This is a genomic window from Eubacterium sp. BIOML-A2, from assembly GCF_009680135.1.
GTDB lineage: Bacteria > Bacillota > Clostridia > Lachnospirales > Lachnospiraceae > Faecalicatena > Faecalicatena contortus_B.
In genome coordinates this window covers 1-57,671 of the sequence record NZ_WKZK01000009.1, presented here as the reverse complement: position 1 = coordinate 57,671, position 57,671 = coordinate 1, and the positions used below count along the sequence as shown (strand labels likewise).

Annotated in this window: 57 protein-coding genes, 1 tRNA gene and 1 other annotated feature (1 of these 59 running past the window's edge); of the genes, 47 read left to right on the top strand and 11 right to left on the bottom strand. The window is 46.1% G+C overall.

The window, feature by feature from the left end:
* From GKG43_RS05370 to GKG43_RS05325, 10 genes are all read left to right on the top strand, one after another.
* Positions 1–588 carry the 3' portion of a GNAT family N-acetyltransferase gene (locus GKG43_RS05370; protein ID WP_055154824.1) on the top strand. 540 nt of this gene lie to the left of the window's left edge, so only the last 588 of its 1,128 coding nucleotides appear in the window; its start codon lies off the left edge, out of view; it ends in the stop codon at positions 586–588.
* 476 nt (positions 589–1,064) lie between these two features.
* Positions 1,065–1,295, top strand: a binding site (T-box leader).
* 192 nt (positions 1,296–1,487) lie between these two features.
* On the top strand, positions 1,488–2,243 hold the full coding sequence (gene epsC, locus GKG43_RS05365) for a serine O-acetyltransferase EpsC (protein ID WP_347561961.1): 756 nt from the start codon (positions 1,488–1,490) through the stop codon (positions 2,241–2,243).
* Complete coding sequence (gene cysS / locus GKG43_RS05360; protein WP_055154823.1) at positions 2,230–3,636, top strand: cysteine--tRNA ligase; 1,407 nt, start codon at positions 2,230–2,232, stop codon at positions 3,634–3,636. Before epsC ends, cysS begins: the two co-directional genes overlap by 14 nt.
* Positions 3,621–4,064 carry a ribonuclease III domain-containing protein gene (locus GKG43_RS05355; protein WP_055154822.1) on the top strand — a complete coding sequence of 148 codons (444 nt, stop codon included), beginning with the start codon at positions 3,621–3,623 and terminating at the stop codon, positions 4,062–4,064. The genes cysS and GKG43_RS05355 overlap by 16 nt, the downstream gene beginning before the upstream one ends.
* Before the next feature lie 66 nt (positions 4,065–4,130).
* Positions 4,131–4,901 (top strand): 23S rRNA (guanosine(2251)-2'-O)-methyltransferase RlmB, encoded by a 771-nt coding sequence (rlmB, locus tag GKG43_RS05350; protein WP_055154821.1) that lies wholly within the window; start codon positions 4,131–4,133, stop codon positions 4,899–4,901.
* A 53-nt stretch (positions 4,902–4,954) separates the two neighbouring features.
* On the top strand, positions 4,955–5,569 hold the full coding sequence (locus GKG43_RS05345; protein WP_050642106.1) for a sigma-70 family RNA polymerase sigma factor: 615 nt from the start codon (positions 4,955–4,957) through the stop codon (positions 5,567–5,569).
* A 254-nt stretch (positions 5,570–5,823) separates the two neighbouring features.
* The gene (locus tag GKG43_RS05340) at positions 5,824–6,195 is read left to right on the top strand and encodes a GntR family transcriptional regulator (protein ID WP_050642107.1); all 372 of its coding nucleotides are present in this window, start codon (positions 5,824–5,826) and stop codon (positions 6,193–6,195) included.
* 2 nt (positions 6,196–6,197) lie between these two features.
* A complete protein-coding gene (locus GKG43_RS05335; RefSeq protein ID WP_055154820.1) occupies positions 6,198–7,049 on the top strand; it encodes an ABC transporter ATP-binding protein in 852 nt (283 codons plus the stop codon).
* Positions 7,046–7,702, top strand: coding sequence for an ABC-2 transporter permease (locus tag GKG43_RS05330; RefSeq protein ID WP_055154819.1), 657 nt, complete (start codon positions 7,046–7,048; stop codon positions 7,700–7,702). The genes GKG43_RS05335 and GKG43_RS05330 overlap by 4 nt, the downstream gene beginning before the upstream one ends.
* Positions 7,703–7,882: 180 nt before the next feature.
* Positions 7,883–7,955 (top strand) — tRNA-Thr (locus tag GKG43_RS05325).
* A gap of 133 nt (positions 7,956–8,088) precedes the next feature.
* On the opposite strand, the gene GKG43_RS05320 is transcribed toward GKG43_RS05325, so the two are convergent.
* Positions 8,089–8,268 carry a hypothetical protein gene (locus GKG43_RS05320; RefSeq protein WP_050642110.1) on the bottom strand — a complete coding sequence of 60 codons (180 nt, stop codon included), beginning with the start codon at positions 8,266–8,268 and terminating at the stop codon, positions 8,089–8,091.
* Between the two features lie 56 nt (positions 8,269–8,324).
* On the opposite strand from GKG43_RS05320, the gene GKG43_RS23570 reads away from it, so the two are divergent.
* The gene (locus GKG43_RS23570; RefSeq protein ID WP_255350421.1) at positions 8,325–8,459 is read left to right on the top strand and encodes a hypothetical protein; all 135 of its coding nucleotides are present in this window, start codon (positions 8,325–8,327) and stop codon (positions 8,457–8,459) included.
* A 58-nt stretch (positions 8,460–8,517) separates the two neighbouring features.
* On the opposite strand, the gene dtd is transcribed toward GKG43_RS23570, so the two are convergent.
* Positions 8,518–8,964 carry a D-aminoacyl-tRNA deacylase gene (gene dtd / locus GKG43_RS05315; RefSeq protein WP_050642111.1) on the bottom strand — a complete coding sequence of 149 codons (447 nt, stop codon included), beginning with the start codon at positions 8,962–8,964 and terminating at the stop codon, positions 8,518–8,520.
* 228 nt (positions 8,965–9,192) lie between these two features.
* On the opposite strand from dtd, the gene GKG43_RS05310 reads away from it, so the two are divergent.
* Positions 9,193–9,645: a LytTR family DNA-binding domain-containing protein gene (locus GKG43_RS05310; RefSeq protein WP_050642112.1), complete on the top strand. Its 453-nt coding sequence runs from the start codon at positions 9,193–9,195 to the stop codon at positions 9,643–9,645.
* Between the two features lie 4 nt (positions 9,646–9,649).
* A complete protein-coding gene (locus GKG43_RS05305) occupies positions 9,650–10,348 on the top strand; it encodes a hypothetical protein (protein ID WP_050642113.1) in 699 nt (232 codons plus the stop codon).
* Positions 10,349–10,454: 106 nt separating this feature from the next.
* On the opposite strand, the gene GKG43_RS05300 is transcribed toward GKG43_RS05305, so the two are convergent.
* On the bottom strand, positions 10,455–11,042 hold the full coding sequence (locus GKG43_RS05300) for a DUF6512 family protein (RefSeq protein WP_050642114.1): 588 nt from the start codon (positions 11,040–11,042) through the stop codon (positions 10,455–10,457).
* A gap of 203 nt (positions 11,043–11,245) precedes the next feature.
* Between GKG43_RS05300 and GKG43_RS05295 the strand changes: the two genes are divergently transcribed.
* Entirely contained in the window at positions 11,246–11,575 is a 330-nt protein-coding gene (locus tag GKG43_RS05295; protein ID WP_050642115.1) for a hypothetical protein, read from the top strand.
* Positions 11,576–11,801: 226 nt separating this feature from the next.
* Here the strand turns inward: GKG43_RS05295 and GKG43_RS05290 are convergent, their stop codons facing one another.
* Positions 11,802–12,680 (bottom strand): AraC family transcriptional regulator, encoded by an 879-nt coding sequence (locus tag GKG43_RS05290; protein ID WP_173020079.1) that lies wholly within the window; start codon positions 12,678–12,680, stop codon positions 11,802–11,804.
* Between the two features lie 224 nt (positions 12,681–12,904).
* Between GKG43_RS05290 and GKG43_RS05285 the strand changes: the two genes are divergently transcribed.
* The 3 genes from GKG43_RS05285 (at position 12,905) to GKG43_RS05275 (ending at position 15,825) form a co-directional block, all read left to right on the top strand.
* Positions 12,905–13,420, top strand: a complete 516-nt coding sequence (locus GKG43_RS05285) for a sigma-70 family RNA polymerase sigma factor (protein WP_055154817.1) — start codon at positions 12,905–12,907, stop codon at positions 13,418–13,420.
* 5 nt (positions 13,421–13,425) lie between these two features.
* On the top strand, positions 13,426–14,940 hold the full coding sequence (locus GKG43_RS05280) for a DUF4367 domain-containing protein (RefSeq protein WP_055154816.1): 1,515 nt from the start codon (positions 13,426–13,428) through the stop codon (positions 14,938–14,940).
* 180 nt (positions 14,941–15,120) lie between these two features.
* The gene (locus GKG43_RS05275) at positions 15,121–15,825 is read left to right on the top strand and encodes an NUDIX hydrolase (protein ID WP_050642767.1); all 705 of its coding nucleotides are present in this window, start codon (positions 15,121–15,123) and stop codon (positions 15,823–15,825) included.
* Between the two features lie 48 nt (positions 15,826–15,873).
* On the opposite strand, the gene GKG43_RS05270 is transcribed toward GKG43_RS05275, so the two are convergent.
* Positions 15,874–17,346, bottom strand: a complete 1,473-nt coding sequence (locus GKG43_RS05270; protein WP_050642119.1) for a sodium-dependent transporter — start codon at positions 17,344–17,346, stop codon at positions 15,874–15,876.
* Between the two features lie 216 nt (positions 17,347–17,562).
* Here GKG43_RS05270 and GKG43_RS05265 point away from each other — a divergent pair, with 216 nt between their 5' ends.
* Together GKG43_RS05265 and GKG43_RS05260 are read left to right on the top strand one after the other, a co-directional pair.
* A complete protein-coding gene (locus GKG43_RS05265; protein WP_055154849.1) occupies positions 17,563–19,230 on the top strand; it encodes a glutamine--tRNA ligase/YqeY domain fusion protein in 1,668 nt (555 codons plus the stop codon).
* A gap of 83 nt (positions 19,231–19,313) precedes the next feature.
* Positions 19,314–20,711 carry a PLP-dependent aminotransferase family protein gene (locus GKG43_RS05260; protein WP_055154848.1) on the top strand — a complete coding sequence of 466 codons (1,398 nt, stop codon included), beginning with the start codon at positions 19,314–19,316 and terminating at the stop codon, positions 20,709–20,711.
* Between the two features lie 45 nt (positions 20,712–20,756).
* Here the strand turns inward: GKG43_RS05260 and GKG43_RS05255 are convergent, their stop codons facing one another.
* Positions 20,757–21,044 (bottom strand): hypothetical protein, encoded by a 288-nt coding sequence (locus GKG43_RS05255; protein WP_070102496.1) that lies wholly within the window; start codon positions 21,042–21,044, stop codon positions 20,757–20,759.
* Positions 21,045–21,273: 229 nt separating this feature from the next.
* Here GKG43_RS05255 and cls point away from each other — a divergent pair, with 229 nt between their 5' ends.
* The 3 genes from cls to GKG43_RS05240 all read left to right on the top strand — a co-directional run bounded on the left by cls (position 21,274) and on the right by GKG43_RS05240 (position 24,957).
* A complete protein-coding gene (gene cls, locus GKG43_RS05250) occupies positions 21,274–22,833 on the top strand; it encodes a cardiolipin synthase (RefSeq protein ID WP_050642122.1) in 1,560 nt (519 codons plus the stop codon).
* A 182-nt stretch (positions 22,834–23,015) separates the two neighbouring features.
* Positions 23,016–24,305: an adenylosuccinate synthase gene (locus GKG43_RS05245; RefSeq protein ID WP_050642123.1), complete on the top strand. Its 1,290-nt coding sequence runs from the start codon at positions 23,016–23,018 to the stop codon at positions 24,303–24,305.
* 490 nt (positions 24,306–24,795) lie between these two features.
* Entirely contained in the window at positions 24,796–24,957 is a 162-nt protein-coding gene (locus tag GKG43_RS05240; RefSeq protein ID WP_153920911.1) for a hypothetical protein, read from the top strand.
* A 4-nt stretch (positions 24,958–24,961) separates the two neighbouring features.
* Here GKG43_RS05240 and GKG43_RS05235 read toward each other — a convergent pair whose 3' ends face one another.
* Entirely contained in the window at positions 24,962–25,186 is a 225-nt protein-coding gene (locus GKG43_RS05235; protein ID WP_025657329.1) for a hypothetical protein, read from the bottom strand.
* A gap of 330 nt (positions 25,187–25,516) precedes the next feature.
* Here GKG43_RS05235 and GKG43_RS05230 point away from each other — a divergent pair, with 330 nt between their 5' ends.
* The 8 genes from GKG43_RS05230 to GKG43_RS05195 all read left to right on the top strand — a co-directional run bounded on the left by GKG43_RS05230 (position 25,517) and on the right by GKG43_RS05195 (position 33,229).
* Entirely contained in the window at positions 25,517–26,032 is a 516-nt protein-coding gene (locus tag GKG43_RS05230; RefSeq protein ID WP_025657330.1) for an SEC-C metal-binding domain-containing protein, read from the top strand.
* A 105-nt stretch (positions 26,033–26,137) separates the two neighbouring features.
* On the top strand, positions 26,138–26,854 hold the full coding sequence (locus tag GKG43_RS05225; protein WP_055154847.1) for a YdcF family protein: 717 nt from the start codon (positions 26,138–26,140) through the stop codon (positions 26,852–26,854).
* Positions 26,855–27,102: 248 nt separating this feature from the next.
* Positions 27,103–27,702, top strand: a complete 600-nt coding sequence (locus GKG43_RS05220) for a hypothetical protein (protein ID WP_050642126.1) — start codon at positions 27,103–27,105, stop codon at positions 27,700–27,702.
* 425 nt (positions 27,703–28,127) lie between these two features.
* Positions 28,128–30,053 carry a threonine--tRNA ligase gene (gene thrS, locus GKG43_RS05215; RefSeq protein ID WP_050642127.1) on the top strand — a complete coding sequence of 642 codons (1,926 nt, stop codon included), beginning with the start codon at positions 28,128–28,130 and terminating at the stop codon, positions 30,051–30,053.
* Positions 30,054–30,110: 57 nt separating this feature from the next.
* Entirely contained in the window at positions 30,111–30,464 is a 354-nt protein-coding gene (locus GKG43_RS05210) for a DUF1540 domain-containing protein (RefSeq protein WP_050642128.1), read from the top strand.
* A gap of 152 nt (positions 30,465–30,616) precedes the next feature.
* Positions 30,617–31,966: an AI-2E family transporter gene (locus GKG43_RS05205; RefSeq protein ID WP_055154846.1), complete on the top strand. Its 1,350-nt coding sequence runs from the start codon at positions 30,617–30,619 to the stop codon at positions 31,964–31,966.
* Positions 31,967–31,969: 3 nt separating this feature from the next.
* The gene (metA, locus tag GKG43_RS05200) at positions 31,970–32,923 is read left to right on the top strand and encodes a homoserine O-succinyltransferase (RefSeq protein ID WP_050642130.1); all 954 of its coding nucleotides are present in this window, start codon (positions 31,970–31,972) and stop codon (positions 32,921–32,923) included.
* A gap of 72 nt (positions 32,924–32,995) precedes the next feature.
* Positions 32,996–33,229 (top strand): hypothetical protein, encoded by a 234-nt coding sequence (locus tag GKG43_RS05195; protein WP_050642131.1) that lies wholly within the window; start codon positions 32,996–32,998, stop codon positions 33,227–33,229.
* An 83-nt stretch (positions 33,230–33,312) separates the two neighbouring features.
* On the opposite strand, the gene GKG43_RS05190 is transcribed toward GKG43_RS05195, so the two are convergent.
* Positions 33,313–33,558 carry a hypothetical protein gene (locus tag GKG43_RS05190; protein WP_050642132.1) on the bottom strand — a complete coding sequence of 82 codons (246 nt, stop codon included), beginning with the start codon at positions 33,556–33,558 and terminating at the stop codon, positions 33,313–33,315.
* Positions 33,559–33,651: 93 nt separating this feature from the next.
* Here GKG43_RS05190 and GKG43_RS05185 point away from each other — a divergent pair, with 93 nt between their 5' ends.
* The 11 genes from GKG43_RS05185 to GKG43_RS05135 all read left to right on the top strand — a co-directional run bounded on the left by GKG43_RS05185 (position 33,652) and on the right by GKG43_RS05135 (position 47,394).
* Entirely contained in the window at positions 33,652–33,879 is a 228-nt protein-coding gene (locus GKG43_RS05185) for a helix-turn-helix transcriptional regulator (RefSeq protein ID WP_050642133.1), read from the top strand.
* 152 nt (positions 33,880–34,031) lie between these two features.
* Entirely contained in the window at positions 34,032–35,201 is a 1,170-nt protein-coding gene (locus tag GKG43_RS05180; RefSeq protein WP_055154845.1) for an aminotransferase class I/II-fold pyridoxal phosphate-dependent enzyme, read from the top strand.
* A gap of 169 nt (positions 35,202–35,370) precedes the next feature.
* Positions 35,371–36,237, top strand: coding sequence for a glycyl-radical enzyme activating protein (locus GKG43_RS05175; protein ID WP_055154844.1), 867 nt, complete (start codon positions 35,371–35,373; stop codon positions 36,235–36,237).
* Between the two features lie 51 nt (positions 36,238–36,288).
* Positions 36,289–38,673, top strand: a complete 2,385-nt coding sequence (locus tag GKG43_RS05170) for a pyruvate formate lyase family protein (protein WP_055154843.1) — start codon at positions 36,289–36,291, stop codon at positions 38,671–38,673.
* A gap of 51 nt (positions 38,674–38,724) precedes the next feature.
* A complete protein-coding gene (gene xylB, locus GKG43_RS05165) occupies positions 38,725–40,203 on the top strand; it encodes a xylulokinase (RefSeq protein WP_129878840.1) in 1,479 nt (492 codons plus the stop codon).
* Positions 40,204–40,280: 77 nt separating this feature from the next.
* On the top strand, positions 40,281–41,306 hold the full coding sequence (locus GKG43_RS05160; RefSeq protein ID WP_055154841.1) for a GntR family transcriptional regulator: 1,026 nt from the start codon (positions 40,281–40,283) through the stop codon (positions 41,304–41,306).
* A gap of 130 nt (positions 41,307–41,436) precedes the next feature.
* Complete coding sequence (locus GKG43_RS05155; protein WP_050642139.1) at positions 41,437–42,453, top strand: alpha-hydroxy-acid oxidizing protein; 1,017 nt, start codon at positions 41,437–41,439, stop codon at positions 42,451–42,453.
* A gap of 199 nt (positions 42,454–42,652) precedes the next feature.
* Positions 42,653–44,773, top strand: a complete 2,121-nt coding sequence (gene nrdD / locus GKG43_RS05150) for an anaerobic ribonucleoside-triphosphate reductase (RefSeq protein WP_129878839.1) — start codon at positions 42,653–42,655, stop codon at positions 44,771–44,773.
* Position 44,774: 1 nt separating this feature from the next.
* The gene (nrdG, locus tag GKG43_RS05145; protein ID WP_025657346.1) at positions 44,775–45,266 is read left to right on the top strand and encodes an anaerobic ribonucleoside-triphosphate reductase activating protein; all 492 of its coding nucleotides are present in this window, start codon (positions 44,775–44,777) and stop codon (positions 45,264–45,266) included.
* Between the two features lie 81 nt (positions 45,267–45,347).
* Entirely contained in the window at positions 45,348–45,869 is a 522-nt protein-coding gene (locus GKG43_RS05140) for a deoxyuridine 5'-triphosphate nucleotidohydrolase (protein WP_055154839.1), read from the top strand.
* A 157-nt stretch (positions 45,870–46,026) separates the two neighbouring features.
* Positions 46,027–47,394 (top strand): spore germination protein, encoded by a 1,368-nt coding sequence (locus GKG43_RS05135; RefSeq protein WP_129878838.1) that lies wholly within the window; start codon positions 46,027–46,029, stop codon positions 47,392–47,394.
* Between the two features lie 82 nt (positions 47,395–47,476).
* Here GKG43_RS05135 and GKG43_RS05130 read toward each other — a convergent pair whose 3' ends face one another.
* On the bottom strand, positions 47,477–48,133 hold the full coding sequence (locus tag GKG43_RS05130) for a type II CAAX endopeptidase family protein (protein ID WP_173020078.1): 657 nt from the start codon (positions 48,131–48,133) through the stop codon (positions 47,477–47,479).
* Positions 48,134–48,624: 491 nt separating this feature from the next.
* On the opposite strand from GKG43_RS05130, the gene GKG43_RS05125 reads away from it, so the two are divergent.
* Both GKG43_RS05125 and GKG43_RS05120 read left to right on the top strand, forming a co-directional pair.
* Positions 48,625–50,043, top strand: a complete 1,419-nt coding sequence (locus GKG43_RS05125) for an MATE family efflux transporter (protein ID WP_330377736.1) — start codon at positions 48,625–48,627, stop codon at positions 50,041–50,043.
* A gap of 18 nt (positions 50,044–50,061) precedes the next feature.
* Positions 50,062–50,925: a DegV family protein gene (locus tag GKG43_RS05120; protein ID WP_050642145.1), complete on the top strand. Its 864-nt coding sequence runs from the start codon at positions 50,062–50,064 to the stop codon at positions 50,923–50,925.
* Positions 50,926–51,792: 867 nt separating this feature from the next.
* Here GKG43_RS05120 and GKG43_RS05115 read toward each other — a convergent pair.
* Positions 51,793–53,151, bottom strand: coding sequence for a sodium-dependent transporter (locus tag GKG43_RS05115; protein WP_050642147.1), 1,359 nt, complete (start codon positions 53,149–53,151; stop codon positions 51,793–51,795).
* 88 nt (positions 53,152–53,239) lie between these two features.
* The gene (locus GKG43_RS05110; protein WP_129878836.1) at positions 53,240–54,586 is read right to left on the bottom strand and encodes a sodium-dependent transporter; all 1,347 of its coding nucleotides are present in this window, start codon (positions 54,584–54,586) and stop codon (positions 53,240–53,242) included.
* Positions 54,587–54,928: 342 nt separating this feature from the next.
* Here GKG43_RS05110 and infC point away from each other — a divergent pair, with 342 nt between their 5' ends.
* The 4 genes from infC to GKG43_RS05090 all read left to right on the top strand — a co-directional run bounded on the left by infC (position 54,929) and on the right by GKG43_RS05090 (position 57,181).
* Positions 54,929–55,423 (top strand): translation initiation factor IF-3, encoded by a 495-nt coding sequence (gene infC, locus GKG43_RS05105; protein ID WP_025657354.1) that lies wholly within the window; start codon positions 54,929–54,931, stop codon positions 55,421–55,423.
* A 61-nt stretch (positions 55,424–55,484) separates the two neighbouring features.
* Entirely contained in the window at positions 55,485–55,682 is a 198-nt protein-coding gene (gene rpmI, locus GKG43_RS05100; protein ID WP_009004123.1) for a 50S ribosomal protein L35, read from the top strand.
* 31 nt (positions 55,683–55,713) lie between these two features.
* Positions 55,714–56,070 (top strand): 50S ribosomal protein L20, encoded by a 357-nt coding sequence (gene rplT, locus GKG43_RS05095; protein WP_025657355.1) that lies wholly within the window; start codon positions 55,714–55,716, stop codon positions 56,068–56,070.
* A gap of 88 nt (positions 56,071–56,158) precedes the next feature.
* A complete protein-coding gene (locus GKG43_RS05090; protein WP_055154834.1) occupies positions 56,159–57,181 on the top strand; it encodes a DUF2804 domain-containing protein in 1,023 nt (340 codons plus the stop codon).
* The last annotated feature ends 490 nt before the right edge of the window (positions 57,182–57,671 follow it).

Here is a 57,671-nt window from a genome sequence, read left to right as displayed (position 1 = left end):
CAGACGATGATATTCGAGCAGCAGAGTGAAAACGGCGGTGTAAAACTATTAAAGCATGACGACGATATAGTTGGGATGTTCGCGTTTGCCAGAGAAGAGGATACGCTCGAGATCCGTGAGCCTCTGTACCTGCCCGGATTCGAAGCTGAATTCCAGAAAGCCGTATACCAGATGCGGGCAGAACATAGCGCTCCTGCAAAGATATACGCAGACAGAGGACATGTCCGGAGCAGGAAAGTCCCCCTCATTATGGTACGTATTCTTCACCTGGAGACACTTCTGTCATCTATGAAGGCAAAAGCAGGCGAAGCAATAAACTGCTCTTTTGCAGTACTTGATTCCATCATCACAAAAAACAGCAGAGTCTGGAGGCTGAAGAGCAGCGGAGAGAATCCGGATATGCAGGTTTCTGAAACAGAGGACTCAGAGGGAGTACTCACAATAGACGCCCTGACTGCATTGCTGTTCGGGTACCAGACAATAGATGAAATCGGCCGGGAAGAAGGCGTAATACTTACACCACGGCTGAAACAGGAACTGGGAAAATTAGAGCCATTATGCCCCCTCTGCCTTAACGAAATCGTGTGAGCTTGGGGTGCTAGGTTGGGGGGATTGGCGGCGGGGCGCTAAGTAAAAGGTGAGTCCGGTTCGCCAGTCACTGAATCTTCCCAACCGTCAGGATGCACCAGCCTGTCCGGGGCGGGGCGTGTGTGCGGGGGCGGGGAACTTTCCGTGTGCTTACTGGACGCATAGAGTGCGCATTACAAACACTTAATAAAAACCATGCCGGATGGAAAGGAAAAAATCGGCTTACCAAAGCCGATTTTTAGGAGGCCTGAGCCGCGCAATTCATCAGAATTGCGGGGTGAATGCCTCCGGTTCCTTTCCATCCGGCATGGTTTTTATTTAGTGTTTGTTTGCAAACGGACAGCGCCCAGTAAGCACACGGAAAGTTCCCCGTCCCCGCACACACGCCCCGCCCCGGACAGGCGTCCCCCCTCGCGTCCCAAAATTCAGTTGACAAATCCCCCTTTTTTGCATAAGATATATCTATATTGATTTTGTGAAAGGCTATGAACGGAAAGAGTAGCTGATTCTGAGATTGCAGAGAGGGACCATCACCGGCTGTAAGTGGTCCTAAAGGAGGAGTCTGTGAAGTGCGTCCGGGAGCTGATTCTGTAAACGCGGCGGGTGGCTGTGAGTAGCGGAATACGTTTGGCATACGTTACATGCAGTGAGTGAAAGAAGTAATTCTTTTAATAGAGTGGAACCGCGGATATGACTTCGTCTCTAACAGGAGACGGGGTCTTTTTTGTTATAAAGGCTGTTCCTTTGAAATGTCCTGCGGACAGAGTGGATTGAGGGGGTGCCCGGAATGGCCTTAAACTAGAATTTTACAGATAGCTTCCGCTGTAAAGCGCGGATTAAAATGAATACGAAGCTGGTAAACATTGTATGCGATTGGTATGGAGGATCATGAAATGGGAATTATATCTTATATTAAGAATGAGATTCAGGTCATCCGGGAGCGGGATCCTGCAATTAAATCTAATATGGAGGTCTTGCTTTACCCGAGTTTTAAAGTTATACTTAGGTACAGAGTTGCACATAAGCTGTATCTGAAGAAGCATTATTTCCTGGCCAGATGGATGTCACAGAAGGCTGCGAGAAAGACTGGGATTGAGATACATCCCGGCGCCACCATTGGGAAAGGGCTGTTTATTGACCATGGAAGCGGCGTGATTATCGGGGAGACGACGATCATCGGCGACAATGTAACACTTTATCAGGGCGTGACCCTGGGGGGGACGGGAAAAGAGCAGGGAAAGCGGCATCCTACGCTGAAGGATAATGTCATGGTCAGCGCAGGGGCTAAGATACTCGGGTCTTTTACGATCGGGGAAAATTCTAAGATTGGGGCAGGTTCGGTTGTGCTGGAGGAGGTGCCTCCGAACTGTACTGTAGTGGGCGTGCCGGGACGTATCGTGAGGATGGGAGATCAGAAGGTACCAAGGACGGATATGGACCAGATACATCTGCCTGACCCGGTTCTGAATGATATCAGGGAGCTTCAGAATGATAACATACGCCTGTATAAGCAGCTGAAAGAGATGGAGAAGCATATGCGCTGTATGCTGCCGGACAGCGATGAATTTGCGGAAAATACGGAGCCGGCAGAAGCACAGTGCAGCGGATGCAGAGAAAATGAAAAGAAAGAGGAGAAATCAGATGAAACTATATAATACACTTTCTAAAAGAAAAGAAGAATTCGTACCTATAGAGGAAGGCAAAGTCAGAATGTATGTCTGCGGGCCTACGGTTTATAACTTTATCCATATAGGGAATGCAAGGCCGATGATCGTTTTTGACACGGTCAGAAGGTATTTTGAATATAAAGGATACGATGTGAATTTTATTTCCAACTTTACAGATGTAGATGACAAGATCATCAAAAAAGCAATCGAAGAAGGCGTTACTGCGGATGAGATTTCCAAACGCTACATTGCAGAATGTAAGAAAGATATGGAAGGCATGAACGTGAAACCCGCCACAAAGCATCCTCTGGCAACAGAAGAAATCTGTGGTATGGTGGATATGATCGGAGCACTGATCGAGAAGGGATTTGCATACGAGAAAAACGGAACGGTATATTATCGCACGAGAAAGTTCAAAGATTACGGAAAACTTTCCCATAAGAATCTGGATGACCTTCAATCCGGCGGCCGTTCACTCCTCGTAACGGGGGAGGACGAAAAAGAAGATTCTCTGGACTTTGTATTATGGAAGCCCAAAAAAGAAGGCGAACCGGCATGGGAGTCTCCATGGAGCGAAGGACGTCCGGGCTGGCACATCGAGTGCTCTGAGATGTCTAAAAAATATCTGGGGGAGCAGATCGATATTCATGCAGGCGGGGAAGATCTGATATTCCCGCATCATGAGAATGAGATTGCCCAGAGTGAGGCTGCGAACGGCAAAGAATTTGCCCGTTACTGGATGCACAACGCATTCCTGAACATTGACAACAGGAAAATGTCAAAATCATTGGGAAACTTCTTTACCGTAAGGGAGATCAGCGAAAAATATGACCTGCAGGTTCTGCGATTTTTCATGCTCAGCGCGCATTACAGAAGTCCGCTGAATTTCAGCGCAGAGCTTATGGACGCTGCCGGAACGGGACTGGAGAGAATCATAACCGCGGCTGACAATCTAAAATTCCTGAAGGGCAATGCGAAAGTGCAGGATATGACAGACGCGGAGAAGGAAGCATTTGCAAAAACACAGGAATATGTTGACAGCTTTGAGCGGGCGATGGACGATGATTTCAATACGGCAGACGCAATTTCCTCTGTATTCGAGCTCGTTAAATATATCAATACAAATACAGATGGTGAAAGCTCAGCGGAATATCTGCAGAATCTGCTGGATCTGCTTGTTAAGCTGACAGATGTTCTGGGAATCATCGTGGAGAAGGACGAAGAGATGCTGGCAGAAGACATCGAAGCATTGATTGAAGAACGCCAGGCTGCGAGAAAGGCGAAAAATTTTGCCAGAGCAGACGAGATCAGGGACGAACTGCTCTCCAGAGGAATCGTTCTGGAGGATACCCGAGAAGGAGTAAAATGGAAGAAAGCATAAGTTTAGATTTTCATGATTATATAACGGAAGTATTAAATCTTCAAGAGGTGGATGCTGACAGCTATTCACCTCTTGTTCTGGCGTTTATCGGTGATTGCGTCTATGATCTGGTTATCAAGTCTATGATTATCAGCCGGGGAAATAAACAGGTGCATAAACTGCATGAAGAGACAAGCAGATTTGTACAGGCTTCCACCCAGTCGCTGATGATGCGCACAATGCAGCAGCACCTGACAGAAGAAGAGCATGCCATCTACAGAAGGGGCAGAAATGCCAAATCCGTATCACCGGCAAAGAATCAGTCCATCACGGATTACAGGAGGGCAACGGGATTTGAGGCGCTGCTCGGGTACCTGTATCTGAAAAAGGATTATGAAAGGCTCATGGCTCTGGTAAAAGCAGGACTGGACAGCCTGAGTGATATGTAAGCGAAACAGTAAAGTCAAAGACCAGGGGAACATCCGTGATTTCTTTGGATATAAATGGAGAATATAATGCAGGAAAATAATAGAAATGAAAGAGAACAAAACGACAATACGCTGATAATTGAAGGCCGCAATGCAGTGCTGGAGGCTTTCCGGTCAGGCAGGCCGATTGATAAAGTATTCATACTGGATGGGTGCCAGGACGGTCCGGTACGGACAATAGTCAGGGAGGCGAAAAAGCACGATACCATATTAAATTTTGTGGGAAAGGAAAGACTGTCGCAGCTTTCGGAAACAGGCAAGCATCAGGGGGTAATCGCCTGTGCTGCTGCATACGAGTATGCCGATATCGAAGATATGTTTAAACTTGCAGAAAAAAGGGGTGAGGACCCGTTTTTTATTCTGCTGGATAATATAGAAGACCCGCATAACCTGGGAGCAATCATCCGTACAGCGAATCTGGCGGGGGCCCATGGTGTTATCATACCAAAACGCAGGGCAGTGGGCCTGACAGCTGTAGTGGCAAAGACTTCCGCGGGCGCGCTGAATTATACGCCGGTGGCGAAGGTAACAAATCTGGCGAAGACAATGGAAGAATTAAAGGAACGGGGTATGTGGTTCGTCTGTGCGGATATGGGCGGTGAATCCATGTACAAACTGAATCTGACCGGCTCTATCGGACTTTTGATCGGGAGCGAAGGGGAAGGCGTGGGACGTCTTGTAAAAGAAAAGTGTGATTTTATTGCCGCCATTCCTATGAAAGGCGAGATCGACTCCCTGAATGCATCCGTAGCGGCGGGAGTGCTGGCCTACGAGATTGTCCGGCAGAGAATGCGCTAAAAGGACGTGGTTTTCAATAGAGCAGAGGATTACCGTTGGAAAGGAAAAGGCCGATGGAGAAATATGATACAATTGCAGATGAACAGTTGATATTGGAGTTTCGAAAAGGTAATTCGGAAATTATGGATTATCTGATGGTAAAGTATAAATCCATGGTTCGTAAAAAAGCGAGAGCGATGTATCTCATAGGCGGTGAGAATGAAGATCTGATACAGGAAGGCATGATAGGGCTGATTAAGGCAGTTCGGGACTTCAGTCCTTCTCAGGGCGCCTCCTTTGCCAGCTTTGCAGAACTGTGTGTGTCCCGGCAGATGTATACGGCAATAGAGGCATCCAAGAGAAAAAAGCATATGCCGCTTAATTCTTATATTTCCCTGTATGAGGCCGGGGAAGGCACGGATGAGGAAAAAAAGATACCTCTGATTGATACGATAGAACCTGTCGTGGAAAATAATCCGGAGACTTTGTATTTTGGCAGAGAGATGACAGAGGTCTTTGTGGAGGAACTGAAAGGAAATCTCAGTGCCCTGGAAAACCATGTGTTGTATCTGCATCTGATGGGAACGGATTATAAAACCATAGCCGAACTGCTGGGAAAAAGTCCTAAAGCCATAGACAATGCGCTCCAGCGGATTCGGGGAAAGGCTGAGAAACTGCTGGCAAGATAGCGGTTTTTGTGCCTTATATAAGGTATGAGATAGAGGAAAGAATCTGGTAATGACGGAAAGGTCTTGCCAGATTTTTTGATGTTAGAGCCAGATGCCCCGAAACCATCACTTCATCGGCTCCGATGCCGTGCAGCAGGGTGCACGGCACGGTCTGAACGGTAACCAAGCAACTCACTATTTTGAGTAAACAGTATAAAACAGTTGACAACAGTATAATACTGTTATATACTGTTTGTAGACAAAGGAGGGAGAAAATGAAGCTGATAATTAACAATTCTTCCATGCAGCCAATCTACGAGCAGATCGTAGCACAGGTCAGAAATAAGATTATGCAGGGGGAACTTGAAGAAGATACAGCGCTTCCGTCTGTCAGAACATTGGCGAAGGATCTGAGAGTCAGTGCACTGACCGTAAAAAAGGCCTATGATGCCCTGGAACAGGAAGGGTTTGTCGTAACCGTCCATGGAAAGGGAAGCTTTGTAGCCTGTGCGAATCAGGAACTGATGCTGGAGGAGAAGAAGAAAGAAGTGGAAGCCGACCTGGAAAAAGCGATCAGGAAGGGGAGAAGCTGTGGAATGAGCAATGAAGAGATTACAGAGTTATTTCAGATTATCTTGGAGGATTAGCTATGGTATTAAAATTACAAAACGTTGAAAAACATTATGAAAAGTTTGATCTGCAGTGTTCTCTGGAGGTACACAAGGGATGTGTTACAGGGCTGATCGGTCAGAATGGGGCAGGAAAGAGTACCACATTTAAGGCGGTGTTAGGATTAATCGCTATCGACGGCGGGAAGATCGAACTTTTCGGAAAAGACATCAAGAAGATTGGAACGGAAGAAAGGGAAAAACTGGGTGTTGTACTTTCTGACTCGGGTTTCAGCGGTTACCTTTGTATAAAGGACATCATTCCGGTGATGGCCAGTATGTACCCGGGGTTTGATAAAGTGGAATTTGAAAAAAGGTGCAGAACATTCGAGATTCCATTTGATAAAAAAATCAAAGATTTTTCTACCGGTATGAAAGCAAAGCTGAAAGTTTTGGTTGCGATGTCGCATAAAGCCAGCCTGCTGATCATGGATGAGCCGACGGTCGGACTGGATGTGATGGCCAGAAATGAGCTGTTGGATATGATGCGGGAGTATATGGAAGACGGAGAGGGCTCCATTCTGATCAGTTCCCATATATCAAGCGATCTGGAAGGACTTTGCGATGACATTTATATGATTCATAACGGCAGGATTATTATGCACGAAGAGACCGACAGGCTCCTGAGTGACTATGGAGTAATCAAGGTGACTGAAGCACAGTATGAGAAGCTGGATAAGCGTTTTATCATAAAAAGGAAGAGAGAAGGGTACGGCTACAGCTGCCTGACAAATGAAAAACAGTTTTACCTGGATAATTATCCGGATGCCACAATTGAACGCGGTAATATTGATGAAACAATAGCAATGATGATACGAGGTGAAGGAAAATGAAAGGGCTAATAATTAAAGATCTCTGTTTACTAAAAAATCAGCTGAATTTCTTTTATATTATATGTATTGTTGGTATCATGATGGCATTTACAAATATGAATCTGCTATTTATCATGAATTATATTACAATCATTTTCACAATGTTTATACTGACCACCATAAGTTATGATGAACTTGACAATGGAAGAGCGTTTTTATTTACGCTTCCCATTACCAAAAAAGGGTATGTCATCGAGAAATATGTGCTGGGGATTTTGATCGCTGCTGCGGCATGGGTGGTTTCAGGGGGAATCGTATTAGTATTTACCGTACTCCGGCATCCTGGGACAGATATTACGGAAAGCTTGATAAGCATGATGTTTTATCTGATCATTGCAATTGTATTTCTGGATTTCACACTGCCTGTCCAGTTAAAATTCGGAGTTGATAAAAGCAGGATAGCAATTATCGGAGTGGTGGGAGCTGTATTTTTGGTGGTATTTGCCGTGGTGAAGCTTTTGGGGATGATGGGGATAGACCTGGTTCTTATAATTAACAGCCTCCCATCTGCAAGCCTTGCAGGGGCGGCGCTGTTTGCAGGCGTTGGGTGTATCCTGTTGACTGCGGTTTCCTATTTCGCGTCCTTAAAGATTATAGAGAAAAAGCAGTATTGACAAAGGTGGATGGCGGCTATTCCTTACTTTTGCTGGGTACATCCAATCGGTAGTTACTATGCATGGCATGGATCATAGGCCATGCATAGTGATTTGACTTTTGATAAATTTTCAAATATATGTTGACAATCAGACTAGGTTTAGTGTATATTAATATCGTTGCGTAAGTAACGCGCACAGGCTGTCGTGGCTCAGTCGGTAGAGCGTCGCCTTGGTAAGGCGGAGGTCGGCGGTTCGATTCCGCTCGACAGCTTTTCATTCTTTTCAACAGACTCCCTATCGGGAGTATTTTTTTTTGCAGTAATTCCCGTACCACCAAACGAATCAATACGCTGCTCCCATCCCCCGTAAGTATAAGAAATAGTTTACAAGAAAAAACAGGGGACTCAGTACGTCATATTCCCCTGAAAGATATCATCTGTTTTGAGACGTCCTCCCGGACTCACCGGATTGTACTCTATACAGAAACGGAACGCCTGGATTTTATTAATTCCTCTGGGCATGTACCTGCTTGCAACGGCGCTTGCCAGTATTACAAGCTGCATTCTGGGCATGCTGCTCGGCATTCATCCCTTCTCTGGGAAAGATCTCAAAGTTCCTTTACACAGGAGTCGTCTCTGAGATGGTGTACTCCTATGCAGCCGGAACCGCATTTACCATGAAGGCCCTCCACATGATCGTTCTGGTTGGGGAAATTTTGCTCGCTTTTGTACTGTTCCTCGTTTGCTATAAAAAGAACGGGTATGAGAAAGAATAAGATTCGCGAACCGGGAACATCCTTGATGTATCAGCAAATATTAAGCGGCAGGAGTATGCTACAGATCCTCTGAATCCAAAATAATAGTAAAGGGACCGTCGTTGACGAGGCTGACTTTCATCTCTGCCCCAAAACTTCCGGTCTGCACATTGGGTACGGATGCCCTGCATTTTTCTATGATATATTCATAGAGGGCATTCGCCCTGTCAGGCTGGCCCGCTTCTATGAAGCTGGGGCGGTTTCCTTTTTTACAGTTTGCGTACAGCGTGAACTGTGAAATCAACAGAAGGCTGCCTTCCACGTCGGCCAGCGAGAGGTTCGTCTTACCACTCTCATCCTCAAATATTCTAAGTCCCGTCATCTTGCGAACCAGCTTGTCCGCGGTCGTCTCGGTATCTCTGTCGGATACTCCAATCAGTACAAGATATCCCTTTTCAATAGAACCAATTACATTGCCATCCACTGCTACTGATGCCTCAGATACTCTCTGTATCACAAATTTCATTTTTTTATTCCTCCGTTTTTACAAATCATCCAGTATTTATTCTATACTGAAGGCCGGATAAAGTCCAGACGGTATTGAAAAAACCTACGTGTATTTTACCGCGTATTTTACAGCGGCACATGAGACCCGTTTTCTAACCACTTGCCTTCCCTTTTTTACCACATGCGATATTTATATTTACAGGCCGGCTTATTTATGGTTAGATAAATGCGTGGAGAGGGAAATGAGATGAAAATACGAATTGAAATTGATGAGAACTTAACAGAGGAAGAGGTCATTATCAGAAGCAGCAGCCTGAATGACCAGGTACAGAAAGTGCAGAAGGCGCTGAGCGAAATCTCCAGGCAGGAGCAGCGGATCGTATTCTACAAAGAAGAAACAGAGTACTATCTGATGCTTACCGATATCCTTTTCTTCGAGACTGACGGAAAGGCAATCCATGCACATACGGCGGATGACATTTATAAAATCCGGCACCGTTTGTATGAACTGGAGGAAATTCTGCCGGGATATTTCATGAGAGTATCCAAGTCTACGATATTGAACACGAAAAGCATCTATGCAATCAACCGTTCCGTATCCACTTCCTGTGTGGTCCAGTTTAAGGAAACACACAAACAGGTATATGTATCCAGATATTATTACAAGCCGCTTCGCAACCGGCTGGAAGAAAAGAGGTAAAGACATGAAAAAAGAGCGATTATTCTGGGGAATATTTTTTATCATTGGGGCGGTGCTTCTGGTCATCAGCAGGCTGGGGATCCTGAATACGGGGATCAGTATCTGGATGCTGCTTCTGTCTGTGATCTTTGCAGCGACACTGATTAAGAGCGCGATCCACAGAAGCATACCGGGAGTATTGTTTTCACTGGCGTTTCTCTGCATTATCTATGCAGAACCACTGGGAATTACGGCGCTGACCCCATGGACGGTTCTGGGCGCGGCTCTTCTCGGAAGTATCGGTGCGGCATTTTTGTACCGCCCGGAGCGGAGCTGGCATCAGCACAGTACCTACTTTGACGACAGCTTCAGTGAGGTGGAGACGATAGACGGGGATGCGATGAGGATGGAAAGCTCCTTTGGCTCCAGTATTAAGTATATTAACTCCGAAGACTTCAGGGGAGCCGGTATCCATTGTTCCTTCGGCGCCATGAAGGTGTACTTTGACCATGCAGAAGTCCCCCAGGGGCAGGCAGCTGTTAAGCTGGATGTTTCCTTTGGTGGAGTGGAACTCTATATTCCACGCAGCTGGCAGGTAGTAAATCACTTGAGCGCAGCATTCGGTGGAGTTGACGAGAAGGGAAGATGCCAGCCGGACGGTACTGTTTCCCTGGTTCTCAATGGGAAAGTGAGCTTTGCCGGAGTTACAATTATTTATATTTAGTAAAGGCACATGAGAGGAAGTCAGCGAAAGCTTATCCGAATTGGAGAAGCTTTCGCTGGCTTTCTCCTTTTCATGCTGAGGGATGGGATTCCCAAAGAAGACCGAATCAGGAGGGGGGAACGAACAGGCCGGCTGCAGGAGGGTAATAAGTGAAGATGAGAAAGCATACGCCTGTTATCAGGACACATATGAAATAGAAAAAGGCAGGGCCCGACAGTCCGCGGCACTTCGTCCCTGGTTTTGTTTTGAATATTTTATCAAAAAGGGTATGTTCTATATGTCCGGGCAATAGAAGGGAGTGGCAGCGCACATAAAATGCGGTTAAGACGCTGAAGAGAAAGGTCAGTATATCCAGTGTCAGCGTATGGAAGCCCAAAATCCCTGTGTAAGTATAAAAGGCGACAGGAATCAGCCATGTTCCTGCCAGTATGCCGGCCAGATCCGCCCGGATCAGCCGTTGATAGTGTCCCGCCAGGAAGAAGTATTCCGCGGCACAGTATAACAGCATTGGGAAATAAAGCAGCTTCATATGTTCCCAGGTGGATTCATTTACAGGGGCAAAGAGCCCTACAATGAAGTGATTCCCTGTCCAGCCGTAGACGAAATGAAGCAGCGTTCCTGCTGCAGAGACAAAGATGGCTCCGATGATTGTACTTATATAAAGCCGCTTATTTCTTTTGTTAAAAGGTTTCATTAAGGCACCCTCCAAAAGGATATTTTTTCTAATAGTATGTACGGAATAACTGGATATATACGTGGTTTTTCCCGGACGCCACATTTTGTCGATTTTTGTTATAATATGTCGGAAAGTAGAGTGATTTCCATGAGATTATGCTATAATACAAAAAGATTCAGGGGTGATTTTTCGGTGCAGGCTTGAATGAGGGGGGTAATACCATGAAGAGCCTGGACAGAGAAGATCTTGTTCCGTTAAGAAAATGCCTTGATGAACTGTTGGATTTTATTCGTGAACTTCAGATGGAAGAGATTCCATATTTTTACAGGTGTCTTGAAAATATGAAATACAATCTGGAGATCTGTTTTCTTGTACAGTATGAGGGATGGGAACAGATGGAACAGATTTTAATACGGGACTGGAGCGCTGCAAATCATGTGCTGATTGGTATTCCAGGATTCGATTTTGCTGCAAAGAGTGCGGCGGAAAAGGCAGAATTAGACTGCCGGTTTATAGAACTGCTTGCCAATATTGAAACTTTTTTGGCATAGTTAAGCAAGAGTTCCCTGACTTCCAGGGGGAGGGTTCCTGTGTGCCATGGTATGCAAGAGCCGTCCGGATCATATTATGCCGGTCTTCTGTAGGTCTGTGAGAACCAAGATCGAGGAGCAGAGAGAAAAGACAGGAGACTGGCAGAAACCAATGATGTCATAGGCTATAGTCTGCGGCAGGTGTGGAAACACCCACTTCAGAAGCTGAGGATTTAATTGGGGGATGTTACGGAAGCAGCAGTTTTTGTTTATATTCGGTAGGTGTCATGCCGGTATAATTTCGGAAGAGGGAGGAAAAAGTGTTAGGCTTTTGAAAACCGCACAGCAGGGCGATTTCCTTGATGGAGTAATTGGGATTCTCCAGCAGCAGCTGCGATTTGGCGATGCGCAGTTTTAAAAGATAATTGTAAGGCGTTTCCCCGACTGCTTTCTTGAATGCAGTTATAAAATAAGTGCGGGAAAGGCCGCACATGGCCGCCAGTGTTTCTACCTGCAGGTCATCCGCATAGTGCTGGTTCATATAAGAGACTATCTGATAGATTCCCTTTTGATACTGCGGGGGAGCTTTCAGGCGGTCTCTTTTTTTACTAAATTCGCAATCTGTGAACACAGAAGCAATAAGGGCCGAGAGATGAATCAGCTTGGAGAAATCTCGGTCATTTTGTTTGGAAAATTCCTCTTTAAAATAACGTATATAGGTTCCGGCTTCTTTCGTAAGTTCAAAGCTCATATCAAACTCTTTTCCATAGCAGCCTTTTTCCTGCAGGATCTGTTCAAAAAAGTCCTTTTCAATTACAATATTATTATGGGCAATGCTGGAATTGCGGTACCTGTATGCGTGCATCCGGCCGCTCTGCACGGGATATACACAGCCAGCCTCCCCGATATACACAGCGTCTTCATATATGATGAGTGGAAGAGGGCTGTATGGAATCATGAATTCGTAAGCATGATGTGAATGGCAGAACGGACTGGAAAGATACTCAGTCGATTCCCCTGCGGAAGCAATCGATAGGACATCGCAGTAATAATGCTGACAGTTTCTGTTCAGAAAATTTCTATCTCCATAATGTGCACTGAACAGGCATTCTAATTTATCGTTCATAACGGCATCCCCCTTTTTTATAGAATAACATGAATACGAACTGGCAAACATTGGAAGATAATCGAAATGTTAATGTTGTTTCGTAATATTACGATAAATTTCAGAAATTATTTGTTTCTTATTTATAAATTTTTAGCGGCAGTCTGAAACTATTTGCTGTCCCGGTACGTCTAATAAGTGAAAGACAATCATGCCGGCATTGATGAGGGGAAGGAGGTCTTCTGTTGAAATACCTTATTAAAAGAGCACAGAAGCACGACGATCAAGCTTTTGTGGAACTGATCGAACTGGTAAAGCAGGATATGTACAAGACTGCAAGAAGCTACCTGCATAAACAGGAAGACATTGCAGATGCCATACAGGAAACGATTATTACATGCTATGAGAATATCGGCAGGCTGAAAGAGCCCAAGTATTTTAAAACATGGCTGATACGTATTCTGATCAACAAATGTAACGACATTTTGAGAGCCGGAAAACGGGAATATCTCTCAAATACTGTTCCGGAACAGGAGGGTACATGTATGGCGCTTCAGAATTATGAATTTGAAGAACTGATGAAACAGATGGATGACAAGTATCGGATCGTTTTGCTTTTGTATTATTCGGAAGGTTTCAAGATCAGAGAAATTGCACAGATACTGGAACTGGAAGAGAGTACGGTCAAGACAAGGCTGGTCCGGGGGCGCAGGCAGTTTGAAAAAGTATATGGGCTGGAAGTGGCAGTTCAAAGGAGGTAGCAGAGTTGAAGAACGAATATTCAAAAAAGGAAATAGAACGAATTTTACGGCAGGATGTTGAAATCCCGGAGAATATAGAGGCACGGATTCAAGATACCTATGAGCAGCTCGGAATTGGAAAAAAGGTTACGATGAAGTATACGAAGAAGCGCCGTACCTGGGTAGCGGTAGCTGCAGTTGCGGTGATGGCAGCGGGGATGTCAGTTGTCACCCTGGCGGCTAATAAATTTCTTTCTGCAAACCTTGTGGAAAAGGAAGACACTGTGAACTATAGTTTTCATGTGGACCGGGAAAAGGAGGCACATATGATTTCTGTGGAGCCTACCTATATACCGGATGGGTATACGCTGTACGGAGAGGACAGCCCATACGGGGGCAAGTGGCATAATGAGGACAATGGCGGAGGCATCTCCATTATTTCGTATAATGCAGCAGAACTGGACAGTTTGGAGCGCACGGGCGGCGCGGATTTCATGTCCTATGCAAAGGATTCCCACATAGAATCTCTGGATATCAGTGGAATGAAGACCGACGTATTCGTCAATGACAGTTTTTACACAGACAGCGAGGAGACGGTAAAGCGTATTTATCTGTTTAATGAAGAGTATGGATACGGCGTGATGGTGTGGAGCGAAAGTGACCTTCCGGCGGAGGAAGTAATCAAGGTTGCAGAAGGGCTGAAGATTGAGGTTCTGGATGAGACGGTTGCCTATATGACAGACGAAGAACTGAAAAAGTTAGAAGCTGATCAGGAAGCTGATAAACAGAACAGTACCCGGACCTATCAGGCCGGAGTGGCGGCGGACGATATTTATGAAATCGGGCAGGAAATCAAAGATCCTCTTGTTATGGGAGCCGACGGAGAGGAACTGGTACAGCAGGGTATAGTGGATGATGTCCGCTTTACGGTGCTGGATGTGGAGATCCTGGATGCGCTGCCGCTGTCAGAATATCCGGCGGAGAATTTTGTACGCTACGATGAAGTGTCTCCGTGGATGCAGGAAGACGGGACGCTGAAACCCCATGAAAGATATCGGTATACGGTTGGTGAAGATGGTTTAGAATCTCAGGACGGTGTGCTTGAAACCGTACAGTCCAAATATGTTGTTGTTAAGATGAAGGCAAAGAACTATTCAGATACGCAGTCAGAGAGCAATCAGATGATGGGCATTCCAATCGCCCCGGATCTGACCACACTGATTCCGAGAGAAGACGGCAGCTGTGCTTATCCGGCAGATAGTTTCAGAGCGGCGAATGAAGGGTATGGCATGCAGTGGATGTCCAATAATGGCAGCAGCTTCCCATTTTATTTTGACGATATTTATTATACAGAAGGGATTCAGAGGCTGAAATCTGCATTTTTCCGGCCTATAGCAGCAGGCGAAGAGATAGAATATACTCTTGTCTATGTTGCAGACGAAGACCAGCTGGACCATTTGTACCTCTGGTTCTTCGGCGGCACCAGCGGTGTGAATCCGGACGGCAGCATAATTGCATCCCCATACGTAAAGATCGGCTAGAGCATGTCCGGAGAATGAATGAAGAAAGCAGCTGTTTACAGAAAGCATAAAATCTCATATAATAGAAAGACGGGACGGGGAAACATCCTCGTTCCGTCTTTCTATTACAGCTCAGAGTATATCACCTGAATGAACAAACTAATTATATGAGACAGGCAAATGCAGCAGGAGGAGAAACAGATGCCAACATTTTTGGAAGATATCACACCATTTTACGGGACCCATGATAAAAATCCGGCGGGACAGACGCTGGAGGACTTTCTGGAGGACTATGATCCTTATAAATATGAAAAACCAAGCTGTACAACGGATGCGGTTGTATTTTCTCACGACGGTGCGCTGTCGGAATCCCTCGAAGGGCTCAAGATCCTGATGGTGAAGCGCAGCAACCATCCCAGCATTGGCTTCTGGGCACTGCCCGGAGGTTTTATAGAGATGAAGGAGGATCTGGAGGACACGGCGAAAAGAGAGCTTATGGAGGAGACAGGTCTGAAAAATCCTGTCATGGAGCAGTTCGCTACGTTTGGAGCCTATAACAGGGATCCGCGCACCAGAGTCATAACGACAGCCTACATGGCAATGGTGGATGAAAAAGATGTCAATATAAAGGCCGGAGACGACGCGGCCGATGCGGCCTGGTGTAACGTGGAGATGGAACTGGCAGCAGAGAGCAATGAAAAAGAAGCAGTCAGAAGGACCTATATTCTGCATTTTGTGAACAAAGAGAAGTGTCTTGATACAAGGGCCGTGGTAGAACACACGCTGAGGCGGGGCCTGATCAGAGAAGAGCATTTTACAGTCTCCGAGCAGGGGATGATCGCAGTGGACCACGCAGGAATCGTGGCCCAGGCCATGACGATTCTGCGTGGGAGGCTGAAGGAGTAACCATGCGCGGTATAAACGGTGCCAGCACTGCCAATATGCCGGCATCGTTTACCTGTCGTTCCCCTTTTTCTTCCTTTTGCCCGTAACAAACAGTATCATTGCGAGGAAAGCTACCGCTATAAGCATCCAAATCACAAAGATAGCCGTGCTTTGTTTACTGAACATATCATAGTAGCCCTTCAGGTATATGATGACTACGATCCAGGGAAGGATGTAGGTCATGTAGCCCCGGACTTTTTCAGGAAACTTCATTCCCTGGCCGCTGTTGGCCTCCTGAATGAAGTTTTTCCATCCCCAGCCGTTTTTATGGGTACAGAAAAGCAGATAGACAACGGAGCCCAGCGGCAGGATATTGTTTGATACAAGGAAGTCTTCCAAATCCATGATGTTTGTTCCGGTTCCAAGAGGCTGGAAGCCGGACCATACGCTGAATCCAAGGATACATGGAATACTTAAGGCAGCGATCAGCAGGATATTGATCCCGACCGATTTTTTCCTGCTGAAATGAAACAGATCCATTCCAAAGGACACGATATTTTCAAAAACGCCCACAATCGTAGAGAGTGCAGCACAAAACAGAAACAGGAAGAACAGGGACCCCCAAATTCTGCCTCCTGCCATCTGTGTGAAGATATTGGGCAGCGTGATGAATACAAGTCCGGGACCTGCGGCGGGCTCTACGTTAAACGCAAAGCATGCAGGTATAACGATGAGCCCGGCCATCAGCGCTACAAAAGTGTCCAGGATTACGATACTCAGCGATTCCCCTGTCAGAGAACGGGACTTGTCCAGGTAGCTGCCGAAGATAGCCATCCCGCCCATTCCGATGCTGAGCGTGAAGAATGCCTGGCTCATGGCGCCGAAAATAACATTTCCGATTCCGTTTTCCACCATTTTATGAAAATCCGGCACGAGATAGAAGCGCAGGCCTTCGCTGGAACCGCTCAGAGTAACAGAACGGACTGCGAGAACCACCATAATAGCCAGCAGGCAGATCATGGTTACCTTCATAATCTTTTCCACGCCCTTTTGAAGTCCGATACTGCAGATTCCGAAAGCAATCAGAATGACAATGACGGTCCAGAGCATCAAAGTTCCCGGAGACGCCAGCATTTGGTCATAGTTGGCAGTCACCTGTTCCGATACGATACCGGAAAAATCACCTCTGGCCATGCGGAAGCAGTAGTAGAGCATCCAGCCGCCCACCATGGAGTAAAACATGACAAGTATGTAATTGCCGGCGATTGCGAACCAGCGGGTAAAATGCCACCTTGTGCCGTCCGGTTCCAGGGCGTTATAGGAAGTGGCGATGCTTTTCTGGCTGGCTCTTCCAACACTGAACTCACACACTATAATAGGAAGACCCAGGATCGCCAGGAATATCAGATAGATCAGAATGAATGCCGCTCCCCCAAATTTACCGGCCATGTACGGGAATTTCCATACGTTCCCCAGTCCGATGGCGCATCCAGCCGATACGAGAATAAAGCCAAGACGGGACCCAAATTTTTCTCTTTTCATAAACAACCTCCCAAATTATCTGAAAAAGGAGTGCAAGGGGGTCAGACCCCTCTGCAGAGGGGTCTGACCCCCTTGCACTCCTTTTTCGCTTTAAACCATAACAGTATATCATATTTCCGATGAAAGTGAAATGAAAATATTGGGCGGCAGTCCTTGTCGTGGTATACATTTTATGGTAAGATAATTGGCAGAATGTTACTACTTGAGGAGGAAACTATGGAAAACGAGACAGTTTCAAAGAATTTTATTGAGCAGGAGATAGACAAGGATCTGGCCGAGGGTGTGTATGACCATGTCTGTACGAGATTCCCGCCGGAACCAAACGGTTACCTGCATATCGGACATGCCAAGTCTATTCTTTTAAATTACGGACTGGCGCAGGAATATGGCGGACAGTTCAATATGCGCTTTGATGACACAAACCCTACAAAGGAAAAGGTCGAATTTGTGGATTCTATCAAGGAAGATATTAAGTGGCTGGGGGCAGACTGGAAAGATCATCTGTATTTTGCATCCGATTACTTTGAACAGATGTACGAGTACGCGGTTAAGCTGATTAAAAAAGGAAAGGCCTATGTCTGTGACCTGACACCGGAAGAGATCCGCGAATACAGGGGAACCCTGACCGAACCCGGCAAGGAAAGCCCTTACAGGAACCGTTCGGTGGAGGAGAATCTGGAACTTTTCCAGAATATGAAGGACGGCATGTATGCGGATGGGGAGAAGGTCCTTCGTGCAAAGATTGATATGGCATCACCGAATATAAACATGAGAGACCCGATTATTTACCGTGTCGCCCGTATGAGCCATCACAACACAGGAGATAAATGGTGTATTTATCCGATGTACGATTTTGCGCATCCGCTGGAGGATGCGATCGAGGGAATCACCCATTCCATCTGTACGCTGGAGTTTGAGGATCACCGCCCGCTCTACGAATGGGTGGTAAAGGAATGTGAGTTTGAACAGCCCCCGAGACAGATTGAGTTTGCAAAGCTGTACCTTACAAATGTCGTGACCGGCAAGCGGTATATTAAGAAGCTTGTGGAGGACGGCATAGTAGATGGCTGGGATGATCCGCGTCTTGTGTCAATCGCAGCTCTGCGCAGAAGAGGATTTACACCGGAGTCCCTTAAGCTGTTCATTGAGATGTGCGGGGTATCCAAGAGCCAGAGTTCTGTGGATTATGCGATGCTGGAATACTGTATCCGTGAGGATCTGAAGATGAAGAGGCCGCGTATGATGGCTGTGCTGGATCCGATTAAGCTGATCATCGACAATTACCCGGAAGGACAGGTTGAATACCTGGACGTGGCAAATAATCTGGAAAACGAGGAGCTTGGAAGCAGGAAGGTTCCCTTCTGCAGAGAACTTTATATTGAAAGAGATGACTTTATGGAGGAACCTCCGAAGAAGTATTTCCGGCTGTTCCCGGGCAATGAAGTCCGCCTGATGCACGCTTATTTTGTAAAATGCGAGAGTTTTGTGAAGGATGAAAACGGAAAGATTACGGAAGTCCACTGCACCTATGACCCGGAGACAAAATGCGGCAGCGGTTTCACGGGCAGGAAGGTCAAGGGCACGATCCACTGGGTTCCGGCTCCCTATGCCGTGAAAGCCGAAGTGAGGTTATATGAGAATCTGGTAGACGAGGAAAAGGGCGTTTACAATAAGGAAGATGGTTCACTGAATCTGAATCCGAATTCTCTCACTATAGTGAAAGACTGTTTTGTAGAACCAAGTTTTGAAGATGCGGCACCTTATGACAGCTTCCAGTTTGTCAGAAACGGGTATTACTGCATAGATGCAAAAGATTCCAAGCCGGAAGCTCTTGTATTCAATCGTATAGTTTCGCTGAAAAGTTCTTTTAGATTACCAAAATAAACAGGAAAGGGGCAGGTCTATTAATCAGACCTGTCCCTTTGGCAATAGGGATTTCCGGGGAGCCCCGGTGTTGGAGGCATGATATGAACGAACTAACAATAAATCTTCAGAGTAAATCGAATATACCGCTGTACGAGCAGATTTACAGCTATATAAAAAAGGACATCCAGAGCGGCCGGATACAAAGCGGGGAAAAGCTTCCGTCCACCCGTTCCCTGAGCCGTTATCTGGAAGTAAGCCGGAGCACGGTAGAACTGGCATACGAACAGCTTCTCTCGGAAGGGTATGTGGAATCGGAACCGTACCGGGGCTTTTTTGTAGCGCAGATTGAGGAATTATATCAGTTGAAACAGAGCCCAAAGAGAATCCCGGGAGGACCCGTACGTGAAGAAAAGCGGTATTTGTATGATTTTACCCCAAACGGCGTTGATCTGAACAGCTTTCCTTATAATGCCTGGAGGAAGCTGTCCAGGGACTGCCTGATGGATGACCGGGCGGAGATGTTCCGTCTTGGTGAGCCGCAGGGGGAATACGGCCTTCGGGAAGCGATCTGTGACTATCTGCATCAGGCAAGGGGCGTGAACTGCCAGCCGGAACAGATTATCGTAGGAGCAGGAAATGACTACCTGCTTATGCTTCTCACGACGGTCATCGGCCATGAACACAAGGTGGCGCTGGAAAATCCCACTTATAAGCAGGCATACCGGCTGTTTAAAAACCTTTCCTATGAGGTCTGTACAGTTGATATGGATTCCAGGGGAATGGAGATCACAAAACTGACGGAATCTAACGCGGACATAGCTTTTGTCATGCCTTCCCATCAGTATCCCCTTGGAATCGTCATGCCGATCAAACGAAGGCTGGCACTTCTGAAATGGGCGAATGAGCAGGAGGGGCGCTATATCATAGAGGACGATTATGACAGTGAATTCCGCTATAAAGGTAAGCCGATCCCGGCGCTGCAGGGATATGACAGCTGTGATAAGGTAATATATATGGGCACCTTTTCAAAATCCATTGCTCCCGCAATCCGAATGAGCTACATGGTGCTTCCCAAATCCCTGTTGGTCTTGTATCAGGAAAAAAGCAGTTTTTTAAATTCTACCGTTTCCAAGGTAGATCAGCTCATTCTTCAAAAGTTTATCGAAGAGGGATACTACGAGCGGCATCTGAATAAAACAAGGGCCTTGTATAAGAGCAGACATGACACGCTTTTAGGGTGCCTGAAAAGCCTCCAGGACCGCTGTGAAATATCCGGGGAGAATGCCGGCGTGCACCTTCTGCTTCATTTTCATAATCATATGACAGAAGAAGAGCTGACAGCTCGGGCGGCCCAAAAGGGCGTCAGGGTTTACGGGCTGACGGAATATTATATAGAACCGCAGGCGGGAAAACAGGCGACCATCCTGCTGGGCTATGCCAATATGAATGAGGAGAAGATACAGGAAGCGGTCAGGATACTGGATGAGGCGTGGAAATAGAAAAAGAACCTGCGACAATAGTCCAGGTTCCGTGAGATATGAAATCTATTTTTTTTCTTCGACAGGAGCTTCGGCAGATCCTTTTTCTTCCTTGTCAGTTCCTTCCGATTTGTTGTCGGAAGCAGCATCAGATGTTCTGTTCAGCGGAACATATTCCCTGTCAGGAACGGGCTCCAGATCGCTGTCCAAGTCAAAATCATCCTCTTCTGTATCATCCTGGCTGTCATCACAGCTACCGTCACAGCATCTGCCTTTACAGAAATAAGCTATGATAAGGCCAATTGCAGAACCAATAGCTGCAAGACTTATGAACCATTTTAAAAACTTTTTCAATGTATAAGTCTCCTTTCTATGGGATAATAACTAAACTCATTTTCTATTGTAATACTTTTTGGACGCAATTACAACAATGTACTCAAAATTGTGCTCAAAAAATAAACTGCTGCAGACGTATTAATCATTACGATTCACAGCTATGAATAGTAACTATTAATCTACCATTCGTCCGTAGAATGTGTTAAACTGTTAAAGTATAAGCCAATTGAGGAGTGTGTGAGGGATTATGGAAAATAAAACTGCAGAAAAGGCGAAGAAAGGGGCGCTCAGTATTGTATTCAGCCGGACGGCTTTGATCCTGCTGCTCGTAGTAGTACAATTTTTGCTGATGCTTGGGATAGCAACGTATCTGAGAGATTATGTTGTATACGTATACAGTGCCATGAATATTCTGGGCGCCGTGATTGTGATATATATTATCAACCAGAGAGGGAATCCGGCATTCAATATGACCTGGGTGCTTTTGATCCTGATTTTTCCGGTGTTCGGATGCCTGTTCTATCTTTATGTCAAGTCCCAGCTGGGTACCAGATATATCGGAAAACGCCTCGGCAGGCTGAAACTGGATACATGGCAGTATATGGAACAAAAGCAGGAGATTATAGACGATCTGCGTCTGAGCAAGCCTGCCAATGCGAATCTGGCACACTACATGAAGCACCAGCTTGGGTTTCCTACATACAGAAATACAAAAGCAACTTATTTTGCATGCGGGGAAGAAAAGTTTTCCGTTTTATTAGAGCGTCTGGAGAAGGCGGAAAAATTCATCTTTTTGGAATACTTTATTGTAGAAGAGGGATATATGTGGGATTCTATACTCGATATTCTGAAGCGTAAAGTGCAGGAGGGCGTAGAAGTACGTTTCATGTATGACGGAATGTGCAGCATTTCCCTTCTTCCCTATAATTATCCTAAAACGATAAGAAAGTATGGCATCCAATGCAAGATGTTCAGCCCCATACGTCCGGTGCTGTCTACCACGCAGAATAACAGGGATCATCGGAAGATCTGTGTGATAGATGGAAAAACCGGTTTTACAGGAGGCATCAATCTGGGAGATGAGTATATCAACCGGAAAGTTCGTTTCGGGTATTGGAAGGACACTGCGGTCATGCTGGAGGGGGATGCAGTGCAGAGCCTGACCATGCTGTTTCTTCAGATGTGGAATGTGACCGAACTAAAGCCGGATCAGTATAAAAACTATGTAACACCCATGTCGGCCGAACTGCACCGCGAACTTGGCTTCATGATTCCATACGGAGACAGTCCCTACGACAACGAAGATGTGGGGGAAGAAGTCTATTTCCATATTCTGAATCATGCTAAAAAATATGTCCATATCATGACTCCGTACCTGATTCTGGACAATGAAATGCTCGATACATTGACAAGAGCGGCCAAGAGCGGGATAGAAGTATGCATAATCATGCCGCATATTCCGGACAAGTGGTATGCATTTGCAGTTGCCAAGACTTATTACCGGGAATTAATAGAAGCAGGCGTTCAGATCTATGAATTTACTCCCGGTTTTGTACATGCAAAGATATTTGTCTCAGATGACGACACGGCAACCGTGGGGACCATCAACCTGGATTATCGGAGCCTGTATCTGCATTTTGAGTGCGGCGTCTTTATTTACAACAATCCGGTTGTCAGAGAGATAGAGTCAGATTTCCAGAAAACTCTGGAAAAATGCCAGAGAATTTCCATAGCGGACTTGAACAAGACCGGCCCGCTTATGGCCATTTGCGGAAGAGTACTCCGGCTGATTGCGCCTTTAATGTAAAGTATTGCCGGGCAAAAAGGGATAGACCTCGATGTAAGAGGGGCTGTCCTTTTTTTCTGTCCTTTTTTGGTAAAATAATAATTTACATATTGGGAAAAATATAGTATAATTCATTAGGCGGTTCATTTATAAGGATTGCTAATGGTGACTTATAAGCAATAATACACACAGGAGGGTTTGACATGGTAAAAGCAGTAGTAGGTGCTAACTGGGGTGATGAAGGAAAAGGCAAGATTACAGACATGCTTGGAAAAGAATCCGATATCATTGTCCGTTTTCAGGGAGGAGCAAATGCAGGCCATACGATCATAAATGATTATGGGAAATTTGCACTGCATACGCTGCCATCCGGAGTATTTTATAACCATACAACCAGTATCATCGGCAATGGCGTTGCACTGGATATTCCAGTACTGTTTAAGGAAATCCAGTCAATTGTAGACCAGGGGGTTCCGAAGCCGAAGATTCTTGTGTCCGACAGAGCACAGATTATTATGTCCTATCACAAAAACTTCGATTCATATGAGGAGGAGAGGCTTGGCGGGAAATCGTTTGGCTCCACAAAGTCGGGGATTGCGCCGTTTTATTCTGACAAATACGCAAAAATAGGCTTTCAGGTAAGCGAATTGTTTGATGATGAACTGCTCAGGGAGAAGGTTGAGCGTGTGGCGGAACAAAAGAATGTTCTGCTGGAGCACCTATACCACAAACCACAGATCAATCCTGCGGATATATATAAGGAACTGAAAGAATATAAAGAGATGATAGAACCTTATGTGTGCGATGTCTCTCTGTATCTTTACAATGCTATGAAAGACGGGAAAAATATACTGCTGGAAGGACAGCTGGGATCACTCAAAGATCCTGACCACGGAATCTACCCAATGGTCACTTCCTCTTCCACGCTGGCGGCATTTGGCGCCATAGGGGCAGGTATTCCGCCTTATGAGATCAAACAGATTATCACGGTATGCAAGGCTTATTCCAGCGCAGTCGGAGCGGGTGCATTTGTCAGCGAGATTTTTGGAGATGAGGCAGATGAGCTGAGACGGCGCGGCGGTGACGGCGGTGAATACGGTGCAACCACAGGACGTCCGAGACGTATGGGCTGGTTTGACTGTGTTGCCTCCAAATATGGCTGCAGACTGCAGGGAACAACAGATGTGGCCTTTACCGTACTGGATGTCCTGGGCTATCTGGATGAGATTCCAGTCTGCGTGGGGTATGAGATCAACGGTGAGGTTACAACAGATTTTCCGGTAACCCATCTGCTTGAAAAGGCAAAACCGGTGCTTAAGACACTGCCGGGATGGAAAACGGATATCCGCGGAATTAAGTCATATGAAGATCTTCCGGAAAATTGCCGTAATTACATTGAGTTTATTGAGAAAGAGATTGGCTACCCGATCACTCTGATCAGCAATGGGCCGGGCAGAGAAGACATCATTTACCGTAATATAATATCAGAGTAGCAGTGCAGCAGGATTTTATTTTTTAAAATCCTGCTGTATTTTATGATATAGGTAATTCCTCTGGAATTTCCTATATCATAAAAACCCTTCGGGGGATGCACACGCTGCGATAAGGTATATAGCCGCAAAGCGGCATCGCGGCGGCGCCAAAGCGTGCAGGCCCCTTATGAGTGAGGGGGGGAGTTGGGGTGGGCTTGCCCACTTTGTTCTAGTCAGGCAGATTCCGCAGAAGACCGTTATATCGAAAATTAACTGCATAGTTGTACAATTTCTTATAAGAATTAGATAATAAAATCTTTATATTTCTGCCATAACTCTGTCACATTTACACAGTAGAATATACATATGCCAAAAGGGGTGATGTATACCGGTAAAGCAGCCGCAGAAATTCGTTCTGAAGTAAGCCCCCGGATTACATTATTTGGCATATTTACGGGTGAGTATACATATAATAATAAGGCTGAGGCTTATAAGAAAAGGAGGTATTTTTATGCGTCAGAGCAACAATGAAAGAACTCAAGAGATAATTTCGATGGAAGAATACCTGGAGAGAAGACAAGAAAAAAGAAGAACAGAATTCATGAAAGAACCGCAAAAAAGAAGAGCAGCAGAATGGAGCGCTGCCCTGGAAATTGCAACATTATTCGTGTAGAGGGCTATTGATCCTCATCTGAGTCATCCGGTTTTTTCTTTTGGGATAAACGATAAACTAAAGTGTAGGCATACAGCAGAACAGGCAGTAATATCGTAGCAGCAATGGAAGCTTTCAGCAGGCCCGAGGATGCGGAACGGTCAACAAAAGCAAAAATCAAAGTACTGCCATACAGACATAGGAGAAGAACGGCACCGATCAGTGCTAAAATACGTTTCGATTTTTTCATTATAAATCCTTTCTATCATACATAATAAGATAGTTTTATTATAAGCGAAACAAAGACGTATTTCAAATAAGATTTCGGCAGTTGGTGCTTTTTGTGAAAAGCATCAATGTGAAATGTGAAACGGGATGTCCAGGCAGGCGTATCTGCCCGGAATGTCCCGTATTTTGTTTTTACTGTATAGGGGGCAATTGGGGAACAGTTCTGGCCTGCCCGAACTATTACATAATTGAAATCCTGTAGTAGAGGATTGACCATAAATTCTTTACTAACCGTAAATTTTGTTATATAATGGGGACACGAGCGAAATTTTGAAAAAAGGAGTTATATACAATGAGTGAAAAAAGTTTACTGGATCAATGGCGGGATATAGCCTATAACAAGGAGCTTACAAAAAACCAGCTGGAAGAGTTCTGGGGCGGCTATTTTGATATTGAAAAGGGAATTTATGAACAACTTCTGGAGACACCGGATGAGGAAGTAAAGGGAACCGTAGAAGAGCTGGCTGCAAAATATGGACAGGACGTTATGACGATGGTTGGATTTTTGGACGGCATCAATGACAGCCTGAAGGTACCGAATCCGATTGAGACGATGACAGAAACAACAGAAGTCAGCTTGGCTTTTGATAAGGAAAAGTTATACAAGAACATGGTGGATGCAAAGGCAGAGTGGCTGTACGAGCTTCCCCAGTGGGACAAGATCTTCGATGAGGAGTCAAAAAAGCGTCTGTTCCGCGAACAGAAACAGTCAGGAACTGTCCGTAAGGAAAAGAAGATTGGAAGAAATGATCCATGTCCATGCGGCAGTGGCAAGAAATATAAAAAGTGCTGTGGTAAGAACGCCTAGACTATGAAGCGGGGCGGCATACTTCGGCAGTATATTGTAAAAGAAATCCTCTGGGCACGGAAGCCGGAGGATTTTTGAATATCTGATTATAACTGGGAGAACTTAATGAGAATTTATTATTTGATAACCGGAGTTTTTTGCATCATGTATTATCTGGTGATGTATCTGTACACAAGAAAATGGGCCTCAACCTTTTCTCTGTTCTGGCCTGCTGCCGGGGCGCTGCACCTGCTACTGGCCTATCTTGATCCGGGAGGAACCGCCGGACAGCTTTTGTCCGTCATTGTGCTGATCTGCTGGGCTGTCTTTCTCTATACGGAGGCCTGGATCTGCAGGGCCATGCTGAGAAGGATCAAAGAAGAGGTGCCCTGTATTATCATTCTTGGAGCACAGGTAAGAGGAACCCAAATTACAAATTCCCTGAAACGCAGACTGGATGCTGCATTGGTTTACCTGGAGCAGTATCCGGAGACAAAGGCAGTTGTATCCGGAGGGCAGGGGAAAGGCGAGGACATAACAGAAGCGGAGGCAATGGCCGTGTATCTGGAACAGCAGGGGATTGACAGGAACAGAATTTTTCAGGAGGACAGTTCCACATCCACCTGGGAAAACATGAAAAACAGCGGCAGGATGATTGGAGATCTTGAACAGCCGGCTGCAGTTGTGACTAATAATTTCCATCTGTACCGCGCGCTGTTGATTGGGAAAAAGGCAGGTTTCACAAACCTTAAGGGAATCGCAGCAGGCTCAAATCCGGTTCTGCAGCTGAATTATCTTGTGAGGGAATTTTTTGCAGTTCTCTGGATAAAGATACGGCAGTAACATAAAAAGCATTGGATCCAAAACAATAAAAAATTAAAACAGTGCTTTGACAAAATAAAAAAATCTGTTAAAATAGAAATGGAATGAAGAAAAAGGCCATAATCCCCATATTCGTATATATGGCATATGATACCAATAGAAATAAGTCTTTAAGGCGTAGTCTATGAGTGTAAATTCAAAGATTATACGCCTTTTTCTTATATCTGCAGAATAATGCAGGACAGCAAATATGAGAAGGAGGGCTTATTATGCCAAAAACAAAATTTCAGCGGATTCTATATGGGGCACTCATGTCCATAACCATGGCTTATGGTATGGAAGTATACAATGTTGCAATTAAACAGGGGTATCATACAATGGCAGGCAGTTTCAGTAATATGACAAATCACGTTTTTCTGGAGGCGCTTATAGAAGTTTCGTATATGTGGATCCTTGTGTTTATCTTTTCAAATCTGTGGGGAAACAGAGTTGGACGCAAGCTCGCCGGAAAAATCGTTCGTCCTGAAATCGATAATCCATTTTATATGACACTTATGATGTCCGGATGTACAGTTTTGATTATGTGTCCTACCATGAGTTTGGCGGCATCCATACTGTTTAATATTATCCTGGGGCATGCGCCCGTGAGCCAGCTGCCGGCCATCTGGGCAGGGACACTGCTGAAGAATTTTCCCATGGCACTGCTTTGGAATCTGTTTGCAGCAGGACCGCTGACAAGGCTGCTATTCGGAGCATTCATGAAAATCAGGCACCCGAAAATTGCTGGAAATACGGCCGGATTAGATATAGAAAATATGGTTGACAAAAATAACCGTGATGTTATAATGAGTTTAGATTCAACAAGATAAGCCCACCTCTATAGGGGAGAGATGAATCACGAAAAACAAGAATAACGGCAATGGCGGGCGGAGAGGAATTGGTATCTCCCACAGACATTGTAGTCGTACTTTGTGAAATTACCTGACATGGATGGAAACATAATAATAACACGCAGACGAGACGAGTAGAGTGTGGAAGAGCGCCAGAGAGGGGAGCCAAGGCTGAAAACTCCCTGTTTCGGAAGCATTTGAAAACTACCTCCGAGTGGCTGAAAACAGTCCGGTGATTCCGTTATCATCATGAATAAAGTGGTTCTGGTATCAGTATACCAGCACAAATAGGGTGGAACCGCGAGAACTTTATAGACTCGTCCCTTTCTGCAGTTTTCTGTGGAAAGGGATTTTTTATATTCTATAATAAAAAATTTTAAATAATGTATTAGGAGGAAAAGAAAATGAAGATTTCTTTAAAAGACGGTTCAGAGAGAGAATACGCGGGCAGCAAGTCCGTGATCGAAATAGCCTCTGATATCAGTGAAGGGCTTGCACGCATAGCAACAGCCGGAGAAATAAACGGAGAAACAGCAGACCTGCGGACTGTGGTTGACAGTGACTGTGATCTGAATATTCTCACGTTTCAGGATGAGAAGGGAAAAAGTGCATTTTGGCACACCGCTTCACATATTATGGCACAGGCCGTTAAAAGATTATATCCGGATACAAAGCTGGCAATCGGACCTTCCGTGGCAGACGGTTTTTATTATGATATTGACCGTGAAACACCGCTCACAGCGGATGATCTTGATAAAATCGAAGCGGAAATGAAAAAAATTGTGAAAGAAGCGCTGCCTATCGAACAATTTACAAAACCGAGGGCAGAAGCAATCGCATATTTTAGAGAAAAGGGAGAACCATATAAAGTAGAATTAATTGAAGATCTTCCGGATGATGCTGTGATCAGTTTTTATTCCCAGGGCGAGTTTACAGACTTGTGTGCAGGACCGCATCTGATGACGACAAAACCGGTAAAAGCTTTTAAGCTGACAAGTCTGGCCGGAGCTTACTGGCGGGGCAGCGAAAAGAATAAGATGCTGCAGCGGATCTACGGAACCGCATTTCCGAAGAAGGCAGAGCTGGATGAGTATCTTACCATGCTGGAGGAAGCGAAGAAGCGTGACCACAGAAAGCTTGGAAAAGAGCTGGGCCTATTTATGATGAGGGATGAAGGCCCTGGTTTTCCGTTTTTCCTTCCAAAAGGAATGGTTCTGAAGAATACACTTTTGGATTACTGGCGCGAGATACATCAAAGGAACGGCTATGTGGAGATATCCACCCCGATCATGCTCAGCCGTCATCTTTGGGAGACTTCCGGCCATTGGGACCATTACAAGGATAATATGTACGCAACGGTGATCGATGAAGAAGATTTTGCGATCAAACCGATGAACTGCCCGGGTGGAATATTGGTCTATCAGTCGGAGCCGCGGTCTTATCGTGATCTGCCCCTGAGGATGGGAGAGCTGGGTCTGGTTCACAGGCACGAAAAGTCCGGGCAGCTCCACGGTCTGATGAGAGTACGCTGTTTTACCCAGGACGATGCTCATATCTTTATGATGCCGGAACAGATACGTGATGAGATTAAAGATGTTGCCAGGCTAATCGACGAAGTATACAGTCTGTTTGGGTTTAAGTACCATGTGGAACTTTCCACACGCCCGGAAGACAGCATGGGCAGCGATGAAGACTGGGATATGGCAACGGATGCGCTCAGGGGCGCACTGGATGATCTTGGCCTTTCCTATGTGGTGAACGAGGGTGATGGTGCGTTTTATGGACCAAAGATCGACTTCCACCTGGAGGACTCCATAGGAAGGACATGGCAGTGTGGAACCATTCAACTTGATTTCCAGCTGCCGCTGCGCTTTAACCTGGAGTATACCGGCGCTGACGGCGAGAAGCACAGGCCTATTATGATCCACCGCGTTGCATTTGGCTCCATAGAACGGTTCATTGGGATTCTGATCGAACATTTTGCGGGCGCATTTCCGACATGGCTGGCTCCGGTTCAGGTTCGGGTACTTCCGATATCCGACAAATATATGGATTATGGCAGAAAAGTACTTGAGGTTCTTAATAAATCCGGGATCCGGGCTGAAATTGATACCCGGGCCGAAAAAATTGGTTATAAAATCCGGGAAGCCCAGATGCAGAAGATTCCTTATATGCTTGTGGCAGGCGCAAAGGAAGAAGAGAACGGGCTTGTATCTGTGAGAAGCAGATTTGCCGGCGACGAGGGTCAGAAGAGCCTGGATGAATTTGTTGCTTCTATTTCCAGTGAAATTGCCGAAAAGACAGTTCGCGAGGCAGTAAAACAGGAATAATCTAAAGGGAGGCAGGGCATAATGATACTGATTTTATTATAAAAAGGAGGTATGATCATGCCAGAATTAAAATGTACCGTGCAGACATGTGTGCACAATAAGCAGTTTTTATGTGATCTTGACAAAATCGAGGTAGGCGGAAGCAACGCAAAGACACCCAGAGAAACATGCTGTGACAGTTTTCAGGAGAGAAAGAATGACAGCTCTACTAACAGTTATTCCAACAGTTATTCAAACAGCTACAGCGATGTAAACGGAAAGGCTTCAGATCGCAGCAATATCGATTGCAAGGCAGTAGAATGTATGTATAACTGTAACTGTGAATGCCACGCAGGAAAGATCAGTGTAGAAGGCAGCAATGCCTGTCATTGCGAGGGTACAGAATGTGCCACATTCAAATGTAAAGGTTGAGAAAATTAAACTCCGCACTTGGAAAAAGTGAAGCAGGAAGAGCAGGTATCCGGGTTAGAAACCGGTATACCTGCTCTTCTTGGTTGACTTGAGTACCTGCTAGGCGTTATAATCATAATATCTGCATAAAAATTGGAAGGACTCTGATGTGAATGAGTAAAGAAAAACAGAATCAGGTGTATAAAAAAACAGAAGAAAGCAGCGGATATTACGCAAAACGGCCTTCTTTCGGACAAAACGGACCATCAAAACTGAGGCAGAAGTTCAGCCGGGGGATGACTATTTTTGTAGTGATCGCTGCCTGTATCCTCTTTTATTTTGCGCTGTTAAGGCTGCCCGCGATTTCAGAAGTCCTAAAAGAAATATTCAGGGTCTTAAAACCAATTGTTTATGGACTTGCAATTGCATATCTTCTGAATCCGATCGTTAAGTTTGTTGAGAGGCATTTAAAACCTTTTCTGGAAAAGAAATTACATGATCAGAGACGGATTCATGCGCTTTCAAGAGGCGCAGGAATCTTTGCGGCGGTTCTGGTGCTGCTGTTTATTATTGTCGCATTATTTAATATGATGATACCGGAATTATACGGAAGTATCAGGGATATGATTCTCACGGTACCAAGCCAGCTGAACCAGCTGGTGGACAAGGTTATGGAGATGAATTCACAGGATTCCACACTCGGCCAGCTTTTGAGCAATGTCTTAAAGGAAGCCACAGACTTTATACAGAACTGGATGCGCACCGACCTCCTGAATCAGATTAATGTCGTTATGTCGAATCTGACCGTAGGAGTCATCAATATTGTCAGCGAACTTCTGAATCTGGTCATCGGAATCATCATATCCATCTATGTACTGTTCAGCAAAGAAAAGTTCGCAAGACAAACCAAAAAACTGGTCTATGCAGTTTTAAAACCCTCTCACGCAAACATGCTTCTGCATCTGACCATTAAGAGCAACGAGATATTCGGGGGATTTATTATTGGTAAGATTATTGACTCGGCAATCATAGGAGTCCTTTGTTTTGTAGGGCTTTCCATGCTGAAGATGCCATATACGCTTCTTGTCAGTGTGATTGTTGGCGTTACGAATGTGATCCCGTTTTTTGGGCCTTATATCGGCGCAATACCGAGCGCAGTACTGATTATGCTCTCAGATCCAAAGATGGGGATTTATTTTATTATATTTGTACTGGTTTTGCAGCAGCTGGACGGAAATGTAATCGGGCCGAAAATACTGGGCGATTCCACAGGGCTATCCGCGTTCTGGGTCGTATTCGCAATCCTACTGGGCGGAGGCCTGTTTGGTGTCATCGGCATGATTTTGGGCGTGCCTACTTTTGCGGTTATCTACTATATAATAAATATGCTGATCAACCATATGCTTGAGAAAAAGAAACTGCCCACTGATACCGCGGCGTACGGAGAAATGAGCTATGTAGAAGCCGACGGGACTTATGTACATTCAGACGATAATGAAACAAATAAAGAAAAAGGGGAATAAAATATGCCAATACGAGTACAAAATGATTTACCGGTAAAAGAGATTTTAGAGCAGGAAAATATATTCGTGATGGACGAATCCCGTGCGGCGCACCAGGATATCCGCCCGATCAGTATCGGCCTTCTGAACCTGATGCCGCTCAAAGAGGATACAGAACTGCAGATCCTGCGCTCGCTTTCCAATACGCCTCTGCAGGTAGACGTGACTTTTGTGCGGGTGAGCAGCCATGTGTCCAAAAATACGTCCACCAGCCACATTTACAAGTTTTATGAGGCGTTTGAGACGATCAAAAGCCAGAAATTTGACGGTTTTATCATAACAGGCGCACCGGTGGAACAGATGCCTTTTGAGGATGTGGACTATTGGGAAGAATTGAAGGAGATCATGGACTGGACCATGACCAACGTTACGTCTACGCTCCATCTTTGCTGGGGAGCCCAGGCGGGACTCTATCACCACTACGGGATCAATAAAGTGCAGCTTCCTGAAAAGATGTTCGGCATATTCCCGCATCATGTCAGGAACCGTAAGATTCCTCTCCTCAGGGGGTTCGATGATGTGTTCTTTGCACCACATTCCAGACATACGACGGTTCCAAGAGAGCTGCTTGAGAAAGACGACCGGATTACGATTCTGGCAGAATCGGAGGAGGCCGGTGTATTTCTCTGCATGGCAAAGGAAGGACGCCAGATTTTTGTAATGGGGCATCCGGAATACGACAGAGTGACGCTGGATGCGGAGTATAAGAGAGACAGAGCGAAGGGGCTGGATATAAAAGTGCCTGTGAACTATTATCCAAACAACGATCCGGACAATAAGCCCGAACTGCTTTGGCGGTCCCATGCAAACAATCTTTATACGAACTGGCTCAATTATTATGTCTATCAGCTGACCCCTTACGACCTGTATGGGACGCCTTTTGAAGCTGGTGAAAAAGATTGGAATAATATGGAATAATTATCAGGCTTGTACATATACTTTAATATAGTACTATTAAAATACAAGATTTGACGATAGGAGAGAAGTATAATGGCAAGACAGAGAAAATCACTGGAAACACAAATTCATAATTTGGACGAGCAGATTAACAAACTGCAGGAAAAGCTGGATTCATTAGTACAGCAGAAGAAAGAACTATTGAATAAGAAGAGGGACGAGGAACTGAAGGAACTTTACGATTTTATGACAACAAATAATATGTCCATTCAGGATATATATAATCTGGTGGGGCAGGAAGAACATACAGAGCAGCAGACTGCTTAACCAAAGGAAAAAGCAGGGGTTCGGTTATAAAAGCCGGACCCCTTTCTTTGTTGCATCTGGGCGTAATATTTCCTCTGATCTGTTCACCGGTCTGATTCCGAAAGCTGACTGATTTCCTTCATAATGCGCTGATAGATTACATCCTCTTCCAGGTCGGCGGCTTCGTTGTTATTCAAATAATCACTCAGAAAATCAGGCGTCTCTTCAAAGAATCTTATCTGTTCCTCATCAGACAGATCTGCGATAAACTTATAAAAAAACTCGAAATCATCCATATACACAAAGTTCCAGAATTTCTTTTTTTGTTCATAATTCATATCAGGCAACAAAACGAATCCCTCCTTTGTGCTTATTATAGTCGCTTTATAGACTATAGTCAATTAAAGAACTGCATACTATCCTATAAAAAAGGAGAGATTGATATGATTGACTACAGTCCTTTCTGGATGACTCTTCAAAATTCGGACGAATCCACCTATACATTAATAAAAGATTACAAAGTATCCGGTTCTACAATAGACAGATTGAGAAAAAATGCACCGATCAGCACAGTCACACTAAATGATTTGTGCACGATTCTGGAATGTAACGTGCAGGATGTTGTACAGTACATAATGACGCCGGAGGATAAGCAGCGTTTTAAGAAATGATCGGAAACACCTGACTAAATTTCAAATATTTCAAATCCCGTTGCCGCAGGCGGCGCGAATGCAAATGTATTCGCGCCAGCTGCGGCAAGTGCATTCACATATGCTGAAATACATGTTATAATACCTATATTGCAAAAGAGGAGGCACAAAGAATGGATCGTTTTCATTTTTCAGAAAAAGTCAATCATATTCAGCCCGGAATCTTTTCTGCGCTGAATCAGAAAAAGAATGAACTGCTTGCCCATGGGCGCAGGATATATAATTTATCGATCGGGACTCCTGATTTTAAACCGGCCCCGCATATCATGCAGGCGATGCAGGACGCCTGCAAAGATCCGGAGAATTACAAATACTCCCTTACGGATCTGCCGGAGCTGATAGAGGCGGTACAGTACAGGTATGAAAAAAGATTCGGGGTGCAACTTGAACCAGATGAGGTGATGTCGGTCTACGGGTCGCAGGAGGGGATGGCCCATATTGGCCTGGTCCTTTGTGATCAGGGGGAATCAATCCTGGTGCCTAATCCGGGGTATCCTCTGTTTGAGATGAGCGGTATCATGGCCGGTGCAACTGTTGAAACTTATAAGATAGAAGAGCGGAACGGTTATCTGCCTGATTTGGAGAGAATTCCGGAGGACGTGCTGGAAAGGACGAAATATATGGTCGTTTCCTACCCGCTCAATCCGGTTTGTGCGTGTGCGCCGGATGAATTTTATGAAAAGCTGATTGTGTTTGCCAGAAAACATCAAATCATTATTCTGCACGATAATGCTTATTCGGATATTATTTATACCCAAAAACAGGGACGATCCTTCCTTTCCTTTGAGGGAGCTAAGGAGGTTGGCATAGAGTTTTACTCTCTTTCAAAGTCCTATAATCTCACAGGCGCCAGAATTTCGTTTGTGGTGGGAAACAGGGAGATTGTAGAGAAGTTTAAGACGCTGCGCTCACAGATTGATTATGGGATATTCCTGCCTGTGCAGTATGCGGCCATCGCCGCACTGACCGGACCGGATGATTTTATCGAAGAGCAGCGTTTGGAGTATGAGAGAAGGAACAAAACGCTGTGCGCCGGATTGAGACGGATCGGCTGGGATGTACCAGACAGTGCGGGAACGATGTTTGTCTGGGCCAGGATACCGGAAAAATATGAGTCTTCATTAGCATTCTGTATGGAGCTGATGGAACGTACAGGACTGATTGTGACGCCGGGCAGTGCTTTTGGCAGCGAAGGGGAAGGATATATCAGAATGGCCCTTGTTGCAGGAACCCGTGAGATCGGGGAAATCCTGCAGGCTGTAGAAGCAGCGGACTTATTTTAAGAAGGATATGAGCGTGATTGAAACGGCTTGCGGCAAGCAATTTTCAATCACGCTTTTGACTTTATAATCTTCTCCTTAAGACGCATTTTATGTTGACTTCTAATTGGTATTATAATATAATACCAATTAGAAGGAGTACTATTTCTGACAGAAAAGAAAGGACAATGTTATGCGGATATTTCAGAAAGGGTTTAACTATTCTCAGGATGGATACGGAAACAGGCTGGTCTATCATTTACAAGGGTGTAATATGAATTGCCCCTGGTGTTCCAATCCCGAAGGAATGAAGCGGGAAGGCGTACTAATAACAGAGGAAGAATGGCTCCTGGATGAAGTCTGCCCGCATCATGCGGTTCAAAACAAGAGGCTCGACAGGACGATATGCCGGGAATGCAGGGAAAAGGAATGTGTAACAAAGCATCGGACGAAGGGGATACGCCTTTCCTATGAAGAGATGGAGGTAGATGCTGTTGTAGAAGAGGTTACAGCGAACCGCCCTATGTTCTATGACGGAGGCGGGGTTACATTTACCGGGGGAGAGGCAACGCTGCAGTTTGATGAGCTGCTCGAGACCCTGGAACGCCTGCATGCAGCGGGGATACACACAGCATTGGAAACGAATGGCGCCAGTCCTCGCCTGAAGTTATGTCTTCCCTATATCGACCAGCTGATCATGGACTGCAAGCTGTGTGATGATGAAAAACACAGAATGGCAACCGGTATTTCCAATAAGCAGACCATGGAGAATATAAGGCACGCTGCCAGAGTCCATCCCTGCCTGCATGTACGGGTTCCGCTGATCGGTGAAGTGAACGACAGCGAAGCGGATATCAAAGATTTTCTCGAATTCTTTCAAACCATCGGGGGAGATAATGTAACGTTTGAGATCTTGGCCTATCATGCGTTTGGAAAAAAGAAATGGGAACAGTGCGGGTGGGAATACCAGATGCCGGAAACGGCACATGTAAAAGAGGAGACAACCCAGCATTTCATGGAGAAAATCATGGAACTTGGCCTGAATTATATGCGTACATAAATTGATTTGCATATAAAAGTGTGTTTGAAAAGAGAGAAAGGAGCATCGGTTATGATGGCAGAAAAAGCATTAACGGCAGAAAAAATTACGGAACTTGCGAAAAAAAGATTTCAGGAGGAACGAAGCATAGACCATCTGGAAGGGTGGTTTCTGGCAAAAGAAATCATGAGAAGATGTGACAGTGAATTTAGGGAAGATCCGGATTCCATCCGCATTGCCAAAATTCTTGTGGAGATTGCCAGGAAACTTCCGCTATGGATCAGCGACTATCATCTGTTTGCCGGAACCCAGGATGATTCCTTTGCGCGTTCCTACGCACTGATCAATCCGGCGTTCACGGTGGACTCTTTCAGCGGATACTGTGATCCGGTAGCTGTATTCGGAGATATCGACCCCATTGGTGATATCACCAGAGAAAGAATTGAGGATCTGCGGGAATATAACAATCACACGCAGTTTGCAGATGCTTTGCGCCGGGCCTATGATATAGCGGGTGACAGCACGAGTGAAGCCATATTTTTTATCGAACAGGTAACAGGACATCTGATTCCGGACGTACGGCCTATGCTGAAAGAGGGGATACATGGCGTTAAGGAGCGGATCCGGGAGCAGATGGCATCCGAAACAGACGAGGAGAAGAAGGTTTATTATACCGCAATGAATACGGCACTGGATGCGGCTCTCGTTCTTGCAGGCCGCTATGCGGATCTTGCCCATGAAAAATGGGAAAGTGCAGGGGAGGAGGATAAGCCAAGGTTTGCGATGATGGAAGATGCTCTGAGAAAGGTTCCGGGACGCGGGGCTGAGAATCTGTACGAGGCGGTTCAGTCCTTTATTCTAATATGGCAGACCATGTGTCTGGAGCAGACACCGAACCCCTTTGCATTTTCCGTGGGCAATGCGGACCGGATTTTCGAACCCTACCGGGCAATGGAAGGGACTGACCGGGAGACGGCAGCCGCTTTATTCAAGCATCTGCTTGTATTTTTCAATGTTGCGGACAGAAGCTGGGCGATCTCTCAGAATCTGATGATAGGCGGCAAATCAAATGAAGGGGAGGACCTGACAAATCCATCCTCTTATGCACTTCTGGATGCCTACTACGATATGAATCTGCCGCAGCCTATCCTCTCTGTTAAGCTTCATAAAAATACGCCCCAGGAACTATATGAGAGCATGGGCAGATTTTTCTTCACGCCGGGCTGCCTGACCCCATCGCTGTTTAATGACGATGCAGTATTCTGTGTCCTGAAAAACCAGAGCGGCGTGGAAGAAAAAGACCTGCAGGATTACTCGGTAGCCGGCTGCCAGGAGCCTTTGATCATGGGGAAAGACAATGGCAATACGACGAACAGCTGGCTGAATCTTGGCAAGATATTGGAGCTTTCCCTGAACGGAGGTGTCTCCACGATCACCGGCAGGAAGCTCGGTAAGAGCGACGAGGAGCTGGGATATGGGAATAAACGCGAGATTCTTGAAAATATCCGTTCCATATTTTATAGCAATCTGGAAGAATATACAGAGAAGATGGTGGAATGTGCGAATGCGGCGTCAGAGGCGATTGGCCTGCTCCAGGTTCCATTCTTATCTTCTATGATGGGCGGAGTGGAGAGCGGGATCGATGTCAGAGACACGAAGCGCCAGGGAACAAGGTACAACGGAAGCGGCTGTCTGATTCACGGTCTGTCCGTAGTGGCGGATGCATTCACCGCCATTGACACACTGCTGGAGGAATGCCCCCAGGATGCGGACCGGCTGATCGAAGCGCTGCGCACGAATTATGAACAGGATCCGGAGATGCAGCAGTATCTTCTGACAGCGCCTAAATTCGGCAATAATATTGCAAAGGTGGATAACGAGGCCGCAGAGATCGCGAACCGTGTCAGTGACCTGATTGCATCCAAAAAGAATTATCTCGGCAACCCATTCCGGCCTGACTGGTCAACTCCGTCGACACATCTGCTTTATGGATACTGGGTAGGAGCCACGCCGGACGGCAGGAAGTCCAGAGAACAGCTGGGATACGGAGTGGATCCGCTGTATGGGGAAGCGCACCAGGGGCTTGGATTCAGGATGCTTTCTAATATGAAGCTTCCCTTCGATAAAATGAACGGCGGTTATGCTTCCCATCTGGGGATCAATCCGAATTATTTTAAAACCCAGGCGTTTGAGCAGAAAGGGAGGGAGTTCCGGGATAAGATAATATCCCCATTGTTCTATAATCCGCAGAAGGAGGGTGTATCTCCATTTTATCTGTACGTGAACGTAACAACACCCGACATGCTGCGCAAGGTACTGGCAAATCCGAAAAAATATGCCCCCAGCGGCGTATATATTATGAGAATCCATGGTACATTTGTTAACTTCCTGGATCTTTCACCGGATATTCAGGAGGATATTATTAAACGTCTGGATCTGGAGTCGACGAGGATGTAAAAAGGAGGTAACAGTTCAGACCTGTCTGAACGATTACAAAAGGAGGATCATATGCAGTATTATATAGGGATCGATCTGGGAACCTCCAGTGTAAAGTCTCTTCTTATGGAGGAAAATGGAAGGGCAGTGGAGACTGCACAGGAGGGGTATGAAATTATAAAACGGGAACAGCAGTATGCGGAGCAGGATATAGACCTGCTCTGTGATGCGGCCCTGCGTACGGTCAGGACACTGCTGGAGAAACATCCGGATGCGGGAGAGTGTATCAAAGGCGTGGGTTTTTCCGGACAAATGCACGGCCTGGTTGTAATTGGCAGAGACGGAAAACCCCTGAGAAATGCGATTATATGGGCCGATCAGCGCTCGCAGGAGGAGATTCAGAATCTATACTCCATCATACCAAAGGCGGAATATCACCAAATCTCGCTGAATTCCGTGAGCACCGGTTTTTTAATCAGCTCGCTGATGTGGGTGAAAGCGCATGAGCCGGAAGTCTATAATTCGATTGATAAGGTGATGCTGCCCAAGGACTATCTGCGTTACAGAATGTGCAAAGAACTGGGCACGGATATGTCCGATGCCTCCAGCACCGTTATTTTTGACACAAAAAACAGGCACTGGGCCTGGGATTTCATAGACCGGCTGGGATTGGAGAGAGACTTCTTCGTACCGTGCCGCGAAGCCTATGAGACGGCAGGGGAATCAACTGCTGCGTGCGAGAGACTGACGGGACTGAAGGCAGGAACAAAGATCGTATATGGCGGAGGCGACAGCCTGATGCAGGCTGTGGGAAATGGAATTATATCACCGGGAACTTTATCGGCCAATATCGGGACGGCCAGCCAGCTGGCTTGTGCGGTCCGTACACCGTTGTATGACAAACTTTACAGGACAAACACATTTTGTCATGTACGAGAAGACAGATGGATGCTCATGGGTGCAAATCTGAGCGGAGGCGTGGCTTTGAAGTGGCTGATGAAAAATATTCTGGATATGCAGTCCTTCGATGAGATGACAGCCCTGGCTGAGACAGTTCCCGCCGGGAGCAGAGGCATTCTCTTTCTCCCCTATCTGAGCGGAGAGCGAACACCCTATAATGATCCGGATGCAAAAGGCATCTATCATGGCCTGACACTGAGCCATACTAAGGCAGAACTGATACGCAGCACAATGGAGGGGATTATCTTCGGACTGAAAAATTCTTTGGAAATCTTTCAGGATATGGGCGTTGAGTTTCAGCGTATCCTTGCATCCGGGGGCGGGGCAAGAGGCCGCCTCTTCCGGCAGATCCAGGCGGATATGTTCGGAAAAGAAATCTATACAAGCCTGATTCAGGAACAGGCTTGTATGGGGGCTGCCATCACGGCAGCAGTGGGCACGGGCGGCTATGCGTCATTTGAGGAGGCATGCGGCCGGATCGTCCGGCTCAGCAGCGATGTTGTGGTTCCGGATCCGGAAAATCAGAAAGTCTATGAGGAAAGATATCAGATCTATAAAGAGCTGTATCCCAGAAATAAAGAGCTGTTTTAACAATTTTCAGAATCAGGGGCAGAAAACAGGAATTTCCGGTATTGCATCGAAAATGCAGAAGGGCTATAATTGTTTGCATGAGTGAAGAAAATTTATACATCAACGTAAAAAACAGAATATGTGACATGATCTTTAACGGAACCTACCAGGAAGGGGAGCGGATACCTTCCGAACGCATACTGGCGGAGACCCTGGATGTGAGCCGGGTGACTGTGCGGAAGTCGCTGGACCTTTTGGAAAGTGAGCATCTGATTGTCAGGGAAGTCGGAAGCGGGACGAGAGTCTGTTTCCATAATTATGGCACCGCCAGCAGTATGGATATGATCGTACTGATAGCCCCTGCTAAGAATCCGTTTTTTGCAGAGTTTATCGCACATTTCCAGACCTATGCGGAACAGGAGGGATCCATGCTTCTCTATGTGGAAAAGCCGCGCACGGAAACCCTGGAGAACTGTCTCTACCGCCTTTATAAGCGGGGGCTTCAGAACACGGTGATATGGCTGGAAGATCTGCCGGTGGACATGGAAAAGCTGAAACGCCTCCGTGCGCTGGGCATGAACATGGTTTTCTTTGATACAGACAAAGGTCTTCCTTTCGCGGACTGTGTAGCGCTGGATAATGACGAGGCAGTGCGTACGCTCTGCGGTGAGCTGCAAAAAGAGGGCTGCAGGGACATCCGTTATGCAGGCTGGGACCGCCGGGACATATACAGCATCGCATGCCGTGAAGCGGCATGTCTGAAAGAAACAGGTGAAGAGGTACCTTTTCTTCATCTTCCGTGGGAATGCAGGCACAATGTAAGTGAATTTGTCCTGAATTATCTAAGGAGTTACAACAAACCCCTGCCTGACGCCATTGTCTGCGGTGACCGGGAAATCGCGGCGGCCGTGTCCTATTCGGTCCGGCGGCTGAAGGCGGTGCAGACCAAGGTGGCGGGGATTGATGATTTCCCGGAGGCCGGGAGGAGGCAGGTTGTCACATACAGGCAGAACCTGGAGGAGAGCGTGAAACAGATTTTTTACTGTCTGGCTATGCAGAACCAGAAACAGATTGAGTGGAAGGCAGCGCTCTGTAAGGTGGAAGGAACGCTCACTTGTTATTGATGAATAAATCCAGAAGTGCTATACTATAACGTGTTTGAAAATTCGTACCCGCAGGGCATTGCGCAGCATATGCTCTGCGGGTGTCTCTGCGGATGGCCGCAGAATTCTATCAGAATGGGAGAAAATGAATATGGAGTACAGTGAAGTAATCAAAAATGCAAGATCATGTATGGGCCCTTACTGCAAGGCATGTAATATCTGTAATGGAGCTGCCTGCAGAAATACAATGCCGGGACCGGGCTCCAAAGGAGTCGGTGACCTCGCAGCACGAAATTACCAGAAATGGCAGGAGATCCGTATCAATATGGATACCCTCTGTGAGCAGAAGCAGGTGAAGACAGAGACCGAATTGTTCGGAAAAGAATTCTCCGCCCCGTTTTTTGCCGGCCCGGTGGGCGCTGTGAAGCTGCACTACGGCGATAAATATTCGGATCAAGAGTATAATGATATATTGGTTTCCGCCTGTGCACAGAATGGAATAGCGGCGTTTACGGGGGATGGGACAGATTATAATGTCATGATAGAAGCCACAAAAGCGATCACGAAACTTGACGGCATGGGCATTCCCACTGTTAAACCGTGGGATATGGGAACAATCAGAGAAAAGATGGAGCTTGTGAAGAAGTCAGGTGCATTTGCGGTGGCAATGGATATCGATGCGGCCGGTCTTCCTTTTTTGCAGAATCTGAATCCTCCTGCAGGAAGCAAGTCTGTGGAAGAATTGAAAGAGATCGTGAAGATTGCAGAGATCCCGTTTATCTTAAAGGGCATTATGACGCCCAGGGCTGCTCTTAAGGCAAAGGAAGCCGGAGTCCGGGGGATCGTCGTATCCAACCATGGGGGACGCGTGCTGGATCAGTGCCCGGCGACGGCGGAGGTCCTGCCGTCTATTGCCGAAGCAGTGAAGGGGGACATGACGATTTTTGTTGACGGTGGAATCCGGACAGGGATCGATGTATTTAAAGCACTTGCACTCGGGGCAGACGCCGTCCTGATTGCCCGTCCGTTCGTGACCGCGGTATACGGCGGGGAGGAAGACGGTGTCAAAGCGTATATCAACAGGATTGAAGCAGAACTAAAAGATACCATGTCTATGTGCGGGGCGTTCACTCTTTCAGATATCCGGCGTGATATGATCTGGAACTAAACATTGTTTCCAGAAGTTACCAGTTTATTTTTTAACAAAATTTCATTCGTTATGCTCCTCCTTTTTTGTGAAAGATTTTGTATTGACGATGCAGGCTGTATGGTGGTAGTATTGTTTGTACGGCACAGGATATAGTTTGCGAATTGCGCAGTGAATACTAAATATAGAATAAATGACAACAGGAAAGGAAGAAGACAGCATGATGCATGTAGTAAAAAAGGACGGAACAAAAGAAGATTTTAACGTGCATAAAGTGGTTGTTGCGGTGAACAAATCGGCCTACCGCGCACTCATCAAGTTTACGGATGAAGAACTGGATTATATCTGCCGCTTTGTGGAAGAAAAGGTACAGTCCATGGCTATAACGGACATCCCGATCGCTGAGATGCACAATGTAGTGGAGGGAGCGCTGGAGAAAGTGAATCCGGTCGTTGCGAAGAGCTACAGGGATTACCGGAATTATAAGCAGGATTTTGTACAGATGCTGGACGAGGTTTATAAAAAGAGCCAGTCCATTATGTACATTGGAGACAAAGAGAACAGCAATACAGACAGCGCCCTTGTTTCCACAAAAAGAAGCCTGATTTTCAACGAGCTGAATAAGGAGTTATATAAGAAGTTTTTCCTGACCGTTGAGGAGATACAGGCGATCAGGGAAGGATACATCTACATACATGATATGTCTGCCAGAAGAGACACCATGAACTGCTGCCTCTTTGATGTGAAGAGCGTGTTAAACGGCGGGTTTGAGATGGGAAATCTCTGGTACAATGAGCCAAAGACACTGGATACGGCTTTTGATGTGATCGGAGACATCGTGCTCAGCGCCGCAAGCCAGCAGTACGGCGGCTTCACGGTGCCGAGTGTGGACGAGATTCTGGAGCCCTACGCAGAAAAATCGCACAATAAACTGATTGAGAAATATAGAAACCTGGGACTACCGGAGGATAAGGTGCAGGAGGTTGCCTGGGCTGACCTGGAAAAAGAGATGGATCAGGGTTTCCAGGGATGGGAATATAAGTTTAATTCCGTATCCTCAAGCAGGGGAGACTATCCTTTTATTACCGTGAGTGCAGGTACACGAACCAGCGAATACGGCAAATTGGCTACAAAAAAAATGCTGGAAGTACGCCGGAAGGGGCAGGGGAAAGAGGGACATAAAAAGCCGGTATTGTTCCCGAAGATTGTATTCTTATACGATGAGAACCTGCATGGGCCGGGAAAACCGCTGGAGGACGTATTTGAAGCGGGAATTGAATGTTCCCGAAAGACGATGTATCCCGACTGGCTCAGCCTGACAGGCGAGGGATATGTTCCAAGTATCTATAAAAAATACGGGAAAATCATCAGCCCAATGGGCTGCCGTGCATTTCTGTCTCCATGGTATGAAAGAGGCGGTATGGAACCGGCAGATGAGAACGATAAACCGGTATTTGTAGGAAGGTTCAATATTGGAGCCATCAGCCTGCATCTGCCAATGATTTATGCAAAGGCACAGCAAGAGAGTAAGAACTTCCACGATGTGCTGGATTATTATATGAACCTGATCAGAAGGCTTCATCAGAGGACCTACGATTATCTGGGAGAGATGAAGGCATCCACGAATCCGCTCGCATACTGTGAAGGCGGCTTCTATGGCGGTCACCTGGGGCTGTATGATAAGATCAAGCCACTGTTAAAATCTGCCACCGCATCATTTGGCATAACTGCCCTGAATGAACTGCAGCAGATCCATAACAAGAAGTCCCTTGCAGAAGACGGCTCATTTGCGCTGGAAACGTTGAATTACATCAACGACAAGGTCAATGAATTCAAAAAAGAAGACGGGCATCTGTACGCGATTTACGGAACGCCGGCGGAGAATCTCTGTGGGGTGCAGGTACAGCAGTTCCGTAAAAAATACGGGATTATTGAAAATGTTTCCGACAGGGAATATGTAAGCAACAGCTTTCACTGCCATGTCAGCGAAGAGATCACTCCGATTGAGAAGCAGGATCTGGAGGGACGATTCTGGAATCTGAGCAACGGCGGTAAGATTCAGTATGTGAAGTATCCCATCAGCTACAATACGGAAGCCGTGAAGGCGCTGGTCAGAAGAGCGATGGAAAAAGGATACTACGAGGGCGTCAATTTGTCCTTATCTTACTGCGATGACTGCGGCCATGAAGAACTGGATATGGATGTGTGCCCGGTGTGCGGAAGTAAGAATCTGACCAAGATAGACCGGATGAACGGTTATTTGTCCTACTCCAGAGTGAAAGGCGATACAAGACTTAATGATGCCAAGATGGCAGAGATTGCGGAAAGGAAAAGTATGTAACATGCAGTATCACAATATTACAAAAGATGACATGCTTAACGGTGATGGACTGCGGGTCGTCCTGTGGACAGCGGGCTGTTCACACGGATGCAGGGAATGCCACAATCCTGTTACATGGGATCCGGACGGCGGGCTCCCCTTTGAGGAAGAAACAAAGCAGGAATTATTTGAACAGCTGGAAAAAGATTATATTAGCGGTATTACATACAGCGGCGGAGATCCGCTGTTCCCTGCCAGCAGGGAATGTATCACAGCGCTTGCAAAAGAAATACGTGCAAGATTTCCGGACAAAACCCAGTGGCTGTATACCGGCTTTGAGTGGGAAGAGGTCAAAGACCTGCCTGTAATGCAATATCTGGATGTTATCGTAGACGGAAGGTTTGAAATTGACCAAAAGGATACGCAGCTGCACTGGAAGGGCAGTGCAAACCAGAAGGTAATTGACGTTCAGGAAAGCCTGAAAAAGCAGCAGATTGTGTTGCACGACTCATAACCAAAGAGCACTGCGTAATACATATGCAGCGGTGGAGGCTGCGATAGAGCAGCAGATTAAGGTTAACAAAGGAGAAAGAACATGCAGAGAATTGCCAAATTTCATAAAGTGAGTCTGGAGCAGTTTAAAAAAGACTGGATCGATACATTTGGACTGGAAGACGAAGCAGATATCCAGGAAATATATGACGGAATCAAGCTGCCAAGAAGAGCGACAGCAGGTTCTGCGGGCTATGATTTTTATGCCCCTGTCCGCCTGGTGCTGGAGCCGGGCCAGACGATCAAGGTTCCTACCGGTATCCGTGCAGAGATGGAGAACTCCTGGGTTCTCAAGTGTTATCCGAGAAGCGGCCTGGGTTTCAAATATAGGCTGCAGCTGAATAATACGGTAGGAATTATAGACAGCGATTACTTCTACTCTGATAATGAAGGACATATTTTTTCAAAGATAACGAATGATACGAAGGAAGAAAAAGTTGTCGATATAGGCAGAGGTGAAGGCTTCATGCAGGGGATCTTCATCGAATACGGCATTACTGTCGACGATGATGCCACAGAGACCAGGAACGGGGGTTTTGGAAGTACAACAAAGCAAAGTCTTTGATAAAAAAGCAGATATCAAGAGCACGTTTTATGATGGGAGACCATTTCATAGGACGTGCTCTTTTTAATCGATTGCATAATTCAGGAAGAACCGGGGATTCTAACCATAGAGATTATCTGTTTCCAAAGGACAGTAAAAGAGAAAGGATAGAGATTCCATGATTGAGAAAAATACGAAAAAAGTCAGTAGCTCCTTACAGGAAAATATAGAATATATGAATCAGGTTCTGCCGGTTCAGGAAAGCTTTGATGTGATTCAGCGGGATATGCTTATCGGCGGAAAAAAGGCAAGCTTTTATTTTATAGACGGATTTACCAAGGATGAGACCATGCTGAAGATCATGACATCGTTTTTCGGTCTTCAAGCAGATGCTATGCCTGAGGATGCTACCTCATTTGCCCAGCAATGCATCCCATATGTGGAGGTTGATATCATTGGAGACTTTGACCAGGTATTGCGGAACATTTTGTCAGGGGTTACGTGCCTGTTCATTGACGGATATGAGGTGTGCATTGCAATCGACTGCCGCACTTATCCGGCCAGAAGCGTTGAGGAACCGGAGAAGGATAAGTCCCTCAGAGGTTCAAGGGACGGATTTGTAGAGACAATCGTGTTCAATACAGCCCTGATGCGCAGGCGTATCCGCGATCCGCACCTGATTATGGAGATGGTGGAGGCCGGTCAGACAAGCAGAACAGATATATCGCTCTGTTACATGTCTGACCGTGTGGATCAGGAACTGCTTAAGAATGTACAGGAGAGAATCAAGAACCTAGAGCTGGACGATTTGAGGATGAACACGCAGAGCCTGGCAGATGCCATGTTTAAGCGAAAATGGTTCAATCCATTTCCAAAATTCAAGTTTACGGAGCGGCCGGATACAGCAGCAGCGTGCCTGCTGGAGGGAAAGGTTGTAATACTGGTGGACAATTCGCCTTCCGCGATGATACTGCCCACTTCTATATTTGATATGATAGAGGAGGCAAATGATTACTATTTTCCTACGCTTACGGGGGTTTACCTCAAAATATCCCGGGCGCTGATCACCATACTCACGGTGTTTCTGACTCCTGTTTTTCTGTTGTTTATGCAGAACCCGAACTGGCTGCCGGATGTGTTTGCGTTTGTTGCGGTAAAAGATACGGTCAACATTCCGTTAATATTCCAGCTATTGATACTGGAACTATCGATTGACGGCTTGCGGCTTGCGGCCCTGAATACGCCGAGTATGCTCAGCACGCCGCTCAGTGTAATAGCGGGTCTTGTCATGGGAGAATTCTCGGTAAAGTCTGGCTGGTTTAATTCGGAGGTGATGCTCTATATGGCCTTTGTTGCGGTAGCAAACTATACGCAGCCCAACTTTGAACTGGGGTATGCACTAAAATTCATGCGGCTTTTACTGCTGATACTGACTGCCTGCTTCAACGCCGTTGGATTTGTGATCGGATGCATTCTGATCGTATGCTTCCTGGCATTTAATAAGACGTTATCCGGAAGAAACTATCTAAATATAAAACTTCAGTAGCAGAATCAGCGGTAAAGCATACTGAAAATCAATGCCCTGTTCTTCCCAAAGCAATATGGGAAGGACAGGGCATGCCGTTTTATCATCTTTGCGCTGTCTCTCTCATATCAGCTCCCTTTTTATACAGGCGCAGCCCGGCGGCTGTCAGAAGAACCGCCGCAGCTGCCACCATAATAAAGAGAAGGGGGCTGCTTGTGTAAACAACTAAAAAGTTCAGATAGCTGCCGAATAGATTGAACAGGATATGAAACAGAATAGCAGGATAGATGCTTCTCCCTAATTTTAAAATGCATCCCAAAATAATTCCTATTAAAAATGCATAAATCCCCTGTATCAGATTCATATGATAGACGCCAAAGAGAACTGCCTGTAATAAATTGGCGGCCCAGAAAGGGAGTGCCTTCCGGAAAAAATGAAGCATCAGTCCACGGAAAATCAGTTCTTCACAGACAGGCGCAAGAATTACAGCGTAGACGGTCAGAAGCACCGTCATATCGTTCATGCCGGCGCTCTCAAACAGCTGGTTATAGCTTTCGTACCAGTCAGGCCGGAAATTAGCCACCACAATAATCAGATATGAAGCAATGTACTGCATGGAAACCATCAGGATGAAACACGCCAGCAGCATCCTGGCGTTGAAAATCTGTCCCGGCCGGCGCTTCCGCATCCCTTTGGGAACCGCTGCGATGCGATACCAGGTTCCAAGAAGCAGGATGGTCACCGCGCTGTATAAGAGCATAATTTTAGTATTAAAACCGGAATCGAGTAAGATGTTACCAAACGCGTATATGTCAAAACCCCCTGAAGAAAATAAACACATATAAAGAGCCTGGAATAAGGAGCAGATCAGACTGGCTAAGATCTGGATTGCGAATGCAGCTGCCAGCGGAAGCAGCGCCATAAGAAAGTAACCGGCCTTTTTGAGTATGTTTTTAATTAGAATCGACCTCCTTTTAAAGCAAATCTTAAAATTGATTCATACTGTATACCCAAAGGGCATCCCGTAACACATACCCCTTCGGGTATAAAAAAGACTGTTGTTTTAGATTTCAGTATATCACAGGTAAATAAGAAGTTCCATATAGAATCCGGAATGTTAGTGTGTTATACTATATTCATTGTTCCGGTTTACAGCACAGCTTCACAACCGGAATCGGCCTGGCCCTATAAAGCCGGTTTGAAGGGGCAGGGTTATATAGAAAATTAAGTGAAGAAAAGAGGTAGTTTTAGTTGGAAGAGAACAGGGAAATTGAAAAAGCAGACAGTGCGGGAAATCCGGGAAAGGATGAGAGACTGGGCAGTGCGCCGCTTGGAAAATTGATCGCCGAGATGGCGGTTCCGGCAGTGGCAGCCCAGATTATCAATGTACTCTACAATATCGTAGACCGTATTTATATAGGGCATATTCATGGTTACGGCGACATGGCGCTGACAGGAGTGGGGGTAACCTTTCCGATTCTAATGGTGATCGCGGCCTTCAGTGCATTTGCAGGCATGGGCGGCGCACCGCTGGCATCCATACAGCTGGGAAAGAAAAATTACGAAGGTGCCGAAAAGATTCTGGGTAATTGCGTAGGATTGCTGCTGATTTTTTCGGTGATTCTGACAGTCGGATTTTTGATATTCAAGACTCCCATACTATATGCATTTGGCGCCAGCGATACAACCATAGTCTATGCGGAACAGTACATAAGTATTTATTTGATCGGAACCATATTTGTACAGTTCGCCGTGGGGCTTAATACGTTTATTAGCGGACAGGGGAACGCCAGGATCGCCATGTTTTCCGTGCTGATTGGGGCCGTGATTAACATCGTGCTGGATCCTATCCTGATCTTTGCAGCAGGAATGGGCGTACGGGGCGCGGCGCTGGCGACGATCATTTCCCAGGCGGTAAGCGCCCTCTGGGTGATATGGTTTCTGACTTCAAAGAAAAGTGTCATCCGTATCCGCAGAAAGTATATCCGCCTGAATGCGAAAACAGTGGGGAGCATAGCGGCGCTCGGCGTATCTCCTTTTATCATGCAGAGCACGGAGAGCCTGGTTATGATTACCCTGAATTCCGGGCTTCAGAAATATGGAGGAGATCTGTACGTGGGCACCATGTCCATTATGTCGAGCATCATGCAGCTGATCGTAATTCCCGTGCAGGGCGCGGCCCAGGGAGTACAGCCGATCATGAGCTATAATTACGGTGCCGGCAAACTGGAAAGGGTAAGAGGTGCTTTTGCACGTATGGTTGTGATATGTTTGACTGCCACGGTTGTATTGGCCGGACTTGCCGTCATAAAGCCGGCAATATATGCCAGACTGTTTACAAGCAATCAGGAATTGATCGCGCTGACCTGTAAGGTAATGCCGGTATATTTCCTGGGAATCACGGTGTTTGGAATCCAGATGGCATGCCAGACCACATTCCTGGCGCTGGGCCAGGCAAAAGTCTCGCTGATCATTGCACTTTTGCGTAAGGTGATTCTGCTGATACCACTTGCTATTATCCTTCCGAAGTTCATGGGAGTCATGGGAATCTACAGAGCCGAACCGATAGCTGATTTTACTTCCGTGGCTGTTTCAGTGCTTCTCTTTTTCCTCACGGCCAAAAAGATTTTGCGTTCTGACGAAAAAAATGATATGATAGGAAAAGCTTAAATTACAGGAGGGAAGGATATGAGAGAATTTATAGTTACAGTTAACAGTACGGTAGACTTGCCAAGGGAATGGGTAGAAGAGAGGAATGTACCGGTTGTTCCTTTAAAATATACAATCGACGGCGAAACCTATACAGATATGTATGGTCTCACCGGCAAAGAATTTTTTGCAAAGTTGAGAGAAGGGCATATGTCCGTGACCTCCCAGGTGAATCCGGATGAGGCCAAGGCAGCCCTGGAGCCATATTTAAAAGAAGGAAAAGACATACTCCACCTGGGATTTTCATCAGGCCTCAGCGGCACATACAACAGCATGAGGATTGCAGGGGAAGAGCTGGCCGAAAAGTATCCGGAAGCCAAGGTCATCATCATAGACACGCTCTGCGCATGTCTGGGAGAAGGCCTTCTCCTCTACAAAGTGCTGCAGCAGAAAGATGCAGGCAGAAGCATCGATGAGATCGCACGGTGGGTAGAAGAGAATAAGCTGCATATCTGCCACAACGTAACCGTAGACGACCTGCATCATCTGCACAAAGGCGGACGCGTATCAAAAGCCACGGCAATCGTAGGCACCATGGTCAAGATCAAGCCGATCATCCACGTAGACAACGAAGGCAAGCTGCAGGTAATCGCAAAAGAGCGGGGCCGCAAGCGTTCACTGAACAAGATCGTTGAAATGGCCGCAGAGAGAGCAAAGGGCTGGGACAACGACATTGTCATGGTCACACACGGAGACTGCATCGAAGAAGCAGAATACGTGGCGGAACTGGCCAAAGAAAAACTTGGAGCCAAGGAAGTCCTGATCAACAACATCGGAACCGTAATTGGAAGCCATACAGGACCGGGAGTCGTAGCCATCTTCTACATGGGGGAAGAGCGGTAGTGTGAGGGGGTGTGGCTGGTATGGGGACGCCTGCCTGGAATGCGGAGCGGGATGTCCCGGGATAAAAAAGGATGGGGGCTGGATGCGACCCGTCCGCGGAGAAGTCCTAACGCAAAAGAAACCGTCCATGAGGGCACGTACAACATGCAACGGGAAAGCCTGATGCTTTCCCGTCTTAGGTTGTACTGGGAAGTGATTTTGGAAAATCACTTCCCATCCCTCATGGACGGTTTCTTTTACGTAAGGACTTCTAACCGCGGTCTCTACGCATCCAGCCCCCATCCTTTTTTATCCCGGGACATCCCGCTCCACATTCCAGGCAGGCTGGACGCATCAAGGCAGACCAATCCTCACCCCTGGTGGGACTCTGAGACGGGTGCAGTGGATCTTTTTTGGGTACACGTAACATAATTATGCCGGTAATCTATGTCGATGTCTATGTTAATTTATAAACAACTGGCATAATTTGTGTTACGTGTACCCAAAAAAGATCCACTGCACCCGTCTATGCCCACCCTCTAGGGAATGGTCTGTCTTCCGGCAGGATGCGACCAGCTAAGTGAAAGACGGGCATGGGGGACGGCGGGGGTATGTATGCCGTTTCAGATGGCTCAAAGTGCGTGTTAGAAGCCGTTAGAGAAAAAACAGGGAACATGGAGGGCAGAATTTGTTTTACCAAAACAAATTCTGTTGCCGCCGGCGGCGCGAATGCATCGGCATTCGGGCCAACTGCGGCAAGTCCCTCCATGTTCCCTGTTTTTTCTCTTACGGCTTCTTCACAAACGGCCGCCAACTGAAACGGCATACATACCCCCGCCGTCCCCCATGCCCGTCTTTCACTTAGCGCCCCTTCTGGATCTCCCTCCCCTAGAGACTCATAATCCCTAAGGCATTCATTACGGAGCTGATCAGGATAAGCACCAGTAAGATAGGCGCGATCCATTTTATCATGATTGTAAAAAGTTTTTTACTCTTAAAGGCTGCGCCTTCTGCGGACGCCTCTTCGATGATGGTTTTGGGTTTGATGAAAAAACCAACAAAGATACAGGTGAAGAGCGCTACGATCGGCATTAGGACGCTGTTACTCATAAAGTCCCAGAAGTCCAGTATGGACATTCCGATTGGCTGGATGAAATCCCAGACTCCGAATCCGAGGGAGGAAGGGATTCCCATCAGCAGTACGTAGATTACTACGATGATACAAGTGAATTTTCTTTTCCATTTGAACCGGTCCATCAGGATGGAGACGATTGTTTCCATCAAGGAAATGGCTGAGGTTACTGCGGCAAAGAATACCAGTATAAAGAATACGGTTCCTACAAATCCTCCCATTGGCATGCTCGCAAATACTTTGGGCAGTGTAATGAACATCAGCCCTGGGCCTGCGCTGAGGGCGGACTGGTCCCCGCCGGAGAAGATAAATACGGCAGGAACGATCATGAGCCCGGCAAAGAATGCAATACCGGTATCGAATATTTCAATCTGCCGCACGGAGCCTTCCAGGCTGGTAGACTTTTTCATATAAGATCCATAAGTAATCATAATGCCCATTGCCAGTGACATGGAATAGAAGAGCTGCCCCATGGCCGCAAGCAACGTCTTGACCGAAAAGTCGGACATGTGGGGCATGATGTAATATTTGAGGCCTTCTATGGCTCCGTCCATTGTTAAAACGTAGATAGAGATCCCGATGGTGAGGACTACGAGTACCGGCATCAGGAACTTACTGACAGTTTCAATTCCCTTTTCAACACCTAAAATCACTACAACCGCCGTGAAAACAACGAATAATGCAAACCATAGTATGGGGCTCCTGACTCCGCCGATAAATGTGGTGAAATAGTCATCTCCTGCGGCTGCTTTTGTTCCCCCTGTTACAAACGTAGCAAAATACTTGATCACCCATCCGCCGATAACGGAATAGTAGGGTAGTATGATGATCGGTACCACAGCGGCCAGGACTCCGAGAAATCCAAAGCGTTTATCAAGCTTTTTAAAAGCTCCGATTGCACTCAGGCCTGTCTTGCGGCCGAGGGCAATTTCGGCAACCATAAGGGTAAAACCGAAAGTTATGGCTAGGATAATATAGCATAATAAAAATGTTCCTCCGCCATATTTGGCTACGAGATATGGGAAACGCCATATGTTTCCGAGACCTACAGCAGAACCGGCGGCAGCCAGAATAAAGCCGATTTTACTGGTGAAATTACTTCTGTTTTCGTTCATTTGATAAAAAAACCTCCTCATTTTGACCCGTAATATTAGACACTAATGGCTATATTATGACATGAAGCCCGGCTGTTGACAAGTGAAATTAACCAATTCCACCGTAAAAAATTCCAAGAATATATACAAGAACGGCAACACCGCAGAATACGTATCTGGTCATGGGCTCGAACCATTTGCCGACCATTTTCTTTCTGCCCGTCTGAACGGATTCCCTGGCAAAACCTCTGCGGCAGACCCAGAACATCGTGATTCCTGCCAGGAGGGCGCCGAGCGGAATAACATAGATCGATATGGTATCCATCCAGATGCTGAGCAGGTCACCTTCTACAAAGATACCGATGCCGAGTGTAACCACTCCGATGATGGCAATCGACTTTACACGGGAAAGTCCAAAACGGCTCTGCAGAGCTTCCACGGGGCTTTCCAGAAGGTTCATCAGGGAGGTAACCCCTGCACAGAGCACCGCAAAAAAGAATACCACGGCAAACAGGCGGCCGAAAGGAAGGCTCCTGATGACCGCCGGGATCGTAACAAACAGAAGCCCGGGACCGGAATCGGGAGACATGCCGTAAGCGAAAACTGCCGGGATAATAACGATTCCGGCCAGAAGCGCAGCCAGCGTATCAAAGACAGCCACATTTTTTGCACAGCTGATGATGTCCACGTCCTTTTTCAGGTAGCTTCCGTATACAACCGTGCCGCTGCCTGCAAGAGAAAGGGAGAAGAATGCCTGTCCCATTGCAAAAACCCAGGTCTTTGGATTGGCCATGGCTCCCCAGTCCGGTTTGAATAAATAAGCATACCCCGAAAAGGATCCTGGCAGCATGGCAACGCGTACTGCCAGAAAGATAAACAGTATAAAAAATGCAGGCATCATGACCTTATTGATTTTTTCGATTCCGTGTGAGATGCCAAAGGACATACAGACCAGGACAATCAAAAGCCCCAGAAAATGCCAGGGTATACTCCCGAAATCCTGCGCCAGCGCTCCGAAGACCTCTCCCGGTTCCCGGGAACCCAGAATGTCCCCTGTTATAGAAGAGAAAAGAAAACGCAGGATCCATCCGATGACAACACTGTATCCAATGGCAATCCCAAGGGAGCCGATGACTGGAATCAGCCCCACCAGGCTTCCAAGACCCGGTGCATTTCTCTGCGCGAATCCTTTTTTGAAAGCGCCCAACGGCCCGGACTGCATTGCGCGCCCGAAAGCCATCTCACCAATCACGCCGGTCAGGCCGATCAGCACAACAAACAGGATATAAGGAATTAAAAATGCAAATCCGCCGAATTCTCCGATTCGATAGGGAAAGAGCCAGATATTGGCCATGCCGACGGAACTCCCGATACAGGCAATGATAAATCCCCATTTATTTTTGAATTTGTCTTCTGACGGCTTGCTCTTTGCCCCATTTTGCTGTAAACTACTCATAGTTATTCCTCTTTTCTGTAAAAGTAGCAATATTATAACATAGTTTATCGGAAAAATTAAGAGGAAATCTATTGACATTCACCTGAAAATGTGATAGATTATAATCTGCGTGAGGCAAAAAATAAAGTAGAGTATCCACTCTCACCATAGCACAATCGGGTGACTATTGGTTTGATATTGAAACATTTACACGGTCATTGGCTGTGTATGTCAATATGCGGGTGGAGATGTTCACTCGTTTTTTTAATTTTATAGGAAATCAGATCCTATGAAACGGTTTGCTTTCGCGGAAGAACCTGAAGGAAATTCATTTGATGGAGGTATACAACAATTAGCGATTTAATGATTAATGAGCAGATCAGAGACAAAGAAGTTCGTCTGGTTAGTGAGGATGGGGAACAGTTAGGAATTATGTCATCCAGAGAGGCCCTGAAGATGGCCATGGATGCGGAACTTGATTTGGTGAAGATTGCACCGATGGCGAAACCGCCGGTCTGCAAGATTATTGATTATGGCAAATTTAAATACGAGCAGACACAAAAAGACAAGGAAGCTAAAAAAAAGCAGAAGACTGTTGAGTTAAAGGAAGTGCGTCTGTCACCTAATATCGATACGAATGACCTGAATACAAAGGTTAACAATGCAAAGAAGTTTATCGCAAAAGGTAACAAAGTCAAAGTGACACTGCGTTTCCGTGGAAGAGAGATGGCTCATATACAGCAGAGCAGACATGTTCTGGACGATTTTGCACGGATGCTTTCAGATATTGCGGTTATTGAGAAACCTGCAAAACTTGAAGGAAGAAGCATGAGCATAGTTTTAACTGAAAAACGTTAAAAATATATTATTACGGGTGTTTATACACTCAGTAAACGCACAATGAAGGAGGAAATACATCATGCCAAAAATCAAAACGAATAGAGCGGCAGCAAAGCGCTTCAAAGTAACAGGTACAGGGAAACTGAAAAGAAATAAAGCATATAAGAGCCATATCTTAACAAAGAAGTCTACAAAGAGAAAAAGAAATCTCAGACACCCGGCTATCACAGATGCTACAAATGTAAAAAACATGAAGAAAGTATTACCATATCTGTAAGATTTGGAAGTTGATGAAGGAGGATTAAGAAATGGCAAGAGTTAAAGGCGGTATGAACGCTAGAAAAAAACATAACAGAACCTTAAAGTTAGCAAAAGGATACAGAGGAGCACGTTCCAAACAGTACAGAGTTGCAAAACAGTCTGTAATGAGAGCGCTTACATCATCTTATGCAGGAAGAAAACAGCGCAAACGTCAGATGAGACAGTTATGGATCGCTCGTATCAATGCTGCAGCAAGAATGAATGGATTATCATACAGCAAGTTCATGCATGGACTGAAACTGGCTGAAGTGGATATGAATAGAAAGATGCTGGCTGAACTGGCAGTAAGCGACAAAGAAGGTTTCGCTACACTGGCAGAGGTTGCAAAAGCAAAGATTGCATAGTAAAATAATACTATGAAGCCCGAACCCCCTAGGGACTCGGGCTTTTTTCATTTTCTATGTGGGATTTGGATGGACAGGAGATGTTTGTATGAGAAATCATGAAGTTACAACAAAGCAGCCTTTATTAAATGAAGACGGAAGCCTGAGGGAACCAGGATGGTCCAGGCAGCTTATCCAGGAATATAACCGAAACCAGATTAGAGCGTCCAGGCTTCGGATCAAAGAATGGGATTATTATTTGGTGCTGAACCAGGACTTCGCAGTGGCATTTACGCTATCGGACGATGGGTATATAGGCCTTCAGTCAGTCTCTCTTCTGAATTTTAAAGGAGGATGGGAACACACGGAGACAATTCTAAATAAATTTCCCATGGGGAAGATGAAGATGCCATCCACTTCGTCAGAAGGAAATATCCGTTACAAAGATAAACGCCTGAAGATGGAATTCTGCGTGGAACCCGGAAAGCGGACGATTACCTGTGATTTCAAGGACTTCTGGGACGGAAAGCCTTTATACTGTGAGATAACACTTTCCCAGCCACCGATGGACACAATGGTTATCGCCACGCCCTGGAAGAACAAAAAGACGGCCTTTTATTACAACCAGAAAATAAACTGTATGCGTGCCGAAGGATCCGTGACGTTTGACGGAACCACCTACTGGTTCAGCCCGGAGACGGATTACGGAACCCTGGACTGGGGACGCGGCGTATGGACCTATGACAACCGCTGGTACTGGGGGTCAGGAAACGGAACCGTGGGAGGAAGGCCCTTTGGTTTTAATATAGGTTATGGATTCGGCGACACGTCTGCAGCAACGGAAAATATGCTGTTCTATGACGGCGTATGTCATAAGCTGGATGATGTAACATTTCACATTCCAAAGGATGATTACATGAAGCCCTGGCGTTTTACATCCAGCGATGGCAGGTTTGAGATGGACTTCGAGCCGGTATTGGATCGGGCGGCCAAAATATCAGCGTTGGTAATTGCCTCTGACCAGCATCAGGTCTTTGGAAAGATGAGCGGCAGGGCTGTACTGGATAACGGGATGTTTATCGAATTAAAAGACTTTATGTGCTTTGCGGAAGATGTGCATAATCGCTACTAAATCGGGATTTAGCGACGAACTTTAGTTTCGGCGCGGATGGGGACGCTCCATAAAGGGATAGCCGAAAACCTCCCGGAGAACATCCATGTTCTTTCAAAAACGCGGCCGAGGACCTAAGAAATTCTAGGCGGGAAACAGCCCTGAAAATGGAGCACCACTGACACATCACGAGAAATCAGATGATTTCTCGCGCTGGGTCAGCTGATTTTTGGATTCGGAATCCAAAAATCTCTCCATTTTCAGGGCTGTTTCCCACCAAGAATTTCTAAGGTTCGCTTTGAGCGTTTTTGAAAGGACATGGATGTTCTCCGGGAGGTTTTCAGCTATCCCTTCATGGAGCTGGTGCATCCGACCGGCAGGAAAAAGCTCGTTTCTAAGGAGGGGCCTCAAACGGGGGCAGCGTATGGATATAAAATTGGCTGTTTTTTTATGTCCCCAGTAGGTGTATATAAGTAAGGTGATACGGCTTCCAGTTCATACACATCTGGAA

Coding starts and splice junctions, on each gene's coding strand:
- GKG43_RS05320 (WP_050642110.1), bottom strand. CDS start 8,268: ATGCCGAGCAGCATGCCCAGAATGCAGCTTGTAATACTGGCAAGCGCC.
- cls (WP_050642122.1), top strand. CDS start 21,274: ATGGAAAATAAAACTGCAGAAAAGGCGAAGAAAGGGGCGCTCAGTATT.
- GKG43_RS05265 (WP_055154849.1), top strand. CDS start 17,563: ATGGAAAACGAGACAGTTTCAAAGAATTTTATTGAGCAGGAGATAGAC.
- GKG43_RS05135 (WP_129878838.1), top strand. CDS start 46,027: ATGATTGAGAAAAATACGAAAAAAGTCAGTAGCTCCTTACAGGAAAAT.
- GKG43_RS05090 (WP_055154834.1), top strand. CDS start 56,159: ATGAGAAATCATGAAGTTACAACAAAGCAGCCTTTATTAAATGAAGAC.
- xylB (WP_129878840.1), top strand. CDS start 38,725: ATGCAGTATTATATAGGGATCGATCTGGGAACCTCCAGTGTAAAGTCT.
- dtd (WP_050642111.1), bottom strand. CDS start 8,964: ATGAAATTTGTGATACAGAGAGTATCTGAGGCATCAGTAGCAGTGGAT.
- nrdG (WP_025657346.1), top strand. CDS start 44,775: ATGCAGTATCACAATATTACAAAAGATGACATGCTTAACGGTGATGGA.
- rplT (WP_025657355.1), top strand. CDS start 55,714: ATGGCAAGAGTTAAAGGCGGTATGAACGCTAGAAAAAAACATAACAGA.
- GKG43_RS05205 (WP_055154846.1), top strand. CDS start 30,617: ATGAGTAAAGAAAAACAGAATCAGGTGTATAAAAAAACAGAAGAAAGC.
- GKG43_RS05195 (WP_050642131.1), top strand. CDS start 32,996: ATGGCAAGACAGAGAAAATCACTGGAAACACAAATTCATAATTTGGAC.
- nrdD (WP_129878839.1), top strand. CDS start 42,653: ATGATGCATGTAGTAAAAAAGGACGGAACAAAAGAAGATTTTAACGTG.
- GKG43_RS05210 (WP_050642128.1), top strand. CDS start 30,111: ATGCCAGAATTAAAATGTACCGTGCAGACATGTGTGCACAATAAGCAG.
- GKG43_RS05330 (WP_055154819.1), top strand. CDS start 7,046: ATGAAAGGGCTAATAATTAAAGATCTCTGTTTACTAAAAAATCAGCTG.
- GKG43_RS05230 (WP_025657330.1), top strand. CDS start 25,517: ATGAGTGAAAAAAGTTTACTGGATCAATGGCGGGATATAGCCTATAAC.
- GKG43_RS05175 (WP_055154844.1), top strand. CDS start 35,371: ATGCGGATATTTCAGAAAGGGTTTAACTATTCTCAGGATGGATACGGA.
- GKG43_RS05260 (WP_055154848.1), top strand. CDS start 19,314: ATGAACGAACTAACAATAAATCTTCAGAGTAAATCGAATATACCGCTG.
- GKG43_RS05140 (WP_055154839.1), top strand. CDS start 45,348: ATGCAGAGAATTGCCAAATTTCATAAAGTGAGTCTGGAGCAGTTTAAA.
- GKG43_RS05225 (WP_055154847.1), top strand. CDS start 26,138: ATGAGAATTTATTATTTGATAACCGGAGTTTTTTGCATCATGTATTAT.
- GKG43_RS05335 (WP_055154820.1), top strand. CDS start 6,198: ATGGTATTAAAATTACAAAACGTTGAAAAACATTATGAAAAGTTTGAT.
- GKG43_RS05115 (WP_050642147.1), bottom strand. CDS start 53,151: ATGAACGAAAACAGAAGTAATTTCACCAGTAAAATCGGCTTTATTCTG.
- GKG43_RS05170 (WP_055154843.1), top strand. CDS start 36,289: ATGATGGCAGAAAAAGCATTAACGGCAGAAAAAATTACGGAACTTGCG.
- infC (WP_025657354.1), top strand. CDS start 54,929: ATGATTAATGAGCAGATCAGAGACAAAGAAGTTCGTCTGGTTAGTGAG.
- GKG43_RS05180 (WP_055154845.1), top strand. CDS start 34,032: ATGGATCGTTTTCATTTTTCAGAAAAAGTCAATCATATTCAGCCCGGA.
- GKG43_RS05245 (WP_050642123.1), top strand. CDS start 23,016: ATGGTAAAAGCAGTAGTAGGTGCTAACTGGGGTGATGAAGGAAAAGGC.
- rpmI (WP_009004123.1), top strand. CDS start 55,485: ATGCCAAAAATCAAAACGAATAGAGCGGCAGCAAAGCGCTTCAAAGTA.
- GKG43_RS23570 (WP_255350421.1), top strand. CDS start 8,325: ATGGTGTACTCCTATGCAGCCGGAACCGCATTTACCATGAAGGCCCTC.
- GKG43_RS05355 (WP_055154822.1), top strand. CDS start 3,621: ATGGAAGAAAGCATAAGTTTAGATTTTCATGATTATATAACGGAAGTA.
- GKG43_RS05220 (WP_050642126.1), top strand. CDS start 27,103: ATGCCAAAAACAAAATTTCAGCGGATTCTATATGGGGCACTCATGTCC.
- GKG43_RS05240 (WP_153920911.1), top strand. CDS start 24,796: ATGCGTCAGAGCAACAATGAAAGAACTCAAGAGATAATTTCGATGGAA.
- GKG43_RS05120 (WP_050642145.1), top strand. CDS start 50,062: ATGAGAGAATTTATAGTTACAGTTAACAGTACGGTAGACTTGCCAAGG.
- rlmB (WP_055154821.1), top strand. CDS start 4,131: ATGCAGGAAAATAATAGAAATGAAAGAGAACAAAACGACAATACGCTG.
- GKG43_RS05295 (WP_050642115.1), top strand. CDS start 11,246: ATGAAGAGCCTGGACAGAGAAGATCTTGTTCCGTTAAGAAAATGCCTT.
- GKG43_RS05345 (WP_050642106.1), top strand. CDS start 4,955: ATGGAGAAATATGATACAATTGCAGATGAACAGTTGATATTGGAGTTT.
- GKG43_RS05275 (WP_050642767.1), top strand. CDS start 15,121: ATGCCAACATTTTTGGAAGATATCACACCATTTTACGGGACCCATGAT.
- thrS (WP_050642127.1), top strand. CDS start 28,128: ATGAAGATTTCTTTAAAAGACGGTTCAGAGAGAGAATACGCGGGCAGC.
- GKG43_RS05160 (WP_055154841.1), top strand. CDS start 40,281: ATGAGTGAAGAAAATTTATACATCAACGTAAAAAACAGAATATGTGAC.
- GKG43_RS05155 (WP_050642139.1), top strand. CDS start 41,437: ATGGAGTACAGTGAAGTAATCAAAAATGCAAGATCATGTATGGGCCCT.
- GKG43_RS05340 (WP_050642107.1), top strand. CDS start 5,824: ATGAAGCTGATAATTAACAATTCTTCCATGCAGCCAATCTACGAGCAG.
- GKG43_RS05130 (WP_173020078.1), bottom strand. CDS start 48,133: ATGCTCTTATACAGCGCGGTGACCATCCTGCTTCTTGGAACCTGGTAT.
- GKG43_RS05310 (WP_050642112.1), top strand. CDS start 9,193: ATGAAAATACGAATTGAAATTGATGAGAACTTAACAGAGGAAGAGGTC.
- cysS (WP_055154823.1), top strand. CDS start 2,230: ATGAAACTATATAATACACTTTCTAAAAGAAAAGAAGAATTCGTACCT.
- GKG43_RS05300 (WP_050642114.1), bottom strand. CDS start 11,042: ATGAAACCTTTTAACAAAAGAAATAAGCGGCTTTATATAAGTACAATC.
- GKG43_RS05270 (WP_050642119.1), bottom strand. CDS start 17,346: ATGAAAAGAGAAAAATTTGGGTCCCGTCTTGGCTTTATTCTCGTATCG.
- GKG43_RS05110 (WP_129878836.1), bottom strand. CDS start 54,586: ATGAGTAGTTTACAGCAAAATGGGGCAAAGAGCAAGCCGTCAGAAGAC.
- GKG43_RS05235 (WP_025657329.1), bottom strand. CDS start 25,186: ATGAAAAAATCGAAACGTATTTTAGCACTGATCGGTGCCGTTCTTCTC.
- GKG43_RS05185 (WP_050642133.1), top strand. CDS start 33,652: ATGATTGACTACAGTCCTTTCTGGATGACTCTTCAAAATTCGGACGAA.
- GKG43_RS05290 (WP_173020079.1), bottom strand. CDS start 12,680: ATGAACGATAAATTAGAATGCCTGTTCAGTGCACATTATGGAGATAGA.
- metA (WP_050642130.1), top strand. CDS start 31,970: ATGCCAATACGAGTACAAAATGATTTACCGGTAAAAGAGATTTTAGAG.
- GKG43_RS05305 (WP_050642113.1), top strand. CDS start 9,650: ATGAAAAAAGAGCGATTATTCTGGGGAATATTTTTTATCATTGGGGCG.